Genomic DNA, 55693 nt, shown 5'->3' with positions numbered 1-55693 from the left:
CTTCGGGCTTTCGATGCCGATCTTCGACATCGCGTCGCGGAACTTCTGCCGGTCCTCGGCCTTGTCGATGACCTCGGCCTTGGCGCCGATCAGCTCGCAGCCGTACTTCGCGAGAACGCCCGCCTCGGCCAGCTTCAGCGAGGTGTTGAGCGCCGTCTGCCCGCCCATGGTCGGCAGGAGCGCGTCGGGGCGTTCCTTGGCGATGATCTTCTCGACGATCTCGGGCGTGATCGGTTCGATATAGGTCGCATCCGCCAGGCCCGGATCGGTCATGATCGTCGCCGGGTTGGAATTCACCAGGATGACGCGGTAGCCCTCGGCGCGCAGCGCCTTGCAGGCCTGGGCGCCGGAATAGTCGAACTCGCAGGCCTGGCCGATGACGATCGGGCCGGCGCCGATGATGAGGATGGACTTGATGTCGGTGCGCTTCGGCATGGGGGTCAGGCTTTCCGCGGGAAGAGAAGAAGGATGAGGAAGGCGAGCACGGCGAAACCCGCGCCGGCGATCAGCGCGCCGCCGATCGCCTCGTCGGCGTAGCCGGGGCGTTCGAAGCCGAGCGCCCAGATTCCACCGGCTGCGGCCATGGCGCCGTAGGCGGCGCAGCAGGTGACGAAGGGCCGCAGCGCGCGATGCCCGGAAGCGAGCAGCGCCGTCAGCCGCCAGAACAGGAAGACCGCGGGCAGCACGGCGGCCAGCGCCGCCGCCGCGCCATGCGCGAGCGCATCGAGCCCGTACATCACGGCCGCACCCGGGATTGCTGCCGCGCGCTCCAGAGCAGCAGCGGCAGCAGGATCAGGTGCGGGATGCCCCAGAAGGCGAGCGCCAGCGTTGCGTGCTCGCCTGCCATCAGGGTGGACGCGCCATGCACCACGACGGACAGCACGAAGGCCGTCAGCGCCGCGCGCATCGGCGGGTAGATCTTGCGCAGGCTGGACGCCAGCACGAAGAGCACCAGTCCCGAATAGGCCAGCGCGAAGAGGGCCGCTGCACCTTCCATCATGCGCGGCTCTCCGTCGCGAGTTTCACCGCGAGCAGCGCCAGCGCGCCGCCCAGGATCCAGCGTTGCGCCGCCATCCAGCCGGGACGTTCGCCGAGGAACCGTGCCACGCCCGCCGAGCCCCAGACCAACGCCGCGTCGAACATCGTGCAGACCGCGATCTGCACCGCGCCGAGGATCGCGCCCTGGGTGAAGACGTCGCCGAGCGCCGGATCGATGAAGGGCGGCAGCACCGCCACGTAGAACAGCGCCACCTTTGGGTTCAGCGCCGCCGTCGCCATACCGACGCTGAACAGGCGCGCGGCCGGTTCCTTCGGCATCGGCCGCGGCGTGAAGATCGGCTGCCCACCCGGCCGCAGGCATTGCCACGCCAGCCAGGCGAGATACGCCGCACCGCCGAGGCGCAGCGCATCCCAGGCATAGGGCACGGCGAACAGCGCCGCCGTGATCCCCGCCGCCGCGCAGAGCATCACCAGCAGTGACCCGAACTGGCACCCGACGAGCGACACCATGCCCGCCCCCGTCCCCTGCGCCAGCGAGCGCGAGACGAGGTAGAGCATGTTCGGCCCGGGCGTCACCGCGAGCCCGAAGGACAGCGCGGCGAAGACCAGCAGGGTTTCGGCGCTGGGCATCACCCGTGGACCGAAAACCCGCCATCCACCGGGATGGACACGCCCGTGATGAACGCCGCCGCGTCCGACGCCAGGAACGCCGCCACCCCTTCGAAGTCGCGCGGATCGCCCCAGCGCTTGATCGGCGACCGCCGCAGCACGTCGTCGTGCAGCGTCGTCATGTCCTGCCGCGCCTTCCTCGTCAGCTCGGTGTCGATCCAGCCCGGCAGCACCACGTTCACCGTGATCCCGTCCTGCGCCCAGGCGACCGCGAGCGACTTCGTCAACTGCACCACGCCGCCCTTCGACGCGCCATACGCCGCATGCGGCGCCAGCCCGAAGATCGACAGCATCGACCCGTTGTTGATCACCCGCCCCACGCCGCCCGTCTTCAGGAAGGGATGCGCCGCCTGGCTCGCGATCATCGCGCTGGTCAGGTTGGTCGCGAGCACCGTGTGCCAGTCCTCCATCCGGTATTCCTCCGGACGGCGGCGGATATTGGTGCCGGCATTGTTCACCAGGATATCGAGCCGCCCCATCCGCTCGGCCGTGGTGGCGACCATGGCGCGGATCGACGCTTCCTCGGTCACGTCCACCTCGACGCTGCCGGCCTTCGCTCCGAGCGCGGCCAGTTCAGCCACCGCCGCCGCGTTCTTGGCCGGATTGCGCCCGGCCACCATCACCGCCGCGCCGGCGCGGGCCAGCCCGCGCGCGAAGCCGAGGCCGATGCCCCCGTTGCCGCCGGTGACGAGCGCGACGCGCCCCTTCAGGTCGAACATGCCGTAATCCCCTCTCTTGTCGGGCGCGGCCGATCCGGACCTTCGCGCCCTTCGGCGCTCCGGTCGTCGGACGCGCGGCCGGCCGGCTCAGGCGCGGCCGGCCTTGTGCGCCTCGATCATCTCCACGAAACGGCGGAAGAGGTAGTGGCTGTCCGTCGGCCCCGAGGAGGCCTCGGGGTGATACTGCACGGAGAAGGCCGGGCGGTCGGTCGCCGCCACGCCCTCGTTGGTGCCGTCGAACAGGGAGACATGCGTGACCTTCGCATTCGCCGGCAGCGTCTTCGGGTCCACCGCGAAGCCATGGTTCTGGGAGGTGATCTCGACCTTGCCGGTCTCGAGGTCCTTCACCGGCTGGTTCGCGCCGCGATGCCCGCGCGCGAGCTTGTAGGTCTTTGCCCCCAGCGCCAGCGACAGCAACTGGTGCCCGAGGCAGATGCCGAACACCGGCAGCCTCGTCTCCAGCACGCCCTGGATGGCCGGGACGGCGTATTCGCCCGTCGCCGCCGGGTCGCCGGGGCCGTTGGACAGGAACACCCCGTCCGGCTTGTGGGCGAGGATCTCCTCGGCCGTCGCCGTCGCCGGCACCACCACCACCTCGCAGCCGGCCGAGGCCAGGCAGCGCAGGATGTTGCGCTTCGCGCCGTAGTCCACCGCAACGACCTTGTGCTGCGGCGCTTCCTGCCGGCCGAAGCCCGTGGGCCACACCCATTCGGTCTCGTCCCAGGCGTAGGTCTGGCGGCAGGTGACCTCCTTCGCGAGGTCCATCCCCTCCAGCCCCGGGAAGGCGGCGGCCTGCGCCTTGAGCGCGGCGATGTCGAAGCGGCCGTCGGCGCGGTGGCAGATCACGCCGTTCGGCGCGCCCACGTCGCGGATCCGCACCGTCAGCGCGCGCGTGTCGATCCCCGACACGCCCGGGATGCCATGGGAGACCAGCCAGTCCCGCAGGTCCTTCGTCGCGCGCCAATTGGCCGGCTCGGTCACGTCCTGCTTCACGATCAGGCCGCGCGTGGCCGGCGTGACGCCCTCCATGTCCTCGTTGTTGGTGCCGACGTTCCCGATGTGCGGGAAGGTGAAGGTGATGATCTGCCCGGCATAGGACGGGTCGGTCAGGGTTTCCTGATACCCCGTCATGCCGGTGTTGAAGCAGACCTCGCCGACCATGGCGGCCTCGGCGCCGAAGCCTCGGCCCCAGAAGATGGTCCCGTCGGCCAGCACCAGGCAGCCGGTGGCGCCTTCGGGGGGGGTCTCGGCAGAGGCAGCCATGGGGGGCTCCGTCTTCATGGTTTCGGCGGGTGCGCCGGGGAGGTCGGACAGGGCCAGGCCGGTGGCGGACAGCACGGCGGGCCAGTGCTTGGCCGGGATCGCCTTCGCCTGGCGCCACTTGCGGATCGCCTCGGTGCCGACGCCGCAATGGGTCGCCGCCGCCTCGGGGCCTCCGAGCAGGGCGATGATATCTTCCACGGTGCGCATGGGCGACCTTATGCCGGGAAACGATTTCCCACGGCAAGCTGAATCCGATTGGTGGGAAATTTCCTCCCAGGCGCCCGCCCGCGCTATATGGGCGCCGACCAGACGAGGATCCCTGCCATGTCCCTGCGCGACCGCTTCACGGACGAACTCAAGACCGCCATGCGCGCCGGCAATTCCGCCCGCGTCTCCACGCTGCGCATGATCCAGGCGAAGCTGAAGGACAGCGACATCGCCGCCCGTCCGGGCCCGCCCATCGATGATGCCGGCATCGTCGCCATGCTGCGCGGCATGGCGAAGTCGCGGGCGGAATCCGTCACCCTCTACCGCCAGGGCGGGCGGGAGGAACTCGCGGCGAAGGAGGAGGCGGAGATCGCCGTCATCGACAGCTTCCTGCCGCAGCAGATGGACGACGCCGCCATGGCGGCCGCCGTCGATGCCGCGGTGGCCGAGACCGGCGCCGCGTCCATCAAGGACATGGGCAAGGTGATGGCGGCGCTGAAGGCGAAGTACGCCGCGGTGCTGGACATGGCCAAGGCCGGTCCGATGGTGAAGGCGCGCCTCGGCGGCTGAGGCCACCGTTTCGATTGTTTCGGCACCCGTCCGCGCGGTAATCTCACCGTGCGGGACGGCCGCCGCGCCTTCCCGCGGGAGGGTGCGGCATCATGGCTGTCACGGTTCCTGCCCCAAATCCCCATCCCGCGCCGGCAGGGCGCGGCGGGCATGCCAGGGGCGCGCCGCCGTCGCGCACGTCCCGCTGGATCTACCTGGCGTTCTTCGCGGGGCTGGGCGTGCTCTTCGCCTGGCATGCCTGGTCGCAGGCTGACGCCTACTGGGCCCTCGACACCCATGGGCAGCGGGCGGAGGCGGTGATCCTCCGCTACGAGGAGGTCCGCGGCAGGCGCAGCACCACCCGGTATCCGGTCTTCCAGTTCGCCACGCCGGAGGGGCGGAAGGTGGAGGCGACCTCGGGCGTCTCGGCCGACCCGTCGGAATGGCCGCGCGGCCGGCGGCTGGTCGTGGTCTATGACCCCGGCAACCCGGCCAATGTGCGGCCGGCCGCCGCGGTCGCCGCGGGTCCCGGCATCACGCCCTGGGTCCTGGGCCTGCTCGCCTTCGTGATGTTCGCGCTGGCCTCGGTCTTCCTCATCCCGGACCGGCCGAGGAAGATCCACTGAGGTCACGCCCGGGGCAAGGGAGGCAAGCCATGATGGGGTCGGAGCCCGGCAGGGCCAGGGACGAGGCGATCCTCGTGGCCCGCATCCTGCTCGTCCTGCTCTTCGCCGTCTCCGGCTGGGGCAAGCTGACGAATTTCTCCGGGACCATTGCCTATATGGAGCGTGTCGGCGCCCCCGTGCCGTCGATCACCGCCTTGGTGGCGACCGCGGTCGAGCTTCTCGGCGCGCTCGCCATTGCCGTCGGGGTCTGGACGCGACCGATCGCGCTCGGGCTCGCGCTGTTCACGCTGGGCACCGCGATCATCGGCCACCCGTTCTGGACGATGGAGGGCGCGGACCGCTATGCGAACGCGATCAACTTCTACAAGAACATCAGCATCATCGCCGCGTTCCTGCTGCTCTACGTGACGGGTCCGGGCAGGTACTCGCTGGAAGCCCGGCTTCGGTCCTAGAGCAGATCCCGATCAGGTGGACTCACCTGATCGGGTGAAGATGCTCCCAAGAACAAAGGCCTGGAGCGGTGTCCGTGAGCCGAGGCGAACGGAAACCGCTCTGGTGTCCCGATTCCGAAATCCTGCGGACTTCGTTCGGACGCCAGCAGCCGTTGTTTTCAGTGGCCTGCTTGTTCGCTTCGTTCGCTGGAAATCCAGCGAACTTCGCGAGCAGGACACTAGGCGGAATGCCGGACCCCGCTGGCGCATTGGCCTGATGGCCAGCCCTTCGCATCCGTGCCCCGGCGGCGCGATCGCGGCGGGCACGCGCGGCCGGGGGAGGACTTCCTCCCCCGCCACGGTTCAGTTCGGCATCTCGAGGTCTTCGGACAGCACCACGATCTGCACGGCGTAGGAAACCTCGCCGTCCTCGGCATCGCGGTGGATGGTGCCGATGAACTCGTCGCCGACGCGCAGCTCGACGCTGGCGCCCTTGCGCTCGGGGGCGGCGACGACGATGCGGTTGTTGCCGAAGAGGCGGCGGAGATGTGCCTGTACGGCGGCGCGTTCGGCCGGGGTCATTGGTGTGTCCTCATGTGCGGGAAGGCCGGCTGATTACCTCTCGTGGCGCGGCGGCGCAATTCGCTTCGCCGCAGGCGCCGGCGAGGCTATGAGACACGGCTCGCCATGGCCCTTCCGCCCGCCTTCCTCGACGAGCTGCGCGTCCGCACGCCGCTGCCCGGCCTGATCGGCCGCAAGACGCGGCTGACCAAGTCCGGCCGCAACTGGAAGGGCTGCTGCCCCTTCCATGGGGAAAAGACGCCCTCCTTCTACGTCTATGACGATCATTTCCACTGCTTCGGCTGCGGCGCGCATGGCGATGCCATCACCTTCGTCATGCGCAGCGAAGGCGCCTCCTTCCCCGAGGCGGTGGAGCGCCTCGCCGCCGAGGCCGGGATGGAGGTGCCGAAGCCCAGCGCGCGGGAGGTCGAGCGCGAACGCCACGCCCGCGACCTGCACGCCATCATGGCCGCGGCGGCCGAGGCCTTTCATCGCCGCCTCTTCCTGCCCGAAGGCCGTCCGGCGCTCGACTACCTGCTGCGGCGCGGGCTGAAGGAGGAGACGATCCGCGACTTCGCCCTCGGCTGGGCGGCATCGGGGCGCGGGGCGATCGCCGCCGACTTGCGCGGCCTGGGCGTGACCGAAGGCCAACTGGTCGAACTCGGCCTGCTCCGTCCCGGCGAGGCCGGCGACCCGCCGCGCGACTTCTTCTATGCGCGCGTCATGTTCCCGATCCGCGACCGGCGCGGGCGGGTGATCGCCTTCGGCGGACGCATCCTGGGCGACGGCCAGCCGAAATACGTCAACAGCCCGGAGACGCCGCTGTTCCACAAGCGGCTCGGCCTCTATGGCCTGGACCTGGCGCGGGAAGGGGCCTTCCGGGGCGCCACCGTCGTCGCCGTCGAGGGCTACATGGACGTCATCGCCCTGCACCAGGCGGGCTTCACCGGGGCGGTGGCGCCGCTCGGCACCGCGCTGACGCCGGAACAGTTGCAGGAGCTCTGGCGCCTGTCGCCCGAACCGGTGCTCTGCTTCGACGGCGACGCCGCCGGCGCGCGGGCGGCGGCGCGGGCGGCCGAGGTGGCGCTGCCCCTGATCACCACCGACCGGACCCTGCGCTTCGCCACCCTGCCGGCGGGCGAGGACCCCGACACGCTCACCGCCAGGGGCGGCCCCACCGCCTTCCAGGCCGTGCTGGACGCCGCCCGGCCGATGTCGGATGCGCTCTATGGCCTGGTCGTCGGCGGCCACCCGGCCGCCACGCCGGAACAGCGGGCGGCGCTGCGCAACCGCCTGACGGCTGCCGCCGGCGCCATCGCCGACAAGGCGCTCGCGGCCGAATACCGGCGGGCGCTGCTCGACCGCTTCTTCGCCTCGGGCCGGAAGGGGCCGGGGGGCGCGCGGCCTGCGGTCCGGCGCCCGGCCCGCCCGCCCATCGCCGAAGGCCCGGTCCGGGCCGAGCGCGCCCGCATGCTGCTCGCGATCGTCCTGCGCCATCCCTGGCTTCTGCCCCAGGTGGAGGAGGCAATCGGCCTGCTCGACCTGCCCGATGGGCCCGCCACGCACCTGCGGGCCGCGATTCTCGCATGGCATGGGGGGGTGGAACGGGTTGACTCGGAAGGGCTGATCGCCCACCTCGCAGACTGCGGATTGGAAGATGCGGTGGCCTGGGCGCTGGTGCCCGCCGGCCTGCCGCTCGCGGCACGGCCCGAGGCCCTGCCCGGGGAGGTCGAGGAAGGCTTCTGGCATTTCTTCCTCCGCCTGCGCGGCGAGGCGGAGTTGATCGAGGACCAGCAGGACGCCCAGAGGATCCTGGCGGAAACCAACGATCCGACGGCACAGCGCCGGTTGATCCTGGTGACGGAGGCGCTCGACGCCATCCGCCGCGGGGAAGGGGCTGCGGGGGCGTCCGGGGACGCCGCATAGGGTAGAGGCAGTTTTTCTCGGGCATCCGGCCACCATCGGATGCCCGAAAGCGTTGGACGGAGCGGAGAACGCATGGCGAGCAAAGCGGCGGCAGGGGCTGAGACGGTCGAGACCCGGGACGAGCAGGTCGAAGGCCTGCTGCTGGACACCCAGTCGGCGGCTGTGAAGAAGCTGATCGCCCGCGGCAAGGAGCGCGGCTACGTCACGGTGGACGAGCTGAACGCGGCCCTGCCCTCCGAACAGGTTTCCTCCGAGATGATCGAGGACACCATGGCGATGCTGAGCGAGGCCGGCATCAACGTGGTCGAGAACGAGGAGACCGAGGACGGCGAGGCCGCCGCCAAGCCCGCCGAAAAGAAGGATGGCGAGGAGGAGGAGGAATCCGGCGGCAATGTGGACGAGGAAAGCCTCGGCCGCACCGACGACCCCGTCCGCATGTACCTGCGCGAGATGGGCAGCGTCGAGCTGCTCTCCCGCGAGGGCGAGATCGCGATCGCCAAGCGCATCGAAGCCGGCCGCGACATGATGATCGGCGGGCTCTGCGAGAGCCCGATGACCTTCCAGGCCATCCTGCGCTGGCACGAGGCGGTGAAGTCGAGCCCGGCGCGCATGCTGCTGCGCGACGTGATTGACCTCGAGGCGACGCAATCCGCCGGCAACCCGGACGGCGCCCCGGCCGAAGCCGCCGAGGAGGAATTCGAGGAGGGCGAGGAAGGCGAGGGGATGGGCCTTTCCCTCTCCGCGCTCGAGGAGAAGCTGAAGCCGGAGGTCCTGGCGAACTTCGCCGAGATCGAGAACCTCTACGGCAAGCTGCAGAAGCTCTCGTCCAAGCGCATGGAGGCCTACACCTCCGGCGAGGAACTCGCCGCGCGCGGCGAGAAGACCTACGAGAAGCAGCGCCGCGAGCTGATTTCGCTGGTGGAGAAGGTCCATCTCCACAACAACCGCATCGAGGAGCTGGTCGACCAGCTCAAGGGCCTGAACCGCAAGCTGACGGTCCTCGAAGGCCAGGTGCTGCGCCTGGCGGAAGCGCAGAAGGTCAAGCGCGAGGAGTTCCTGCAGCATTGGCGCGGGTCTGAACTGGACCCCGCCTGGCTCGAGCGCGTCGGCGCCCTGCCGGGCAAGGGCTGGAAGGCCTTCGTCGCCAAGTCCAGCACCGATGTCGAGGCGATCCGCTCCCGCATCGCCGAGGTCGCCAACCTGACCGGCCTGCCGATCGCGGAGTTCAAGCGTGTCTACGCCACGGTCAGCCGCGGCGAGCGCGACATGACCCAGGCGAAGAAGGAGATGATCGAGGCCAATCTCCGCCTCGTGATCTCCATCGCCAAGAAGTACACGAACCGCGGCCTGCAGTTCCTGGACCTGATCCAGGAGGGCAATATCGGCCTGATGAAGGCGGTGGATAAGTTCGAATACCGCCGCGGCTACAAGTTCAGCACCTATGCGACCTGGTGGATCCGGCAGGCGATCACGCGCTCCATCGCCGACCAGGCGCGGACCATCCGCATCCCGGTCCACATGATCGAGACGATCAACAAGCTGGTCCGCACCAGCCGGCAGATGCTGCACGAGATCGGCCGCGAGCCGCAGCCCGAGGAACTCGCCGAAAAGCTCGGCATGCCCCTGGAAAAGGTCCGCAAGGTCCTGAAGATCGCCAAGGAGCCGATCTCCCTCGAAACGCCGATCGGCGACGAGGAGGACAGCCACCTCGGCGACTTCATCGAGGACAAGGCCGCGGTCATCCCGCTCGACGCCGCGATCCAGTCCAACCTGCGCGAGGCGACGACCCGCGTGCTGGCGTCCCTGACGCCGCGCGAGGAGCGTGTTCTCCGCATGCGCTTCGGCATCGGCATGAACACCGACCACACGCTGGAAGAGGTCGGCCAGCAGTTCAACGTCACGCGCGAGCGCATCCGCCAGATCGAGGCCAAGGCCCTGCGCAAGCTGAAGCACCCGTCGCGGTCGCGGAAGCTGCGTTCCTTCCTGGACAACTGATCGGCGCCCGCGCGCGCCGACGAACCCAGTTGACCAGCGCCCCGCGCCGCCGCGAGACTCGTCGGCGCGGGTGGAGGGCACGAGCCATGGCGATGACCATCGCTGATCCGGTGCAGGACGTGACCGTGGATGTCACCTTCCTGCGGATGGAGGCGCCCTCCCTCACGCCGGCGCGCCCGCTGCCGCCGGAGGTGCGCGTCGAGCATGCGCTCCACTGCTCCGTCCCCTTCTACCGCTACCTCTACGACACGGTGGGCGAGCCCTGGCTGTGGTGGATGCGCCGCACGGCGTCGGACGCCGAACTCGCGGCGCTGCTCTCGCTGCCGGCGATCTCGGTCCATGTGCTGATGAAGGACGGCGAGCCGGCGGGGTTCTACGAACTCGACCGCCGCAATCCGCAGACGGTCAACCTCGCCTATTTCGGGCTGATGCCCTGGGCGATCGGCACCGGCCTCGGCCGCGCCTTCCTGCGCCATGCGGTGGACACGGCCTGGGCGTCGCGGCGGCCGGCGGTGACGGTGAACACCTGCACGGCCGACCATCCGCGCGCCCTGCCGGCCTACCTCGCCGCGGGCTTCCAGCGGCTGCGGACGGTGCGGGAGGTGTGGCCGGTGCCCCTCCGGCTGGGGCTGAAGGTACCGGCGCACCTGGCGGAACGCTGAGGCGCCGCGCGCCGGGGCTATTCCAGGGCGCTGCTCTCCCAGGCGGCGTCGGTGACGCCGGGGTGGCGGGCGAGCTGCGCCACCACTGCCTCCAGCTCCGCGACCACCACGGCGGTGCTGACCAGGACGGCGGTGACCTCCACTGCCTCCTCGCCCCGTTCGGCCACCTCGATGTCGCTGACCGGGTATTGGGCGGCCCGGAGCCTATCGATCAGATGCCGGCGCACCGCCGGAAGCTGCGCGGGCGTGGTCGTCGCCCGCACCTCGATCCGGGCCTCCACCGCCACGCGGTCGAGGGGCAGGCGTTCGATCCAGGTGACGACCGGCCGCAACATCGTGTTGCCGGCGAGCACGAAGACTGTGATCAGGACGGCTTCCACCAGCAGGTCCGATCCGGCGGCGGCGCCGATGGCGGCGGAGCACCACAAGGTCGCCGCGGTGTTCAGCCCGCGGACATTCATCCCTTCCTTCATGATCACGCCGGCGCCGAGGAAGCCGATGCCGGAGACGACATAGGAGATCACGCGCACCGCCTCGGCATCCCCGGCCAGCCGCTGGCCGATGTCCACGAAGGCGGCGGCGCCGACCGCCACCAGCGTGTTGGTCCGCAATCCGGCGCTGCGCTGGCGGAACTGCCGCTCCATGCCGACCAGCGTGCCGAGCCCGAAGGCCGCGAGGAGGCTGAGCATGCTGTCCAGGATCGGCAGCGCCTGGATGGTCGTCAGGAAGCGCAAGGGGGGGACTCGCCGGGCGGGAGGGCAACCGGCGGCATCGTAGCAGCGGCGCCAGGCGATGGACGGGCGTCGCCAAATGGTCATGCGGCAAGAAGAAGGGCCGGCGGATTGCTCCGCCGGCCCCCGAGCGTCGCGCGGTATCCGCGGCTCAGCTGTGCGCCAGCATCGCCAGCAGCAGCAGCGCCACGATGTTGGTGATCTTGATCATCGGGTTCACGGCGGGGCCCGCCGTGTCCTTGTACGGGTCGCCCACGGTGTCGCCGGTGACCGCCGCCTTGTGGGCGTCCGATCCCTTGCCGCCGTGGTGTCCGTCCTCGATGTACTTCTTGGCGTTGTCCCAGGCGCCGCCGCCGGTGGTCATGGAGACCGCGACGAAGAAGCCGTTGACGATGACGCCGAGCAGCATCGCGCCGAGCGCCGCGAAGGCCTCCGACTTGCCCGCGATCGCCTGGATGCCGAAGTAGATCACCAGCGGCGACAGCACCGGCAGCAGCGAGGGGATGATCATCTCCTTGATCGCCGCCTTGGTCAGCATGTCCACCGCGCGGCCGTAATCCGGCTTGTCGGTGCCCTGCATGATGCCCGGCTTCTCGCGGAACTGCCGCCGCACTTCCTCGACCACGCTCATCGCCGCGCGGCCGACCGCCGTCATCGCCATGCCGCCGAACAGGTAGGGCAGCATGCCGCCGAACAGCAGCCCGACGACGACGTAGGGATTGGCGAGCGAGAAGTCGATCGCGGTGACCCCGGCGAAGTACGGGTACTGCGCCGCATTGGCGGTGAAGTAGCCGAGGTCCTGCGTATAGGCTGCGAACAGCACCACCGCGCCAAGCGCGGCGGAGCCGATCGCATAGCCCTTGGTCACCGCCTTGGTGGTGTTGCCGACGGCGTCCAGCGCGTCGGTGGTCTGGCGGATCTCCTTGGGCAGCCCGGCCATCTCGGCGATGCCACCCGCATTGTCCGTGACCGGGCCGAAGGCGTCGAGCGCCACCACCATCCCGGCCAGCGCCAGCATCGTCGTCACCGCGATGGCGATGCCGTAGAGGCCGGCCAGCGCATAGGAGACCAGGATGCCGAAGATGATCACCAGCGCCGGCAGGGCGGTGGATTCCATCGACACGGCCAGGCCGCGGATTACGTTGGTGCCGTGCCCGGTCACCGAGGCTTCCGCGATGGACTGCACCGGCCGGAAGTTGGTGCCGGTGTAGTACTCGGTGATCCAGATGATCAGCCCCGTGACCGCAAGGCCCACCACGCCGCAGAGGAACAGCGAGAAGGCGCCGAAGGTCGAGCCCGCCGCCGTCACGCTGCCGAACCCGAAGATCAGGTAGGTCAGCGGCAGCAGCGCGACCAGCGAGAGCACGCCCGTCACCGCGAAGCCGCGGTACATCGCCCCCATGATCGAGTTGTTCGCCGGCAGCTTGACGAAATAGGTGCCGGCGATCGAGGTCACCACGCAGACCGCGCCGATCGCGAGCGGGAAGATCATGCCCGCGTTCAGGAAGTTCGTCCCCGCGAAGGCGATGGCCGCCAGCACCATGGTGGCGACCATGGTGACCGCATAGGTCTCGAACAGGTCCGCGGCCATGCCGGCGCAGTCGCCCACGTTGTCGCCCACATTGTCGGCGATGGTCGCGGGGTTGCGGGGGTCATCCTCGGGGATGCCGGCCTCGACCTTGCCCACCATGTCGCCGCCGACATCCGCACCCTTGGTGAAGATGCCGCCGCCGAGACGGGCGAAGATCGAGATCAGCGAGGCACCGAAGCCGAGCGCCACCAGCGCGTCGATGACGGTGCGGCTGTTGGGCGCAAGCCCGCCGATCACCACCAGCAGGAAGAAGTAGACGGCGACGCCGAGCAGCGCGAGGCCCGCCACCAGCATCCCGGTGATCGCCCCCGACTTGAACGCGACATCGAGCCCGCCCGCGAGCGAGCCGATCGCCGCCTGCGCCGTGCGCAGGTTCGCGCGCACCGAGACGTTCATGCCGATGAAGCCGGCCATGCCGGACAGCACGGCGCCCAGCAGGAAGCCGATCGCGACCGTGAGCCCAAGCCGCCAGGCCACCAGCACGAACAGCACCACGCCGACGATGGCGATGGTGGTGTACTGGCGCTTCAGGTAGGCCGAGGCGCCTTCCTGGATCGCCCTCGCGATCTCCTGCATGCGCTCGCTGCCCGGGTCGCGGGACAGCACGTCCTTGGCGGTGATGACGCCATAGGCGATGGACAACGCCCCGAGCGCGATCACGAGGATCAACGAAACCGTCAACAAAGTGTGGACTCCCCCTGGAATAAGTGCGCGGCTCCAGCCGCTCCGGCCCGTCTTTCGCAGGCCATGGTGAAGGCTAGAGGGGGAATGGCCGGGCGCGCAACGGGGGCACCCGCGGCGTGGCACGGGCTTCCGGAGGGGCGCCGCCCCTCCGGGCCACCCCGCCAAAGGCCGAGAGGCCTTTGGAAACCAGGAGTTCGGGATTTCGCTTTTCGGGTGGGCGGTATTGGGTTATAGGAAAATGATCATGGGTCCGAGGTCTGCCTGCGCTTCAGGATGCGCAGGGCCTCGACCAGGACGTCGCGGGTGATGCCTTGCTTCCCGAACATCATCTCCGCCTCGGCGAGCGTCGCGGAGACGGCCGGCCGCAGCAGAAGCGTGCCGTTCTCCATCCAGGCCTCCAGGTGGCGAGGGTTGCCGAGGGCCGCCCGCATGGCGCGCCTCAGCGTCACCTGCCCCTGGGACGAGACCTTCAGCACTGCGCGTTCCGCCAAGGCGACCTCCATCCTCGGAGCCGCCATTAAAGGACTAAAATCCTAAATTTGTAAATGGTGTCCAGAGGCCTCTCGGCCTCTGGCGGGGAGGCCCGGAGGGGCGGCGCCCCTCCGGGCCGGTCGCAGCGCGGCCTTTCGGCCTCTGGCGCGGAGGTTCGGAGGGGCGGCGCCCCTCCGGTCCGGTCGCTGGGTGGCCTTTCGGCCTCTGGCGCGGAGGTTCGGAGAAGCGGCGCCCCTCCAGTCCGGTCGCAGCGTGGCCTTTCGGCCCCGCAGCCAACGCCCCTCCCGCTCAGGCGCCTATTTCTTCTTCGCGCGCTCGATCGCCTCGACGATGAGCTTGCGCGCCTCGTCCGCGCCGCCCCAGCCCAGCACCTTCACCCACTTGCCGGGTTCGAGGTCCTTGTAGTGCTCGAAGAAGTGCTGGATCTGCTGCAGCGTGATCTGCGGCAGGTCCGTGTGGTTCTTCACATGGGCATAGCGCTGGGTGAGCTTCGGCGCCGGCACGGCGATGATCTTCTCGTCCCCGCCGCCATCGTCCTCCATGCGCAGCACGCCCACCGGCCGGACGTTGATCACAGCGCCGGGGATGATCGGGCGGGTATTGGCCACCAGCACGTCGATCGGGTCGCCGTCCTCGGACAGGGTGTGCGGCACGAAGCCGTAGTTCCCGGGGTAGCGCATCGGCGTGTAGAGGAAGCGGTCGACGATGAGCGTGCCGGCTTCCTTGTCCATCTCGTACTTGATGGGCTCCCCGCCGACCGGGACCTCGACGATGACGTTCACGTCCTCGGGCGGGTTCTTGCCGATCGCGATGGCGTCGATGCGCATGGGCTTGCACTCCAGTGGGGGTCGGCGCGGCTGGTAGCAGAGTGGCGCGCCGGGGCCAATCGCAGTGCAGCATGGCTTGCGCCCGGGCGCGCGGCGGCCTCAGGCTGCGGGCCATGCCAGCCCCGGATGATGCCCGCGCCACCTTCGCCGCCGCCGCCCGCGCCCGTGCGCCGGAGGTCACCGCCCTTGCCCGCCGGCTGATGGCCGTGCCCTCTCCCAACCCGCCCGGAGACGTCCGCGCCTGCGCGCAGGAGGCAGCCGCCATCCTCCGCGACCTGGCCCCGGCTGCCGAGGTGACGCTGCACGCCACCTCGGCGGATGTGACCAACCTGGTCGCCCGCATCGCCGGCGCCGGGTCGGGGCGGGTACTGGCCTTCAACGGCCATCTCGATACCTATCCGGTGAACGAGGCCCTGCCCTGGACCGTGGACCCGCTGCGTGGCGAGGTCCGCGACGGCCGCCTCTACGGCCGCGGCGCGGCCGACATGAAGGGCGGCATCGCGGCCTCGATCCTGGCCTTCGCCCTGCTGGCGCAGCACCGGGGCGCCTGGCGCGGGGAAGCGGTCCTGACCCTCGCCGGCGACGAGGAATCGATGGGCCCGCTGGGGACGAAATGGCTGCTGGACCATGTGCCGGGCCTCGCCTCCGCCGGGGCGGTGGTCATCGGCGATGCCGGCAGCCCGCGCGTGCTGCGCTTCGGGGAGAAGGGCTTCCTCTGGATCGAGGTCGAGGCCACGGGCCGCGCCGCGCACGGCGCGCATGTCCATCTCGGGGAGAATGCGGTGGACCGGCTGCGCGCGGCGCTCGATGCGGTGGCGCGCCTGCGGGACCTGCCGGTCGCCGCCCCGCCCGCCGTCACCGCCGCCATCGCCGCGGCCAAGCCGGTCAGCGAACCGCTCGCCGGGGTGGGGGAGGCCGAGGTGCTCGGCCGCGTCACCGTGAACATCGGCCGCATCGAGGGCGGCACGGCGCCGAACCTGGTGCCGGCCTCGGCGCGGGCCGCCTGCGACATCCGCCTGCCGGTCGGCGTGACCTGCGCCGAGGCCGAGGCGGCGCTGCATGCGGGCCTCGACCCGCTGCCGGGGATCACCTGGAACGTCCTGCGCCGCTTCGAACCGAACCACACCGACCCCGCCGCCGACATCGTCCGCCTGACGCATGCCGCGGCCGAGGAGGTGCTGGGCGGCAGGGTGGCGGTGAACATGCGGGTCGGCGGTTCGGATGCCCGCTGGTTCCGCATGGTGGGCCTGCCGACCGTCGTCTACGGCCCGACCCCGCACAACATGGGCGGCGCCGACGAATGGGCCGATGTCGCGGAACTGGAGGCGGTGGCGCGGGTGCATTCCCTCGCGGCCTTCGATTTCCTCGCTGCGTGAGGCCACGGGCTAGGCCGCCGGAGCGCCCGGCCTGCCGGTGGCGGCGGCGCCCGGCATCCTCTCGGGCGCTTGCGCCGCCGCGGCGTCCGCGCCATTCCTGGGCGTGCGTGGGCCTGTAGCTCAATGGTCAGAGCGGACCGCTCATAACGGTTTGGTTGCAGGTTCGAGTCCTGCCGGGCCCATGAATACGTCGTGCGCATGCGCGTGGCGCATTCATCCCCCAGAGGGAGGCGGCGTGGCCGCCTGGGACAGACCCTAACGCGGCGCTGCCGTGCGAGTGCGGGGTGACAGGCGATCGTTCCCCGCCGCGACGCGGTCCGCGACGCGAGACACCCGCCGCTGAGCCGCGTGCCGCGCCGCCTACGACTTCGGCGATCTGCGGCCATGCCGGCCCTCGCCTTGGCTCATCCCCGGCCGGGGGGTAGAACCCGGCCAACCCTTTCCAGATTGCAGGTCCCCCGCCCCATGGCCGCCTACCAGTACGTCTACGTGATGAAAGACCTCACCAAGTCCTATCCGGGCGGGCGCGAGATCTTCAAAGGCATCACCCTCTCCTTCCTGCCCGGCGTGAAGATCGGCGTGCTCGGCCCGAACGGCGCCGGCAAGTCCACGCTGATGCGCATCATGGCCGGTCAGGACAAGGAATTCGGCGGCGAGGCCTGGGCCGCCGAGGGCGTGCGCGTCGGCTACCTCTCGCAGGAGCCCGAGCTCGACCCGAACCTGACCGTCGGCGAGAACGTCCGCGCCGCCTTCGCCGACCTGAACGGCTGGCTGCATCGCTTCAACGAGATCTCCGACAAGTTCGCCGAGGAGATGTCCGAGGACGAGATGAACACCCTGCTCGCCGAGCAGGCGGACCTTCAGGAAAAGATCGACGCCGCGAATGGCTGGGAGATCGACCGCCAGGTCGAGATCGCGCTCGACGCGCTGCGCTGCCCGCCGCCCGATGCGGCGGTGACCAACCTTTCGGGCGGCGAGCGGCGCCGGGTGGCGCTCTGCCGCCTGCTGCTCGAGAAGCCGGACATGCTGCTGCTCGACGAACCGACCAACCATCTCGACGCCGAGAGCGTGTCGTGGCTGGAGCGCACGCTGAAGGATTATGCGGGCACGGTGCTGATCGTCACCCATGACCGCTACTTCCTCGACAACGTCACCTCCTGGATCCTCGAGGTCGATCGCGGCCGCGGCATTCCCTACGAGGGCAACTACTCGACCTACCTCGAGCAGAAGCGCAAGCGCATGGCGCAGGAGGAGCGCGAGGAAAGCGCCCGCCAGCGCCAGCTCGCCGAGGAACGGGACTGGATCGGCCGCTCGCCCTCCGCCCGCCAGGCGAAGTCCAAGGCGCGTATCGCGGCCTATGAGGACCTGCTGCGCGCCAGCCAGGACAAGGCACCCGACCCGACCGAGATCGCCATCCCGCCCGCGCCGCGCCTGGGCAACACCGTCATCACGGCGGAGAACCTGTCCAAGGGCTTCGGCGACCGGCTGCTGATCGACGACCTGTCCTTCAAGCTGCCGCCCGGCGGCATCGTGGGCGTCATCGGCCCGAACGGCGCGGGCAAGACCACGTTGTTCAAGATGATCATGGGCCGCGAGACGCCGGATGCCGGCTCGCTCACCGTGGGCGAGTCCGTGCAGCTCGGCTACGTGGACCAGAGCCGCGACAGCCTCGATGACAACAAGTCCGTCTGGCAGGAGATCTCGGGCGGCGAGGACACCATCACCATCGGCAAGCGCAGCGTGCCCTCGCGCGCCTATGTCGCAGCCTTCAACTTCAAGGGCGGCGATCAGCAGAAGAAGGTCGGCTCGCTCTCGGGCGGTGAGCGCAACCGCGTCCACCTCGCGAAGATGCTGAAGAAGGAGCACAACGTGCTCCTGCTCGACGAACCGACCAACGACCTCGACGTGGAAACCCTGCGCGCGTTGGAAAACGCGCTGATGGAATTCGCGGGCTGCGCGGTCATCATCTCGCACGATCGCTTCTTCCTCGACCGGCTCGCGACGCACATCCTCGCCTTCGAGGGCGACAGTCACGTCGAGTGGTTCGAGGGGAACTTCGAAAGCTACGAAGAGGACAAGCGACGTCGACTCGGGGACGCGGCGACGGACCCGCACCGGATCAAGTACAAGCCTCTCGCAAGGTAAGGGCGGGGGAGGGAACTCCCCCGGCCCCCCTCCTTTTTCTATCTGTCAGCAAGACGGGGCGGGCGCGACGCGACCGGCCCCCCGGCGGAGGCCTCACATGAGCGCGGCCATGAACGCACTGCGTTCGAGCCGGATCGTCACCACCGAACGGCTGATGATGATCCCGCCAGGAAAGGAGAACCTGCCGGATCTCATGCGCCTCAAGGGGGACGAGCGCGTCTTCGGCTGGATGCTGCACGGCGTCCGCTCGCCGGAGCGCGCCGCGGAGGAACTCGAGGACGACATCGATTTCTGGGAGGTGCGCGGCTACGGCACCTGGTGCGTCTTCGCACGCGAGACCGGCGACTTCCTCGGCATCTGCGGCCTCATGGAACGCCCCGACGGGCGCGGCGTGGCGCTGCGCTACGCCCTTTGGCCGGAATGCCGCGGCAAGGGCTTCGCGCGGGAGGCAGCGCGCGCCGCGCTGGCCTTCGCGCATCGCGCGGGCCTCAAGCGCATCATCGCCGTGGCGCGGGACGAGAACATCGCCTCCCGCGCCGTGCTCACCGACATTGGCATGGCCCCGGCGGGCGAGTTCCGCAACCAGGGCCACCGCATGCTGGTCTTCGAGAGCCGGGGCTGAACGCTATCCGCGCCCCCTTGCGGCCCGATGCCCTGCAATCGGGCCGGGAGCGCGAAGCGCGACCGCGCCCAGACCGCCAGTTGCCGCCAGCGCGCCAGTGCAGGGCGCGAAAGCCAAGCCGCCGGATGGCGGCGCCGGCGTCTGAGGCCTAATCCAGCTTCTGCGGCCAGCCGATGAAGATCCCGACATCCCCCGGCACGCCGCCGGGGAAATCGATAATGCGGGCGGAGAAGGTGAAGCCGCCCGCCTTCAGTTCCCGTTCCCACCATTCGTAGACCTTGTGGAGCACGCCGGGCAGCGTGTCCTGCCAGCCTTCCAGGTGGTTGTTGATGCGCCGCCCGCCATCCTCGCACAGCAGCGAGGGGAACTTCAGCAGCATCAGCTCGCGCTCGCCGGCCGCGAAGGCCTTGCGGATGCGCGCGAGGGCGCGTTCGCGGTCCTCGTCGGTGATCTGGTAGGTCTGCACACGTTCGGAGAAGGCGGCGAGTTCGGCCTTCTTGTGGGCCTCGGCGGCCTCCGCTTCGGCGTGGCGCCGCTCGGCCTCGGCGGCGCGCGCGGCAAAGAGGTCCTGGACGCGGAGCGGCGGGCTGTGATCGGCCATGGGGACTGATCCGGAGGGAGTGGAGCGACGCGCCACCCTATCAGCCGTCCGGGGTGCGCGGGATTGATTCCGCGCAAGCCCGCCGGGTCAGCCCCGTGTTTCGCGCGCCGCCAGTTGCGCGATCTGGTTGCGCATCGCCTCCAGCAGCGGCGCCACCTTGCCGCCATTGCGCTGGATGACGGCGGCATATTCGCTGCGCGTGGTCAGCCGCAGGGACGTGCCCTCGGCGATCACGTCCACCACCTTGGGCTGGCCGCCGATCTCGCTGACGCGCCAGTCGAGCGCGAAGGGCGCCGTGTTCGGCCGTTCGACGATGGTGTTGACCAGCGCGTCCTCCTCGGTCCGCTGCTGGCTGCGGCCGAGCGAGAAGCGCACCCCGTGATATTCCCCGAACCGGGCCGAGAGGTTGCGCACGATGATGTCATCGAACAGGCGGATGTACTCGGCGAACTCCGCCTGGGTCGCCTGGCGGACATAGCGGCCGAGGATGAAGCGGCCGGTGCCTTCGATGTCGATGGTCCGGCGCAGCACGGCCGCCACCTTGTCCCGCCGCGCGGGCAGGCCGAGGCGCGGGTCGTTGATCGCCGCCACCAGCTCGTTGCCGGCGGCTTGGATGAAGCCCGTGGCGCGGGTGAGGTCCATCTCGGCCCGGCCGCGGCGCGGCAGCATCAGCACCGCTGCCGCGAGAAGGGGAGAGGAGAGGAGGAGCCGTCTGGTCATTGCCGTCATATGTGTCGCTCTGTGCCGATTCCGAGTCACCGTGGCCGGGTTTCGGCCGCCGGTGGCGCGGGTTCGGTGACGGCTTGGCCGAAGCCGGTCGTGCCCGCTGGGGCGACAACGCGGCCGCGCTCTTCCTGGTTGCGGATCTCGTAGTCGCGGCGCTGGCGGTAGGCCGAGCGCAGGGTCGAATAGGGGTCGAGCGAGGAGGAACGCACCGCGTCGATCGGTTCGAGCAGCGCCTCCCGCGTGTCCACCACCGTCAGGCCGAGTCGCGTCCAGCCGGCGGCATCAACCACCGCCCCCTGGCCGAGCCAGGTCAGCGGGTTGAAGGCGAAGTCCACCCCCTGGCCGGCCAGGTCGCGCGGGCTGGAGGGGCCGAGCAGGGGAACGAACATGTAGAAGCCTTCCCCCGCACCCCAGACGGCCAGCGTCTGGCCGAAATCCTCCGAATGGCCGGACACGCCCCACTCCCGCGCCACGTCCAGGAAGCCGCCGAGCCCGAGGGTGGAATTCACCATGAACCGCCCGAGGGTGATCCGCGCGCGGGAAAAGTTCCCCTGCAACAGGTCGTTCGCCAGGATCACGGGCGCGCGCAGGTTGCCGAGCGCATTGCGGATGCCGTTGCGCACCGGCTGGGGCAGGATGTCGCGATAGGCCTCGGCGACCGGCTGGAGGACGAAGCGGTCGGCGACCTCATGCACCTCGAACATCGCGCGGTTCGCGGGTTCGAAGGGGTCGTTCGTCTCGCGGAACTCGGCCAGCGCCTCCGGGTCGTCCGCCGGCGGGCGCGTCGCGCAGGCGGCGAGTGCCACCAGGGCGAAGGCGAACGCCATGCTTCGCGTCTTCGTGAGGACGGGGGGATTCATGCCGGCGAAATACCGCGTCTGGGCCAGCCTTGGAACCGCTTTCCGAACGGGTCCGGTCCGGAGGGAGCGGGACGGCGGCCCGGCGCGGCCTGCTTGCCATGGGTTGGACGCCTTTTATCGCGGAATGTCACGACGTCTTGCCAGCCCGCCCGGGACGGGCGAGAGGACCGCTCCGCCCGGCGCGGCGCGATGCAACGAGGAACGAGCGCGATGAACAAGCCCCTCAGCGGCACCCTGGCCCGCTGGCTGACCGGGCCCCGTGTGGCTGGCCTGCCCGCCCCGGCGGAGATGCCCGCCCCGCGCCTGTCCTTCGAGTTCTTCCCGCCGAAGACCGAGAAGCTCGAGGAGCAGCTCTGGGCCTGCATCCGGCGGCTGGAGCCGCTGGCGCCGCGCTTCGTCTCGGTCACCTACGGCGCGGGCGGATCCACGCAGGAACGCACCCACGACATCGTCTCGCGCATCGTCGAGGAAACCTCCCTGACGCCGGCCGCCCACCTGACCTGCGTCGGCGCGACGCGGGAGGAGGTGGACGCCGTCGCCCGCCGCTACTGGGAAGCCGGGGTGCGCCACATCGTCGCCCTGCGCGGCGACCCGCCGGCGGGGGCTTCCACCTACACCCCGCATCCGGGCGGCTACGCCCAGGCGGAGGACCTGGTGCGCGGCCTGAAGCGCATCGGGGATTTCGAGATCAGCGTCGGCGCCTATCCGGAAACCCATCCGGCGGCGGTCTCGGCCGAGGCGGACCTCGATTTCCTCAAGCGCAAGATCGACGCCGGGGCGACGCGGGCGATCACGCAGTACTTCTTCGATACCGAGGTCTATCTGCGCTTCCTCGACCGCTGCCTGGCCAAGGGCATCACCGTGCCGATCGTGCCGGGCATCCTGCCGGTGTCGAACTTCCAGCAGGTGGCGAAGTTCTCGGCGATGTGCGGCGCCAGTGTCCCGGCCTGGATGGGGCAACTGTTCGAAGGATTGGACGAGGACGTCGAGACGCGCCGCATGGTCGCCGCGGTGGTGGCGGCCGAACAGGTGCGGCTGTTGCAGGCCAACGGCGTGGACGAGTTCCACTTCTACACGCTGAACCGGCCGGATTTGACCTACGCGATCGCGCATATCCTGGGGGCGCGGCCGAAGGCGGTCGGCTAAAGCAGATCCCGATCAGGTGCAATCACCTGGTCGGGTGAAGATGCTCACAAAAACAATAACCTAGAACGATTTCCGTGAGCCAGGGCGAACGGGAGCCGCCCTGGCCCCGGCCAGGGCGCCGCAATTCGATTCCGTTCGCGCAACGGCCATCGCGGCGCTTATCCTGGAACGCGCCATCGGCACGCCGATGCGGGGAGACGGGCATGGAACGCAGGCATCTGCTCGCGGCGGCCGCGGTGCTTTGCTCGGCGACCCCTGCGGCAAGGGCGCGCGCGCAGGGAAGCGCCGTGCCCCGCGTCTGCTTCCTCGTGAATGGCGGGCCCGGGCCGCTGAGCGACACCATCAGGCGCGACTTCGTTCAGGATCTTGCGGCGCTGGGCAGTGTCGAAGGGCGCGACATCCGGGTGGAGTTCAGCTTCGCGCAGGGCGTGCTGGACCGGCTGCCGGGCCTCGCGGCGGGCCTGGTACAGGATCGCTGCGACATCCTCGTCGGGCTGGGCGGGCCGGCATCGCGGGCGGCCCAGCGGGCCACGGACAGGATTCCCGTCATCTTTTCCATCGTCACGGATCCTGTCGCCCTCGGGCTGGTGGCCTCGGTGGAGCGGCCGGGCCGCAATGTCACGGGCGTCACCAGCCTCGACCCGCGGCAGGCGAACCGGCAGATGGAGTTGCTGAAGCGCGCGCTGCCGGGGGTCGAGCGCGTCGGGATCCTCAGCGACCACACCATCCCCGGTGCCGATGCGTCAGGGATGGCGCCGATCGACAGGGCGAACATCGCCGCTGCGGAGGCCGTTGGCCTGCGGCCCCAGCTCATCAAGCTCGCGCGTCCGACTACGGAGGGTGCGGTTCCCGATGCGGATGGCGCGCTCGGGGCCATGCAGGCACAAGGCGCGCAGGTCGTGCTGGTGCTGGAACTGCCGCTCGCCTTCGCACACCGCAGACTGATCGCAGAGGCCGCAGCGGCGCGCCGCATCCCGACGCTGTTCCCGGGCGGCATGCGCGATGCCGGCGGGCTGATCACCTACGGCACCACGGTCACGGACACCTGGCGGCGCATTCCGGCCATCGTGGACAGGATCCTGAAGGGCGCCAGTCCCGGCGACCTGCCGGTCGAGTTCATCACGCGGCGAGAACTCGTGATCAACCTCGCGACGGCGGCCAGGATCGGCGTCACCGTCCCGCCTGATCTGCTGGCGGAGGCGGATCAGGTCATCCGCTGAACGACATCGCGCCTCAGCCCGGCCTTAACCGCGCATACACCGGCCTGAGCAGGAACGGGCTCAGGAACAGCGGGAACTGGCACAGCGCGAAGAACAGCAGGATCCGCTCATCCGTCGCCGCCGGCAGCACGGCGAGATACAGCGCCATGTTCCGGTTGCCCGAGAGGAGCCCCGCCGCCAGCGACAGCCGCTTCCCGGCCGGCGCGAAGGCGAGCGCCGTGGCGATGTTCAGCCCGAAATTCCCGGCGAAGGCCAGCGCCAGCCCGCCCAGCATCCATGCCGGCTCGACCATCAGCCTGGCCAGCATCCCGTCCATCACGCCGAAGCCGTAGAGCACCACCAGCCAGACCACCGCGCCATCGACCGCCGGACCGACGCGGTTCAGCGTCGCGGCCCCGACCGCGCGGCGGATGGCGATGGAAATCAGCAAGGGCAGGCCCACCACCAGCGCCAGTCGCGTCATCAGCCCGGTCAGCGAGATGGCGAGGTCGATCCCCATCAGCCCCAACGCCAGCGGCGGCGCGGTGAAGGGAATCAGCAGCGTGGTGACCACGGCGACGACCAGCGAGATCTCCCCATCCAGCCCCACAAGCCGCGCGAAAGCCGGGGAGGATGTCGCCGCGCAGCCCGTCGCGCTGATCACCAGCGCCGCGCCGAGCGGCCCGTCGAGCCCTGTCCCCATCGCCACGGCATAGGCAAGCAGCGGGCAGATCAGCAGCAGCCAGGCGGTCAGCGCCGCCACCAGCATGGGGCGGCGGAGGTAGCCGAAGACCTGCGCCGGATCGACCCGCAGCAGCACCAGCGTCATCAGCCCGGCGACGGTGATCGTCACGACGTCCCGGAACAGCGCCGCCAGCGGCGGTATGAACAGCCCGGCGAAGATTCCCACGGCGAGCAGCGTGCCACCCTGCCGGGCGGACCATTCCAGGAATCGCAGCGGTGACAGGATGGAACGTCCCGGCCGGTTGGAGGTCTTCGCCTCAGGTTCTATATGCCATGGCGTGCGTACGCCATCCTCGCTCCTCACCCTGCTCGCGGGGTTGGTCCTTTTCGCAGGGCCGGCCCTGGCCGGCTGCACCGATCCCCCCGCGCCCGAAGTGGTGTGGCGACGATGTCTGCTCGACGAGGCGGACCTGGACAGGGCCGAACTCTCCCGCGCGATGCTGCGCGACGCTTCCTTCCAGCGCGCGACGCTGCGGGAGGCGAAGCTGGTCGAGGCGGACGGGATCGAGGCGCGCTTCGTCTCGGCGAACCTGTCGGGGGCGGATCTCTCGCGAGCCAATCTGCGCCAGACGGATTTCACCCGCGCGAACCTCCAGCGGGCCGTGCTGGCCGGGGCGGACCTGCGGCGCGCGACCCTGTTCCGCGCGGACCTGACGGATGCCGACCTGACCGGGGCGAATCTCTCCGGCGCCAACCTCTCCGGTGCGCAGCTCGGCGGCGCGCGATGGACGGACGGCCGGCGGATCTGCGCCGCCGGCTCGGTGGGCAACTGCCAGTGAGCGGCGCGGACTACCTCGTCCGCCTCAACCCCGAGCAGCGCGCGGCGGTCGAGGCGGTGGACGGGCCGCTGCTGGTGCTCGCCGGCGCGGGCACCGGCAAGACGCGCGTGCTGACGACGCGCTTCGCGCATATCCTGCTGCAGGGGAAGGCATACCCGTCGCAGGTGCTTGCCGTCACCTTCACCAACAAGGCGGCGCGGGAGATGCGGGAACGTGTCTCCGCCATCCTCGGCCAGCCGGCGGAAGGGCTGTGGCTCGGCACCTTCCATGCGCTCGCCGCGCGCATGCTGCGGCGGCACGCGGAGCTGGTGGGGCTGACGTCGAACTTCACCATCCTCGATGTCGATGACCAGACGCGGCTGCTCAAGCAGGTGATGGAAGCCATCGGCCTGGACCTGAAACGCTGGCCGCCGAACGGGATGATGGCGGTGATCCAGCGTTGGAAGGATCGCGGCCTCTCGCCCGAGGCCGTCACGCCCGCCGAGGATTCCGACTACGCCAATGGCCGCGGCACCGAGATCTACGCCGCCTACCAGGACCGTCTGAAGGCGCTGAACGCCTGCGACTTCGGCGACCTGCTGCTGCATGTCGTGAACCTGCTGCGCGACAATGCGGAGGTCCTCGCCGACTACCACCGCCGCTTCCGCTACATCCTGGTGGACGAGTACCAGGACACCAACCTGGTGCAGTACTACTGGCTGCGGCTGCTCGCCCAGGGGCACCGGAACATCTGCTGCGTCGGTGACGACGACCAGTCGATCTATTCCTGGCGCGGGGCGGAGATCGAGAACATCCTCCGCTTCGAGAAAGACTTCCCCGGCGCGAAGATCGTCCGGTTGGAGAGCAACTACCGTTCCACGCGCCACATCCTCGCCGCCGCCTCCGGGCTGATCGCGAAGAACACCGGCCGCCTCGGCAAGACGCTGCGCCCCGGGCGCGCGGATGCGGAAGGGGAGAAGGTGCGCGTCGTCTCGCTGTGGGACAGCGAGGAAGAGGCGCGCATGGTCGGCGAACGCATCGAGGCCGCGCGGCGTGAGGGCTTCTCGCTCGGCGAGGTCGCGATCCTCGTGCGCGCCGGCTTCCAGACGCGGTCCTTCGAGGAACGGCTGATCGTCCTCGGCATTCCCTATCGCGTCGTCGGCGGCGCGCGCTTTTACGAGCGGCAGGAGATCCGCGACGCGCTAGCCTATTTCCGCGTCGTGGGGCAGCCGGCGGACGACCTGGCCTTCGAGCGCATTGTGAACACCCCGAAGCGCGGCCTCGGTGACACCGCGATGCAGTCGATGCACGCCATCGCGCGGGCGGAATCGCTGCCGCTGTCGTTGGCTGCCGCGCGCGCGCTGGAAACGGGCGCGATCAAGCAGGCCAAGGCGCGCGCGGCGTTGCAGGACTTGCTGCGCGGCTTCGAACGTTGGCGCGCCATGGCCGGCGCGGAAGGCCATGTGGTGATGGCCGCGACGCTGCTCGATGAATCCGGCTACGCGGAGATGTGGAAGCAGGACAAGTCGCCCGATGCGCCGGGGCGGCTCGACAACCTGAAGGAACTCGTGCGCGCCATGGGCGAGTTCGAGAACCTGGCCGGCTTCCTCGAACACGTCTCCCTGGTGATGGAGAACGACGACGCGGCGGAAGGCGAGCGCGTCTCGCTGATGACGCTGCACGGGGCCAAGGGCCTCGAGTTCGACATGGTCTTCCTGCCGGGCTGGGAAGAAGGGCTGTTCCCGTCCCAGCGCTCGCTCGACGAAGGCGGCGAGAAGGCGTTGGAGGAAGAACGGCGCCTTGCGTACGTCGGCATCACCCGTGCGCGGCGCGTCGCGGTGATCAGCCATGCGGCGAACCGGCGCATCTACGGCAACTGGCAGTCCTCGCTGCCGTCTCGCTTCCTCGATGAACTGCCGGTGGGCGAGATCATCGTCGAGGGCGGCGCGCAGCGGGAAGCGCGCAGCCATGCCTCGGTCTTCGCCGGCGGCGGGCTGTACGGGATGCGTCCGCGGCGGATGATCGAGGCCGGCGCCTGGGAAGTGAAGGAACGCCCCGCCGCGACCGGCAATTTCTCGGTCGGCGAGCGCATCTTCCACCAGAAGTTCGGCTACGGCCGCATCACCGCGATCGAGGAGAACCGCCTCGACATCGATTTCGAGAAGGCGGGATCAAAGCGCCTGCTGGACAGTTTCGTGGAGAAGACCCGATGAGACCCTCGGGCCCCGATGCCCCAGGCGCGCTGTCGCGCCGCCGGGCGGAACCGCTGGAAGCCCTGGTGATCGACGGGCTGCCGGAACACGCCGTGCCGGTCTTCGAGGCGGCGCTTGAACAGGTCTGCACCACCGTCGCCTATTTCCGCGACGAGCCGACCGACACCTGGCGCATCGAGGGCGTGCGCGAGGCCGGCGCGCATGATGACGAACTGGACGCCGCGCTGGCGCTCGCCGCCGCCGTCGCGGGCATCGAGCCGCCCATCGTGCAGGTTTCCCCGGTCGAGGCGGAAGGTTGGCTCGCCCGCACCGTACAGGCCTTCCCCGAGATGCCGGTCGGCCGGCGCTTCCTGATCCGGCCGACGCATGTGCCGGACCCGCGCACCCATGGCCGCGTGGTGCTGAAGCTGGATGCGGGGCTGGCCTTCGGGTCCGGGGAACACGCCTCGACCCAGGGCTGCCTGCGCGCCTATGAGGCGATCGCGCATCGGCGGCCGCGGACGGTGTGTGACCTCGGCAGCGGGTCCGGCATCCTGGCGATGGCGGCGGCGAAGACGGTGCCCTGTCGCGTGCTGGCGACGGATATCGAGCCCTGGTCCGTGCGCGTCTGCGACCAGAATGCGCGGATGAACGGCCTCGGGCCGCGGCGGATGCGCAGCATCCTGGCCGATGGCTGGAAGCCGCGCATGATGAAGGGCGCGCGCTACGAACTGATCTTCGCGAACATCCTGGCACGGCCGCTCTGCGCCATGGCGCGGGACCTGGCGCTCCATCTGGCGTCGGGCGGAACCGCGATCCTGGCGGGGCTGCTGGGCACGCAGGCGCGGATGGTGCTGGCCGCCCATCGCCGCCAGGGGCTGGTGCTGGAACGGCGGATCGATGTCGGGCCGTGGACGACGCTGGTGCTCAGGCGCCGCGGCTGAGCAGGGCGCGTTCGGTTTCGGCGTTGCGTTCCAGGGCCTTTGCGTTCGCCTCATAGGCGCGCCGTGCCTGGATCACATCCACGAATGCGCGTTCGAGGTCGCCGCTGGCCTGGGCGGCGGTCAGGCCCTGGTTGCCGGTCGGCGGCGCGGGCGAGGGGTCCGCGCCGCGGGCGCTGCCCGGTGTCGGATCGGCGATGACCGTGGCGGCGTCGGCAAGGCGTTCCGTCGCGCGCTGCATCCCCTGGACCGAGGCGTTGAGGGCCACCTGCATCGTCTCAGCCTGCGCGGCGCAGGTTAGCAATTCGTGAATATGCGCCGCCGCGAAGCATCCGGCCCCGGTTCCGGGGCGCGGACGGATTGAAGGGGTGGCTGTCCTCGCCGATCCTCGCGGAATGTACGAAGACATCGGAACGATGCTGCGGCGGCTGGCCAGGACCGCGGTGCTGGTCGCCGCGCTCGGCGGGCTTCTCTATGGCGGGCTCGCGGCGGTCGCGGAACAGGGCTACGGCCGCTGGCTGATCAGCCTGTTCCTGGCCGCGCCGATGACCGCCTTACTCGCCTTTGTCGTCTTCGATGCGCTGCGCCGGGGCGTTTTCCCGCGCCGGGGCGGCAGCGCAGGCCGTGCCGAGCAGCCGCTGGCCTATTGGTCGAACCTCGTCCTGTATGCAGCCTGCGGATTGGCATTCGGCGCGATGGCTGTCTGGAGCGGCGCGGAACTGCTTGCCGCCGCGCCGGAGCGCCCCTGAACCGATCAGGCCGTTGTCCCGAGAGGTTCACGCGCTTCCGTCGCGGCCAGGTGCCGCCGCAGCTTCGGCATCACCTCCTCGGCCAGCCGCCGCATCGATTCCGCTTCCCAGGCTGCATTGACGCCGGACCAATCCAGGCCCGGCATCAGCAGGTGACCGAAGGGGCCGACCTCCTCGCGCAGCGCCACCAGGCGGTCGAGCACGGTCTTCGCGCTGCCGCTGATGACGCAGGCTTCGATCATGTCCTCGGGCGTGGCGCTCATCGGGTCCATGTCGTCGCGCGGCGTCATGGTGGCGGCGAGGCCGGCGCGCTTCGCCAGGCTGCCGAGGTAGTCGAAGTAGTAGCGCGTGGCGCCTTCGGGTGCGGTGGCGCGGGCCTGCGCCTCGGCGTCGGTCGCGGCGATGACGAGGTTGCGTGCGACGCGCCAGTTGGATCCGTCCACGGGCCGGCCGGCTTCCGCCAGCCCCTTCGCCATGCTGCGCCAGTGCCCGGCGAGGACGCGGTGCGCGACGAAGTTCGCGCTGATCACGCCCCAGCCGCGCGCCGCCGCGACGGTCACGCCGTAGCTCTCCGGCTGGCGCGCCGAGATGTGGATGGAAGGCCCGCCCGGCCGAAACGGCTTCGGCATGAAGCCGACGCCGTATTCGGGCAGCACCGTGCGCGTCAGCCGGATCGGCCAGGTGCGGCCTTCGATCTCGTAGGGCGGGTTGCTGCCCCAGATCGCCTGGATCGTGGCGATGGATTCCAGCATGCGCTTGCCGCGCTCGATCGGCTCGATGTCGCCGAAGAGTTCGAAATCCGAGGCAAGCCCCCCGGCGCCGATGCCGAACAGCAGCCGGCCGCCGGACATGTGGTCGAACTGCGCGACCTCGGCGGCGACGATGGCGGGGTGGTGGTTGGGAAGGTTGATGACGCCGGTGCCGAAGGTCAGGCGCGTGCGGTGGATCAGCCCCGCCATGAACATCAGCGGCGAGGCGATCGGCTCGGACGTGGCGGAGAAATGCTCGCCCACCCACAGCTCGTCGAAGCCCAGCCGGTCGGCCAGCAGCGACTTCTCGGTGTCCTCGGCGAGGGTTTCGTGCATCGGCCGCTGCGGTGGGTGCAGCGGCATCATGAACAGGCCGAGGCGCATCGTGGGAACCCTTCCTCCGTTCTCCCGGAGGCTAAGGGCTGCGCGCCCCCCGGTGAAGGTGGGGGCGGGGCCGCGGCGAGGGGGGAACCGCGGCCCCGCGGAACCCGGTCAGGCCGCGCGGGTGGCGCGGCGCTGGCCGGCGTCGTTGGCCGGGCGGGGATCGAAGCCGGGCTCGAAGACCCGCCCGATGTCGAAGCGCGTCATGCCGATATCCTGCAACTCGCGGTCGGACAGGGAGCGCAGCGCGTTGTAGGTATCGACCCGGGCCGGAAAGGTGACGACGGCGCGGACCAGCGCCTCGATCACGCGGCCCACGGCGCGCACGCCGCGGCGGATGCCATCGGCGATCGCGGCATCGCGCGCGGTGATGGCGGCGAGGCGGATGCGCTCGACCTCCGCCATGCGGCGGGAGGAGATGGTGGTGGCGGGCAGCAGCAGGGCGGCCTCGGCCTTGGTGATGGCGGTGTCCATGGCTAGTTTTCCCTCGCGGTGCCGGCGGGCTGTTTCGATGCCGGCCTACATGTCTTGGCAGTCATATAGGTGCACGTGCGCCACAGGTGATGCGCGAAGGACACGGCTGAGATATGCGTGAGATGCGTGGTTACCTGTGGATGGATGCAATTTTGCGGTGACAAGGATCACAGCCCTGACCCCCTCCGAACGCCTTGCCGCCCTCCGTGCCCGCCTCGCCGAGGCCGGCGTCCAGGGCTTTATCGTGCCCCGCGCCGATGAGCATCTCGGCGAATACGTGCCGCCCTCGGGCGAGCGCCTGGCCTGGCTGACCGGCTTCACCGGCTCGGCCGGCATGGCCATCGTCCTGCCGGACCGTGCTGCCGTCTTCACCGATGGCCGCTACACGTTGCAGGTCCGTGCCCAGACCGACGGCAGCCTCTGGGAGTGCCGCCATGTCACCGAGGAACCGCCGGCGGAGTGGCTGAAGGCCCACGCCCAGGACCTCGCCATCGGCTACGATCCATGGCTGCACGCCGCCTCGGCGATCGAGCGTCTGACCGTCCCAGGCCTGCATTTCGTGCCGCTCACCGCGAACCCGCTGGACGCCGTCTGGGCCGACCGCCCCGCCGCGCCCATGGCCGAGGCGGTGCCGCATCCGATCGAGTTCGCCGGCAAGCCCTCCGCCGAGAAGCGCGCCGAGGCCGCCGCCACGCTGCGCGATGCGCAGGAGGAGGCGGCGGTCCTCGCCGATGCGCATTCGCTCGCCTGGCTGCTCAACATCCGCGGCGGGGACCTGGCGCATACGCCGCTCGCCCTCGGCTTCGCGCTGCTGCATGCCGATGCGCGGGTCGATCTTTTCATGGATCCGCGGAAGGTGCCGGCGGAGACGCGCGTGCATCTGGGCAACGATGTCGTCGTGCGCCCACGGTCGGAACTGCCCCAGGCGCTCGATGCCCTGCGCGGCCGCCGCGTGCGCATCGATGCCGAGGCCACGCCCGCCTGGTTCACCCATTGGCTGCGGGAGGCCGGCGCCGAGATCAGCGCCGGGGAAGACCCCTGCCGCATGCCGCGCGCCTGCAAGAACGCGGTGGAGCGCGACGGCGCGCGCGCCGCGCACCGGCGCGATGCGGCGGCGATGGCGCGCTTCCTCGCCTGGTTCGCGGCCGAGGCGCCGAAAGGCGGGCTGACCGAGATGTCGGCCGCCGCGCAACTCCTGGCCTTCCGCCAGGACGGCGAGCGGTTCCGCGGCGAATCATTCCCCGCCATCTCCGGCGCCGGAGAGCACGGCGCGATCGTCCATTACCGCGCCATGCCGGAGACCGATCGCCGCATCGCGCCGGACGAGGTCTACCTGATCGATTCCGGCGGCCAGTACCTCGACGGCACCACCGACATCACCCGCACGCTCTGGACCGGGCCCGGTGCGGCCCCCGCCGCGGTGAAGGAACGCGTGACGCGCGTCCTGAAGGGGCACATCGCGCTGGCGACGGCGCGCTTCCCCACGGGCGTGGCGGGCCCGCACCTCGATGCCCTGGCCAGGCGCGCGCTGTGGGATGAAGGGCTCGACTACGACCACGGCACGGGGCACGGGGTCGGGTCCTTCCTCTCGGTCCATGAGGGGCCGGTGGCCTTCAGCCGCACGGCGCGCGTGGTGCCGTTGCGGGAGGGGATGATCCTGTCCGACGAGCCGGGCTTCTACGCCACGGGCGAATACGGCATCCGGCTCGAGAACCTGCTGCTCGTGGTGCCGGCGGAACTGCCCGCGGCGACGAAGCCCTTCCTGCAGTTCGAGACGCTGACCCTGGCGCCGTTCGAGTGCGCGCTGATCGAGCCCGCACTGCTCACGACGGCGGAACGGGAGTGGCTGAACGCCTACCACGCGCGGGTGCTGGCAGAGGTGGCGCCGCTGGTGGACGAGGTGACGCTGGACTGGTTGAGGGGCGCATGCGCGGCGGTGTGAAAGTCGCGGGGGAGGAGAACCTCCCCCGCCCCCCCTCCCTTCTTTGTCTCTTGGAGACTGACCTCGGAAGTCAGTTCCCAAGAGACAAGGAAGGTTGGGGGGCTCGGGGGGAAGTTCTCTTCCCCCCGTCTTCCCCATGACCCTTCAAGGGCGCCGCGTCCTGCTCGTCTACGGCCTCATGGGCGAGGTCGTCGCCGCGCTGCGCCCCTTCGGCCTGGACTACATGCAGCCGCTGCGCGATTGGCTCGTCGCGCAGGGCGCGGATACCGCCGTGGTGCCGCTGCAAACGGCCGAGCCCGTCTCGGCCAATGCCGCCCGGCTGCGTGTCGTGCTGCTCGACGATCCCCGCCCCGCGCTGATCATCGCGCACAGCAAGGGCGGCCTCGAGACGCTGGCCGCGCTGCTGGACCTGGAAGCGCAGGCGCGCTGCATCGGCTTCCTCGCCATGCAGTCGCCCTTCTACGGCAGCCCCGTGGCCGATGCGGTGATGGGGGCGAAGCCGCTCGAGGCCGCGGCCGGAGGCCTGGCGCGGCTGCTGCGCATCGGCTCGAGCGAAGGGGTGCGGGACCTGACGACCGGTGTCCGTCGCCTCTGGATGGCGGCGGCGGCGGAACCCGTCGCCCGGCTGCTGGCCGCCCTGCCGGTCGCCTGCCTGGCGACGGAGGTGCGCGAGGGTTCGGCGCGCGGGCGCGAACGGCTGCACCTGGCCGCCGCGCAATGGATGGAGCGGCGCGGCCACGGCCCGAATGACGGGCTGGTGCCGGTGGAGAGCGCCCTGATCCCCGGCGCGCGCCACCTGGTCCTGCCAGGCAGCCACATCGCGACGGTCAGCGAGGGGCCCGGCCGCGACCCGGTCGCCCTGATGCGGGCCGGGCTGGACGCGCTGTTCAGCGCGGAGCGCCCGCCAGCAGCCTGACGCCGAGCCCGAGGAACAGCGTCCCCGCCGCGCCATCCAGCCAGCGGCCGGCGGAGGAGGCGCGCAGCCGCTGCGCGATGCGCCCGGCGCCCGCGATCAGCACGGCGAAGAAGGGAATGGACATCAGCGGCAGCAGCGGCCCGAGGATCAGCATCTGCACCCAGGCCGGGCTGCGCGACGGGTCCACGAAAACCGGCACGAAGGCGAGGAAGAACAGACCGACCTTGGGGTTCAGCAGGTTGGTCAGGAATCCCTGCCGATACGCCGCGCCGAGGCTGACCGACGGCGCGCCGCCATCCCCGAGCCCGCCTTCCCCGCGCAGCGCCGCGCGGATGGCATGGAAGCCGAGCCAGAGCAGGTAGGCTGCGCCGGTGATGCGCAGCGCCGTGAACAGTCCCGGATGCGCGGCCGCCAGGGCGGCCACGCCGGCTGCGGCCGCCAGGATGTGCACCGCCGCACCCGTGAGGATGCCGCAGGTCGCCGCCCATCCGCGCCGCGCCGCGCCCGAGAGCGTCTGGCCCAGCACGAAGGCCATGTCCGGCCCGGGCGTCAGCACCAGCACGACGCAGGCGAGGAGGTATCCGGCAAGCAGGTTGGGATCGACGGGCATCATGCGCGCTTTGATGGCGCACAGGCGGCCCATCGGTCCAACGCATAGGCCTGATGCGGAGGATCAGCGGGGTTGATGGCGTGTTCCTTGTTGGGACCCTGCCCCGGGGCTGCGAGCGGCCTTCCCGCCAGTTCGCGGGATCCCGGCGGAACAGGGGGCGGGGCGGCGGGCGCGTTGCAAGGGAGGAAGGCCGGGGGAGGGGAACCTCCCCCGAACCCCCTCCCTTCCTTGGGGAATTGGGCTGGAGCGCCGAGGGGCCGCATCTGCGCGGACATGGGTCAGAAGGCCGCCATGTCGCGCCATTCGGCTTCGGTCAGGGTGCGGACGCCGAGTTCGGCCGCCTTCGTCGCCTTGGAACCGGCATCGGCGCCAACCACGACGAAATCCGTCTTCTTCGAGACCGACTTGGTGACCTTGGCGCCCAGGCGCTCCGCCTGCGCCTCGGCCTCGTCGCGCGTCATGGTCTCCAGCGTGCCGGTGAAGACCATGGTCTTGCCGGCGAAGGGGCTGTCGGTGGCGGCAGCGGCCTCGGCGGGAAGGGGCGGGGCCTCGCGCGCCAGGTCGTCGAGAGCGGCGAGCATGCGGGGCTCCGCGAAGAACTCGACCAGTTCCTCGGCGATGGCGGGGCCGATGCCCTGGATGGAGCCGAGTTCCTCGCGCGCTTCGGAGCCGATGACATGGGCCGCGATCATCTTCGCGCGCCATTCCTCCAGCGTGTGGTAGTGGCGCGCGAGCAGCTTGGCGTTCTGTTCCCCGATGCGGCGGATGCCGAGGGCGAAGATGAAGCGCTCCAGCGGCACGTTGCGGCGCGCCTCGATCGCATCGAGCAGCTTCTGGACCTTGCGCGCGTCCTCGGCCTTCTTCGATCGAGCGCCCCAGCCTTCCCATTGCCGCATGCGATCGGCCTGCTGCGCCAGGCGGAAGATATCCGCAGGGCTGCGCACCAGGCCCTCGTCGAAGAGCTTCTGGATGTTCTCCTCGCCCAGCCCCTCGATATCCATCGCGCGGCGGGAGGCGAAATGCTTCAGCCGTTCCACCGTCTGCGCGGCGCAGACCAGGCCGCCGGTGCAGCGGCGCACCACGTCCTCGCCGTCGCGGATGGCGTGGCTGCCGCAGACGGGGCAAGTCGTCGGGAAGGCGAAGGGCACCGCATCCGCCGGGCGCTTTTCCGGCACCACGCCGAGGATCTGCGGGATCACGTCGCCGGCGCGCTGGAGGATGACGGTGTCGCCGATGCGAACGTCCTTGCGCGCGATCTCGTCCTCGTTGTGCAGCGTGGCGTGGCGGACGACGACACCGCCGACGGTGACCGGCTGCATCACCGCGCGCGGCGTCAGCGCGCCGGTGCGGCCGACCTGGATCTCGATGTCGAGCAGCCTCGTCGTCGCCTGCTCCGCCGGGAACTTCCACGCGGTGGCCCAGCGCGGCGCGCGGCCTACGAAGCCGAGGCGGCGCTGCCAGTCGAGCCGGTCGATCTTGTACACGACGCCGTCGATGTCGTAGCCGAGCGAGGCGCGCTGCTCGCCGATGCTCCGCTGGAATTCGGCAGCGTCCTGCTCGCTGGCGAGCCGCTTCGAGAGCGGGTTCACCGCGAACCCCCAGTGCTTCAACCGCGCGAGGAATTCGTGATGGCTGTCGGCGGGAGGCTCGCTCGCGGCACCCATGGCGTAGGCGAAGAGCTTCAGCGGCCGGGACGCGGTGATGCGGGGGTCGAGCTGGCGCACCGAACCGGCCGCGGCGTTGCGTGGGTTGGCGGGAACGACGATCGCATCGCCGAGCTTCTCCCCGCGCGCGCGGCGCTGTTCGCGTTCCTCCGCCGCCTTCTCCTGCGCGGCACGGAAGGCGAGGAATTCCGCCTTGTCCATGAAGACCTCACCGCGGATCTCGATGCGGGCGGGGTGGGGGGCATGCAGCTTCCGCGGCAGGTCGCGCAGCGTCAGCAAGTTCTGCGTGACGTCTTCCCCTTCCGTGCCGTCGCCGCGCGTCGCGCCCTTCACGAAGGTGCCGTTCTCATAAAGCAGGTTGATCGAGAGGCCGTCGATCTTGGGTTCGGCGACGAAGGGCAGGGGCTCCTCCGCAGCCAGGCCGAGGAAGCGGCGGATGGAAGCGCAGAACTCGCCGAACTCGTCCTTCGAGAAGACGTTGTTGAGGGAGAGCATCGGCTCCCCGTGGCGCGACTTGGCGAAGCCTTCCGCGACGGCGGCGCCGATGCGGCGGGATGGGCTGTCCTCGCGCATCAGCGCCGGGAAGCGCGCCTCGATGGCGCGGTTGCGCAGCACCAGCGCGTCGTATTCCGCGTCGGTGATCTCGGGCGCGTCCTTGCCGTGGTAGAGCGCGTCGTGGTGCGCGATCTCCCGCGCAAGCGCGGCGAGTTCGTGCCTGGCCTCGGCCTCGGTCAGCGAGGCGGGATCGCGGTCGCGCAGGGCGGTGTCGGCGGTCATGCTTCGGCTTCCGCGGCCAGGGTTTCGTAGGCGGCGCCGACGAGGAACCGCCCCTCGAAGGCTCCTTCGGATTCGGCGCCGAGGGAGATGTAGAACGCCGTCGCCCTCGTCGTCATGCGTGGCGCGGAGGGCAGCGTGCGCTCATCGCGGCTGCTCGGCGGCCAGGTTGAGGAAATCCTGCTCCACGACAGCGAAGGCGAGGACCCGTTCCCCGCGAGCGCCGAGGCGTCGGTAGAAGGCGTGTGCGGCGGTATTGCCGTCCTTCGCCGTCAGCCAGAGATGCCGCGCTCCCTGGGCGTGCCCGGTGCGGGCGAGGGTGGCGAGCAGCGCGCGGGCCGCACCCTGCCGGCGGTGCCCGGGCGTCACGTAGAGGTCGCCGACATAGAGCCCGTGCTCGGCATGCCCCGTCTCATAGGTGCGGTGGGCGGTGGCGTACCCGACGAGCGTGCCGTCCGTGGCCTCGGCCACCATGACGATGGCGCTGGCGTCCTGGATGAGGTCGGCTTCGACCTTCGCGACCGTCAGCAGTTCGACGGAATCCCCCAGGTCGCGGTTCAGTTCGATCATCAGCGCGTGCAGTGCCGGCGCATCGCCTGATGCCGCGCTCCGCACCGTCACGGCGCTGTCCTCCTGCGAGGGCGGAGTCGCAGAGAAGGGAGAGGGAGCGGGGGAAGTTCTCCTCCCCCGCGCTTCGCCTCACCGCGCATCCGCGAGCAGGCTTTCCGCCGCCGCCCGTGCCGCATCGGTCACCCGTTCGCCCGCGAGCATGCGCGCCAGTTCCTCGCGCCGTTCGCCTTCGGGCAGGGTATGCACGGTGGTTTCCGCGCGTCCGCCCTTCACCTGCTTGGCGACGCGCAGATGTGCCGCGCCGCGCGCCGCGACCTGCGGCGAATGCGTCACGACCAGCACCTGCAGCCGTTCCGCCACGCGCGCCAGGCGTTCGCCGACCGCGGCCGCGGTGGCGCCGCCGATGCCGGAATCGACCTCGTCGAAGACCAGTGTCGGCACCGGAGACCCGCGCGCGAGCACGACCTTGAGCGCCAGCATCAGGCGCGAAAGCTCGCCGCCGGAGGCGATCTTCGCCAATTGCCCTGGCGCCTGGCCCGGGTTGGTGGCGACGAGGAAGGTGACGCGGTCCTGCCCGTCCGGCCCCCAGGCGCCTTCGTCCTTCGCCGCGACCTCGATCGACAGGCGCGCGCGGTCGAGCTTCAGCGGCGGCAGTTCCTTCGCCACGGCCTTCTCCAGGCGCGCGGCGGCTTCCTTGCGGGCCTCGGTCAGCGCGGCGCCGGCGGCGAGGTAGGCCTTGCGGGCCGCAGCCTCGTCCCGTTCCAGGGCGGCGACGCGGCCGGAGCCGGCGTCCAGCGCCTCCAGCCGGGCGCGCAGGTCGGCGGCCAGCGCCGGCAGTTCCACGACCGCGACGGAATGCTTGCGGGCGGCGGCGCGCAGGGCGAAGAGGCGTTCCTCGACCTGCTCCAGCCGGCGCGGGTCGGGCCCGCCCTCGTTCATCAGGCGGGAGAGGGCGGCATCCGCCTCGGCCAGCGCGTCCTGCGCGGCGGCAAGGGCGATCAGCGCCGGTTGCGCGTCCTCATTCGGCGGGGGCAGGCGTTCGAGGGCGCGCGAGGCCTCGCGCAGCGCGCGGGCGGGGGTGGCGGCGCGGCGGTCGCGGGGGGTCAGCTCGGCGATGGCGGCGGCGATGGCCTCGGCGCGGCGCTCGCCCTGCTGGAGGCGCTGGCGTTCGGTGGCGAGGGCTTCCTCCTCGCCTTCCTCCGGATTCAGGTCCTTGAGTTCGGCGACGGCGTGGCGGAGCCATTCCTCCTCCCGCTGCGCGGCGGCGATGGCCTCGCGGGCCTCGGCCAGGCGGCGGGTGGCGGCGCGCCAGGCGGACCAGGCCCCGGCCGCGGCGGTGCGCCTGGGCTCCAGCGCGCCGAAGGCGTCGAGCAACCCGCCATGGCTGGCGGGGTCGGCCAGGCCGACCTGCTCGTGCTGGCCCTGCACCTCGACCAGGGCGGCGCCCAGGCGGCGCAGCAGCGCCACGCCGACCGGCTGGTCGTTGACGAAGGCGCGGGAGCGGCCATCGGCCTGCACCACGCGGCGCAGGACCAGATCCTCCTCCGGCTCGATGCCCTGCTCGCGCAGGATGTCGAAGGCGGGGTGGCCGGTCGGCGGGTGGAAGGCGGCGGCGACGCTCGCCTGGGCCTGCCCGCTGCGCACCATGCCTGCTTCTGCGCGGGCGCCGAGGGCAAGGCCGAGGCTGTCGAGCAGGATGGACTTGCCTGCGCCCGTCTCCCCCGTGAGCGCTGTGAGGCCCGGACCGAAGTGGAGGTCCAGGCGCTCGATCAGCACCACGTCGCGGATGGCGAGGCTCGAGAGCACGGTTCTGCCGTGCCCTGCGTCAGAACAGCCAGTTGACGGCGCGGGTGACGAAACCCGGCCGGTCCTGGGACGCCGGCCGGGCGCCTTCCACGAGCAGCGCGTAGGAATCCTGGTACCAGGGGCTGCCCGGGTAGTTGTGGCCGAGCACCGAGGCGGTGCGCCGCGCTTCCTCCGTCAGGCCGAGGGAGATGTAGATCTCGGTCAGGCGGTGCAGCGCCTCGGGCACGTGGTTGGTGGTCTGGTATTCCTCGACCACGCGGCGGAAGCGGCCGATGGCGGCGCCGGAGAGGCCCTGGCGCTGGTACCAGCGGCCGACATGCATCTCGCGCCCCGCCAGGTGGTCACGGGCAAGGTCGATCTTGAGCCGGGCGTCGCGGGCATAGGTGGTGTCGGGGAAGCGGTTCACCACGTCCTGCAGCGCCGTCATGGCGACGACGGTCTGCTGCTGGTCGCGCTCGGCGTCGTTGATCTGCTCGTACTGCGCCAGCGCGCGCAGGTAGTAGGCATAGGCGATGTCACGATGCGCCGGATGGAGCTGGATGAAGCGGTCCAGCGCGCCGATCGCCTCGGTGTACCTGTTCCGGTAGTAGTCCGTGTAGGCGGCCATCAACTTCGCGTTGGTGGCCCAGGTCGAATAGGGGTGCTCGCGCTCCACCGCGTCGAACAGGTCGACGGCGCGCTGGTAGCGGTTGGCGCGCAGTTCCTGCATGCCGGCGGCGTAGAGCGCCTCGGGCGTCTGGTCCGCGGCATCGGCCGGCGCCGCACTGCGGTTGAGCGAAGGGTCGGCGCCCGTTCCTTGCTGGAATCGCCAACTGTCGCCGCAGCCGGCGAGCAGCATGATGGCAAGGACGGGCAGGATCGGACGAATCATCGGTGCAGCCATCATGTCGGGCCGCTCTATATCACGCCCGGCGGTGGGGCCGCCAAGCCGGCGCCGTCAGGCGACGGCCGGCGCGGCAGCGGCACGCATGGGCGAGGCGGTGACGCCTTCGGCCATGATCGGCAGCAGGCCAGCGTAGCGCCACGCCGCGGCATCGGCGAAGAGGGCACGGAGCAGCCGGTTGTTGAGCGCATGGCCGGAGCGGGAGGCGCGGAAGCGGCCACGGATCGGCGCGCCGGCGAGGGCGAGGTCGCCCACCACGTCGAGCATCTTGTGGCGCACGAACTCGTCCGGGCGGCGCAGGCCGCCGGGGTTGAGAATCATGGGCCCGTCCACCACCACGGCGTTCGCCAGGCTGCCGCCCTGGGCGAGGCCGGCGGCGCGCAGCCGGGCCACGTCCTCCGCCAGGGTGAAGGTGCGGGCATCGGCCAGCCCTTCCCGGAAGGTGCGCGGCGACAGGCGCATGGTGGTCGTTTGGCGACCGATCGCGGTGTTGGGGAAGTCGATCTCGAGCTCGGCGTCGAAGGCGGCCTCGCGGGAGGGCAGGAATTCGGCGAAGGCGCCGTTCGGTTCCTCGACACGGACCGGGCGCAGCACCTCGATGGCCGAGCGCGGGGCGGCGGTGGCGACGATGCCGGCGCAGTCGATCAGGAAGACGAAGGGGGCGGCCGAGCCGTCCATGATCGGCACTTCGGGCCCGTCCACCTCGACGATCGCGTCGTCGACGCCGGTGCCGGCGAGGGCGGCCATCACGTGCTCGATGGTGCCGACGCGGGCCTCGCCTTCGCCGATCGCGGTGCAGAGCCGGGTGTCGCTGACCTCGTCGAACAGCGCCGGGATCTCGACGCCGAGATCCGTGCGGCGGAAGACGATGCCGGTGCCGGCGGCGGCCGGGCGGAGGGTGAGGCTGACGCGGTGGCCGGAATGCAGGCCGGTGCCGACGCACCCGATGGGTGCCTTCAGCGTCCTGCGCCGCCCCGTTTCAACCGTGATAAAACCGTCCATCAGCCTCGTGCCTTTCCGGGGCCTTGGCGGCCTCTCCGCATCACTGCTGTCGCCTTGCGGCAATGCTGATGCGGCGATGCACAACGCCCCGGATCACAGAAGCACTCTGCGATCCGGGGCGCCATTCAAGCCTTGTTTCTCTATATTACGCCGCAAGCCGTTGATATGATTGAATTATTGCGACGCAAAAAACGGCGAAAAAGCGGCGGTGGGAGCCTCAGTTGTTGCTCTGCCGCCGGAGGAAGGTCGGAATCTCGAGGCCGATGTCGTCCGGCTGCGCCGCGCGGGCCGCCGGCCGGGCAGGCGCCGCCGCCTGCGGCACCATGGAAGGTTCCATCCGCACCGCATGGGAGGCGGGGGCGGCGGCCGGCGCCTCCGGCAAGGTGCGGCGCATCATGCCGCCGATGCCGAGGCCCGTCGCCTTCTGGAACAGGCCGCGCATCATCCCGGCGCCGGTGCGCGCCGGCTCGGCATGGCGCGGGGCCGGCATGGGTTCCGGCATCGCGGCGGGATGGCCCATGACCACCGGCGCCTCCATCATCGCCGGCTGCGCCGGGGCATGGGCGTCCGCCGCGACGGGTTCGGCGGCGTCGGGCGCGGCCTCGACCACCGCCGGGCGCATCGTCGGCACGACGGCCGGTGCGCCCACGGGGCGGACGAAGGATTGCGGCGCGCGGGCCATGGCTCCGGCCGCGACCTGCTGCGTCGCCACCGCGGCGACCGGCGCCGCCGCGCCGCCGCCCACGGCGACGAGTTTCGGCCGCTCGGCTTCCTGCTTCACCGCCGCGTCGATGCCGGTGGCGACGACGGAGACGCGCACGCGCCCGTTCATGTCCTCATCGACGGAGGTGCCGAAGATGATGTTAGCGTCCTCGTCCACTTCCTTGCGGATGCGGTTCGCGGCCTCGTCGACCTCGAACAGCGTCATGTCGTAGCCGCCGGTGATATTGATGAGCACGCCGCGGGCGCCCTGCATCGAGATGTCCTCGAGCAGCGGGTTGTTGATGGCGGCCTCGGCGGCCTTGCGGGCGCGGTCCTCGCCCTCGGCCTCGCCGGTGCCCATCATCGCCTTGCCCATCTCCGCCATGACGGTGCGGATGTCGGCGAAGTCGAGGTTCACCATGCCGGGGTTGACCATCAGGTCGGTCACGCCGCGCACGCCCATGTAGAGGACGTTGTCGGCCATCTTGAACGCTTCCTGGAAGGTGGTGCGTTCGTTGGCCATCCTGAACAGGTTCTGGTTCGGGACGACGATCAGCGTATCGACGAAGGACTGCAGTTCCTCGATGCCGGAATCGGCGAACTTGCGGCGCTTCGGGCCTTCGAAGTCGAAGGGCTTGGTCACCACGCCGACGGTGAGGATGCCGCGCTCCCGCGCCATCCGCGCGATCACCGGCGCCGCGCCGGTGCCCGTGCCGCCGCCCATGCCGGCGGTGATGAAGATCATGTGCACGCCTTCGATGTGGCGCGCGAGTTCCTCCATCGCCTCTTCCGCGGCGGCGCGGCCGATCTCGGGCTTCGCGCCGGCGCCGAGGCCCTGCGTCAGGTGCGGGCCGAGCTGCACGCGACGTTCCGCGCGCGAATGGAAGAGCGATTGGCTGTCGGTGTTGGCGACGAGGAATTCGACCCCGTCGAGTCCCATCGCGATCATGTTGTTGACCGCGTTCGTGCCACCGCCGCCGACACCGACGACCGTGATCCGCGGGCTGAAATCCGTGTGCGCGCTCTGCGGCACCGTCAGGTTCAGGGTCATGGGCGGGCCTCCTGATGATTCTCTACGCGGTCGGTTCGATTCGTGGCGAGGGTTCGCATCACACGCGGTCCTTCACCCAGTTGACGAAGCGGCGGAACGTGCCGCCGGCGCGGGCCGGGCCCGGCGCGATGTCGAGCACGGGGCGGCCTTCGCCGGCGCCCCACAGCAGCAATCCGATGGCGCTCGCGAAGGCCGGGCCGGACGCCGCTTCGGCGAGTCCACGCACCGGCAGCGGCCGGCCGACGCGCACCTGGCGATCGAGGATGCGCGCGGCGAGTTCCCGCGCGCCGACGAGCTGGCTCGCCCCGCCGGTCAGCACGACCCGCGTGCCGCCTTCCTTGCCGAGTCCGGCGGCGTCCAGCTTCTCCCGCACCAGCTCGAAGGTTTCCTCGAGTCGCGGGCGGATGATGTTGACGATCATGCTGCGCGGGATGCGCGCGATGGCGTGCTCGTCCTCGCCCAGCAGCGGGACGGGGAGGAATTCGCGGTCGTCGTCGGCGCCGCCATGCACGCACCCGTGCAGCGTCTTGATGCGTTCCGCGTGGGTCAGGGGCGTCGCCAGCACCGTCGCGATGTCGTTGGTCACCTGGCCGCCGCCGACCGCGACCTGCGCGGTGTGGACCAGGTGGCCCTCGCTGAAGACGGCGAGGCTGGTCGTGCCCCCGCCCATGTCGATCACGGTGGCGCCGAGCAGCTTCTCGTCCTCCACCAGCGTCGCGAGGCCGGCGGCGAAGGGGGCGGAGACCAGCTCCTCCACCTCGAGGTCGCAGCGCAGCAGGCAGGCGCCGAGGTTGCGCAGGGACGCCTGCGCCGCGGCGACCATGTGCAGCCGCGCGCCGAGCGTGTCGCAGATCATGCTGCGCGGGTCGTCCACGCCCGGGGTCGCATCGACGGTGAAGCCGAGTGGGATGGCGTGCACCGTCTCCCGCCCTTCCTCCGCCGTGCGGCGGCGGCCTTCGTGCAGGATGGCGCGCAGGTCGTGGTCGGTGACGGCGCGGCCGCCGATGCCCCACTGGATGTTCAGTTGCCGGCTGTCGGGCTGGCCGCAGGAAAGGTTGACGATCGCGCCCTGGATGCGCGTGTCCGCCATTTCCTCCGCCTGGCCAACGGCGGCGCGGATGGCACGTTCCGCTTCCTCGAGGTCGACGATCGACCCGCCCTTCACCCCGCGCCCGCGCTGCCAGCCGAAGCCGAGCACGCGCGGGGAGCCGTCGCTCTCGATGCGCGCGATCAGGCACACCGCCTTGGTCGAGCCGATGTCGAGCACGCCGAAGGTCCCGGTGCGCGCGTGGCGGCGCTTGCGGGGCGGCGTGCCGGGCTCGACGGGTGCAGGCAGGCGGGCCATCTGGTTCATCCCCGCCGCGCCCTGTTCGCCTGCTGCGGGGAGGACGGCTGTTCGGCCGGCTCCGCCTGGCGGGTCGGGCGCAGCACGAGCCGGTCCGGCAGGCGCAGGTCGATGGCGGCGAGCGGGCGGTCGAGCAGCTTCGCCTCCCGCTGCAATTCCGCAAGGCGCTGGATCGCGGCGGCTTCGGCGCCTTCCGGCAGCAGCACGTCGGTGCCGTTGTGCAGGCGCAGGTTCCAGCGCCGCTCGTGGATGCGCACCATGGCCTGGACGCGTTCCGCCACGTCCGTCTCGTGGCGCAGCTGGTCATAGAGGCCGGCGCCGGCCGTGTCCGCGCCGGCGCCGACCAGCAGCGGCAACGGGCCGAACTGGTCGAGGCCATCCGCCGCGACCACCTTGCCTTCGCGGTCGATGATCACGAAGCGGCCATTGTGCTGCCAGATGGCGAAGGGCCGGCGTTCCTCGATGCGGACGAGCAGGGTGGACGGCAGGCGCCGTTCCACATGCGCGTGCTGCACCCAGGCGATGGTCTCCAGCCTCTCCCGCGTGCGGTCGGGCGAGATCTCGAGGATCGGGTCGCCGCGGGACACGCCGAGGGCGGCGCGGATCATGTCGGTCGGCGTGTTCCGGCGGCCTTCGAGGATCACCTGCTGGACGGTGAAGCCCATGCTCTCGCCGATGCCGCCGAGGCTTTCCGTCACCGCCCGCGCCCGCCCCGCGGGGTCCACCGCGCGCACCGCCTGCACCACCACCAGCACCGCGCCGAGGCCGAGCACGCCATAGATCGCCGGCCGCACCAGCGACCTGCGGCGCTTCAGCCAGATACGGAGGCGGGAGGGGCGCGCCGGGTCCTTCCGTGCGGAGGAGGCGGCGGCGAGGCGCTCACGCGCCATGGCGGGCCTCCTTCACCATCCAGGCGCAGAGTTCGCCGAAGGGGATGCCGCAATGCGCGGCCTGCTCGGGCAGCAGCGAGGTCGGCGTCAGGCCGGGCTGGGTGTTGACCTCGAGCAGGACGAGGCGGCCGGGCTCGCCGTCGGTCTCGTCGTAGCGCAGGTCGGCACGGGACGCGCCGCGGCAGCCGAGCGCCTGGTGGGCGCGGAGCGCGATGTCGAGCGCCCGGGCATAGGCGTCCGGGTGCATCCTTGCCGGCAGCACGTGACGGGAACCGCCGGTCGCGTACTTGCTCTCGTAGTCGTAGAAGACGCCCGCATCGGCGAGGATGTCGGTAACGGCCAGCGCGCGGTCGCCCATGACGCCGACCGTGAGTTCGCGGCCGGGGACATAGGATTCCGCCATGGCATGCGCGCCGTAGCGCCAGTTGCGGGCGATCTCGGCGCGGCGGTTGTCGCCTTCGTGCAGGATGTGGACGCCGACGGAGGAACCCTCGTTCACCGGCTTCACGACATAGGGTCGGGGCAGCGGGTCGGCGGCTTCCAGATCCTCCCGTGTGACCAGGCGGTGTTCGACGATGGGCAGGCCGGCGGCGCCGAACACCGCCTTGGCTGCGGCCTTGTCCATGGCGAGGGCCGAGGCGCGCAGGCCGGAATGCGTGTAGGGCAGGCCGAGCCAGTCGAGCACGCCCTGGATGCAGCCATCCTCCCCGAAGCGGCCGTGCAGGGCGTTGAACACCACGTCGGGCCGGGGGTGCGTCAGCGCGTGGATGACGGCCGGAAGGTCCTCGCCGACCTCGACGGGCGTGACGGTGAAGCCGGCCTCGCGCAGCGCGAGGATGACCTGGCGGCCGGAGGAGAGGGAGACGTCCCGCTCCGCCGAGATGCCGCCGTAGAGGACCGCGACGTTCTGCGTCATGCCGGCCTCCCGATGCGCTTGATTTCCCATTCGAGCTCGATGCCGGAGGCGGCGCGGACGCGGGCGCGCACCTCCTCGCCGAGGGCCTCGATGTCCGCGGCGGTGGCGCCGCCGAGGTTGAGCAGGAAGTTGCAGTGCTTCTCGCTGACCTGCGCGGCGCCGCGCGTCAGGCCGCGGCAACCGGCCTCGTCGATCAGTTCCCAGGCCTTCTTCGCCCCCGGCGGGTTCTTGAAGGTGGAGCCGCCGGTGCGGGCGCGGACGGGCTGTGTGGTTTCGCGGGCGGCGCGGATTTCGTTCAGGCGCGCGGTGATGGCGGCGGCGTCGCCGGGCGTGGCGCGCAGGCGGGCGCGGGTGACGACGGAGCGCGCGGGCAGTTCGGCACGGCGGTAGGCGAAGCGCAGGTCCTGCGCCGCCATGCGGATCAGGCCGGCGGGCGTGGCGATCTCGGCCCAGTCCAGCACGTCCTTGATCTCGGCCCCATAGGCGCCGGCATTCATCGCCACCGCGCCGCCGATGGTGCCCGGGATGCCGACGAGGAATTCGAGCCCGCCCAGCGCGTGTGCCGCCGCGGTCTCCGCCACCGTCACGTCGAGCGCCGCCGCACCGGCGACGATGCCGTCCGCTTCCACGGTGATCCCGCCGAAGCCGCGCGCGAGGCGGATGGTGACGCCTTCGATGCCGCCGTCGCGCAGGATCATGTTGGATGCCGCGCCGATGATCGTCAGCGGGGTCGCCTTCGGCAGGTCCTTCAGCAGCGTGACGAGGTCATCCGCATCGCCCGGCCGCACGAGGATTTCGGCATTCCCGCCCACGCGGAACCAGGTCTGCGCCCCCAACGGTGCATCGTGCATGACGCGCCCGCGCACCCCCGAAATCCCGGTTTCCAAAGGCCTTTCGGCCTTTGGCGGGGTGGGTCCGGGAGGGGCGGCGCCCCTCCCGATGGCTGCGGCCGCCATCATCACTTCATCGCCCCGGCGAGCCGACCGCGCGCACGCGACTGCAGTTCCGTGAGTTGCCCCGGCAGCGCGTGCGCCCATTGCGTGATGTTCCCCGCGCCGAGGCACACCACGTAGTCACCCGATTTCGCGATGGCGTGGATCATCTCCGGCAACGAGTCCGGCCCCGGCAGCGGCACGACCGAACGGTGCCCGCGCGCGCGCAGCCCCTCGACCAGCGCGTCCTTGTCCACGCCTTCGATCGGCTGTTCGCCCGCCGCATAGACATCCGCCACGATCACCGTGCCGGCGTCGTTCATGCAGGTGCAGAAATCCTCGAACAATGTGTGCAGGCGGGAATAGCGGTGCGGCTGCACCACCGCGATCACGTCCCGCGCGCCGGCCTGGCGGGCGGCCTTCAGCACCGCGGCGATCTCGACCGGATGGTGGCCGTAGTCGTCGATGACCGTGATGCCGCCGGCCTCGCCCGTGCGGGTGAAGCGGCGCTTCACGCCCTTGAAGCCGGCCAGCGCGGAGCGGATGGTCGCCTCGTCCACGTCCATCTCGACGCCGATGGCGATGGCGGCGAGCGCGTTCTGCACGTTGTGCTGGCCGAGCATCGGCAGCCGGAACGGCTTCATGGTGCGGGCGCGGCCGGTGGCGCGGTCGGTCACCGTCACCTCAAAGGTCGCGCCCATGCGGTCGGTGATGACGCGCTCCGCGCGGACATCGGCCTGGGGGGAGAAGCCGTAGGTGATGATGCGGCGGTCCGACAGGCGCGGGATCATCGCCTGCACCTCGTGGTGGTCCATGCAGAGCACCGCGAAGCCGTAGAAGGGAATGTTGCCGACGAACTGGGCGTAGCCTTCCTTCATCGCGTCCCCGGTGCCCCAGTGGTCGAGGTGCTCCGGGTCCATGTTCGTCACCACGGCGACGACGGCGGGCAGCTTCAGGAAGGACCCGTCGGACTCGTCGGCCTCGACCACCATCCAGTCGCCGGAGCCCATGCGGGTGTTGGTGCCATAGGCGTTGATGATGCCGCCGTTGATCACGGTGGGGTCGAGCTTCGCGGCTTCGAGCACGGCGGCGACCAGCGAGGTCGTGGTGGTCTTGCCGTGCGTGCCGCCGATGGCGATGGACCATTTCAGGCGCATCAGCTCGGCCAGCATCTCGGCGCGCCGCACCACCGGGATGAAGCGCTGGCGGGCGGCGATCACCTCCGGATTGTCGCGCTTCACGGCGGTGGAGGCGACGACGACCTGCGCGTCACCCAGGTTCGCGGCATCGTGCCCGATCGCGACCGGGATGCCGACGCCGCGCAGGCGCTGCACGTTGGCGCTGTCGGAGAGGTCGCTGCCCTGCACCTGGTAGCCGAGCGTGTGCAGCACCTCGGCGATGCCGGACATGCCGATGCCGCCGATGCCGACGAAGTGGATGGGACCGATGTTGAGCGGCAGCGCGCGCATCAGGCGGCCCCCATGGCGTGTTGGCGTGCGAGATCGAGCACGCGGTCGGCGAGGTCCCGCGCCGCATGCGGGCGGGCGAGGGCGGAAGCGGCGGCGGCGGCGCTGACGAGCCGCAGCGGCACGGAGAAAAGCGATGTCAGCCTTTCGGCCAGCGCCGCCGGCGTGAAGGCCGGCTGCGGATAGACCCAGGCGGCGTCGGCCTCGGCCAGCGCGCGGGCGTTCGCGTTCTGGTGGTCGTCGATGGCCGAGGGCAGCGGCACCAGCACCGCCGGCCGCCCGGCGCAGGCGAGTTCCGTCACGGTCGAGGCGCCGGCGCGCGCGATGACGAGGTGCGCGGTGGCCAGGCGCCCCGCGATGTCGGGGAAGAACGGCGCGAGGTCGGCGACGACGCCGGCGGCGCGGTAGGCGCTCTCGGTCCGTGCCAGGTCCTCCGCGCGGCACTGCTGTGTCACCAGCAGGCGGACGCGGATCGATTCCGGCAGCAGGGCAATGGCGGGGGGCACCACATCGGCGAAGACGCGCGCGCCCTGGCTTCCGCCGGTGACGAGCAGGCGCAGCGCACCACCTTCCGGCGGCAGCGGGTAGGGCTGGCCGGCGAGCGCGGCGAGCGCCGGCCGTACCGGGTTGCCGAGCACCTCGGCGCGCGCGCCCACAGGCACCTGCGTCGTGCCCTCGAAGGAAAGCGCCAGCAGGTCGGCGACGCGCGCCATCAGCCGGTTGGCGCGGCCGAGCACGGCGTTCTGCTCGTGCAGGATGATCGCCGGGCGCTCGCGCCGCGCCGTCAGCCGCGCCGCGGCGAGCGGCGGGAAGGAGGCATAGCCGCCGAAGCCGACCACCGCGGAGGGCCGCAGCATCGCCAGGTGCCTGCGCGCCTGCACCGTGCCGGCGACCAGCTTCATCGCCCCGGTCAGCGCGCCACGGATGCCCCGGCCGGACAGGCCGGCGCCGCGCAGCACGAAGCGTTCCGCATTGGCGAAGGCGGCGCTGTCATAGGCGGCGGAGCGCGCATCGGTCATCAGCACGATGCGCTCGCCACGCCGGAGCAGTTCCGCTGCCAGCGCCTCGGCCGGGAACAGGTGGCCGCCGGTGCCGCCGGCCGCGATGACGATGGGTTGCACCATGGGGCCCCTCACCGCGCCCCTCCCGCCGCCAGGGCGGGGGACATGCCGGGATCTTCGGCCGCGTCGCCCGCGCGCGCGCCGACACGCCGCCGCGTCAGCGCGAGCAGCATCCCCATGCCGACGGCGATCGCCAGCACCGAGGACCCGCCATAGGAGACGAAGGGCAGCGTCATCCCCTTGGTCGGGATCAGGTGCAGGGTGGAGGCCATGTTGACGAAAGCCTGCAGGCCGAACTGCGTCAGCAGCCCGGTGCCGGCGAGCATGACGAAAAGGTCCGTCTCCCCCAGCAGCCGCATCAGCCCGCGCACGACGATGAAGGTGAAGAGCGCGAGGATCAGCAGGCAGACCACCATGCCGAATTCCTCGCCGGCCACGGCGAAGACGAAGTCGGCATGGGCATCGGGGAGTACGTTCTTCACCCGCCCCTCGCCCGGGCCGCGGCCGAGCAGCCCGCCATTGGCGAAGGCCTCCATGGCCACGCTGACCTGGTAGGAATCGCCGGAGGTCGGGTCGAGGAAGCGCTGCACGCGCGACTGCACGTGCGGGAAGATGAAATACGCGCCGACCGCCGCCGCGACGCCGATGCCGCCCACCGCGCCGACCAGGAACAGGTTCATCCCGGCGACGAAGAACTGTGCGAAGAACACCGCCGATACCACCAGCAGCATGCCGATGTCGGGCTGGCCCTTCAGGATGGCCGCGACCATCAGGTAGAGGCCGAGCGCGATGGTCGCCCCCCACACCTTCGAGCCCGGCGCCTTGCCTTCCGCGATCAGCCAGGCGGCCACCACGGCGAAGAAGGGCTTGAGGAATTCCGAGGGCTGCAGCGACAGCCCGGGAATGGGCAGCCAGCGCCGCGCGCCCTTGATCTCGACGCCGACGACCAGCGTCGCCGCGGTCAGCAGCAGGGCGATGGTGAAGCCGAGCAGCGCCAAGCGCCGAACGCCCTTCACCGAGAGAAGCGAGGTCGCGACCATCAGCCCCGCCGCCATCGCCAGGTAGGCGACTTGCTTGATGAAGAACATGTGGCGGGAGGAGGCGCCGATGCGCTCCGCGACCGCCGGCGATGCTGCCAGCATCATCACGTAGCCGAACGCGATCAGCGCCAGCAGTGCGGTGAGCGTCCAGCGGTCGACGGTCCACCACCAGCGGCCGAGGACGGAGGTGTCGGCGCGGGAGAAGGACATCAGGCGGCCCTCCCGTCGCCGGCCGCCGCGATGAGGCGCGAGAGGTCGCGGAAGCGGTCCCCGCGCGCGTCGAAGCCGGTGAACTGGTCCCAGGAGGCGCAGGCGGGCGAGAGCAGCACCACCGGGGCGGCGCCGCCGAAGGCAGCGGCGGCGGCGGCCGGCACCGCGGCCTCGAGCGTGCCGGCGATCTCGTGCGCCACGCCGTGCGCGGCAAGGGTCCTCGCCAGGACCGTCGCATCGCGCCCGATCAGGAAGGCCTTCGCGATGCGCGGGAAGAAGGGAACGAGGCTCTCGATACCGCCTTCCTTCGCCTCGCCGCCCGCGATCCAGACGACGCGGTCGTAGGATGCGAGCGCGCGGGCCGCGCTGTCGGCGTTGGTCGCCTTGCTGTCGTTGATGAAGACGACGCCGCGCGCTTCGGCGACGCGCTCCTGCCGATGGGGCAGGCCGGGATAGGTGGCGAGGCCATCCGCGACCTCCGCCCGCGTCAGCCCGAGGGCGAAGCCCGTCGCGGCCGCGGCCGCCGCGTTCTGCGCGTTGTGGCTGCCCGGGAGGGCCGGAGCCCCTGCAAGATCCATGATGACGCCTGCATCGTCGCGCAGCATCGGCCCCTCGGCCCAGATGCCGCCGCGCTGCGGGGACAAGCCGGAAATCGGCACCATCCGCGCCGCAAGACCGCGCGCCATCGCGGCGGTCATCGCGTCATCCTGGCCCAGCACGGCGATGTCCTCCCGTGCCTGCCGCGCGAAGATCCTCGCCTTTGCAGCGGCGTAGCCGGCCATGTCGCCATGGCGGTCGAGGTGGTCCGGGCTGAGGTTCAGCATGACAGCAACGTTGAAGCGCAGCGTTGCGATTCGCTCCAACATGTAGCTCGACATCTCGAGGGTATAGACCCCCTCCGACCCCAAGATGTTGAGTGAGAGGGCGGCGGGGCCGAGATTCCCCCCCACCGCCGCCTCGCGCCCCGCCGCGGTCAGCATGTGGTGCACCAGCGCGGTCGTGGTGGACTTCCCGTTGGTGCCGGTGATGCCGACGAAACGTGCCGAGGAATGGGCCGCCAGCACGGCGCGATAGAGGAACTCGACGTCGCACAGCACCGGCGCGCCGGCGGCCTGCGCCGCGAGCGCGGCCGGATGCGCGCGCGGCAGGCGGTGCGGGATGCCGGGCGAGAGCAGCAGCGCATCGGCGCGGAAGCGGCCCTGCGCCGGGTCGTGGAGGGTCAGCCCGGCCTCGGCGGCGGCGCGGCGGCTGTCCTCGCCGTCGTCCCAGGCTTCCACCTCCGCGCCCCATTCCGCCAGGCGCAGCGCCGCCGGCAGCCCGGCGCGGCCGAGCCCGACGACAGCGATGCGCGCGCCGAGGAAGGGGGTGAAGGGGGCCGGAGGCGTCGTCATCGGAGCTTCAGCGTGCTGAGGCCGATGAGCGCCAGGATCATGGCGATGATCCAGAAGCGGATGACGATGGTGGGCTCTGCCCAGCCCTTCTTCTCGAAGTGGTGGTGCAGCGGCGCCATGAGGAAGACGCGCTTGCCGGTCCGCTTGTACCAGAAGACCTGGATCATCACGGAGACGGTCTCGACGACGAAGAGGCCGCCGACGATCGCGAGCACGATCTCGTGCTTCGTCGCCACCGCCAGCGCGCCGAGCGCGCCGCCGAGCGCAAGCGAGCCCGTGTCCCCCATGAACACCGCGGCCGGCGGCGCGTTGAACCACAGGAAGCCGAGCGCCGCGCCGATCAGCGCCGAGGCGAAGACCGCGAGCTCGCCCGTGCCCGGCACATAGTGCAACTGCAGGTAGTCCGCGAAGACGCGGTTGCCGACGAGATAGGCGATCAGCGCGAAGACGGCGGCCGCGATCATCACCGGCACGATGGCGAGCCCGTCCAGCCCGTCCGTCAGGTTCACCGCGTTGGAGGAGCCCATCATCACCAGCATCCCCACCAGCGGGAACAGCAGGCCGAAGGGGATCAGCACCTCCTTGAAGACCGGCACGGCGAGCTTGTCCGCGAGCGGCCCCGGCATCAGCGCCGTGATCCACAGCGCGGCGACGAGCCCGAGCCCCGCCTGCACCACCAGTTTCGACCGGCCCGAAACGCCCTTGGTGTTGCGCTTGGTCACCTTCAGCCAGTCATCGGCGAAGCCGAGCGCGCCGTAGCCGACGGTCACGAGCAGCACCGCCCAGACCATGCCCGAGCGCAGGTCGGCCCAGAGCAGCGTCGAGACCACCAGCGCGAGGAGGATCATCACGCCGCCCATCGTCGGCGTGCCCTTCTTCTCGATCAGGTGGCGCTCCGGCCCGTCGTCGCGGATCGGCTGCCCGCCGCGTTGGAAGGACCGCAGCCAGCGGATGATCGGCGCACCGAAGACGAGGCAGATGAGCAGCGCCGTCATGCAGGCCGCGCCGGCGCGGAAGGTGTGGTAGCGCGCCAGGTTGAACAGCGCGAAGTCTTCCGCGAAGGGGGTGAGGAAATTGTAGATCACGGCCGCGGTCCTTCGGTCAGCGCCTCCACCACGACCGCCATGCGCGAGCCGAGAGAGCCTTTCACCAGCACCGCGTCGCCGGGACGCAGCGCCTTCTTCAAAACCGGCGCGAGCGCCGTCGAATCCGCCAGGTGCGCGCCACGCTTCGCCTCGGGCAGGGCCGCATGCAGGTGGCCCATCAGCTCCCCGCAGGTGAACACCAGATCGCACGTCGCCGCCGCATCCGGTGCGAGGTCCGCATGCAGCGCCGGGCCGTGGTCGCCGAGTTCGCGCATGTCGCCGAGCGCGGCGATGCGGCGGCTTGCCTTCTGCGCCGCCAGCACGGCGAGGCCCGCGCGGATCGAGGCCGGGGAGGCGTTGTAGGAATCGTCGATCAGCAGCGCCTCGCCGCCCGGCAGCGCCAGTCGCACCCGCCGCCCACGCCCGGCGGGCGCACCGAAGGCGGGCAGTGCAGCCGCGGCAACGCGCGGCGGGAGACCCAGCGCTGCGACCGTGGCGAGCACCGCGCAGGCATTCAGCGCCACATGCCTCCCCGGCGCGGCGAGGATCACGCCGAGGCGCTCGCCCTGCAGCAGGATCTCGGCGCGGCCGCCATCCTCGGCGCCGTCATAGGCGAGCAGCCGCGCATCGGCGCCGGGGGCCTCGCCATGGGTCAGCACGCGCAGCCCGGCCTCCTTGGCGCGCGCGACCAGGCGCGGCAGGAAGCGGCTGTCGGCGGGCAGGATCGCGACGCCGCCCGGCTCGACCCCGAGCAGGATGTCGCCCTTCTCCTCCGCGATCGCCTCCTCGCTGCCGAGATGGCCGACATGCACCGGCGCGATGGTCGTGATCACCGCGGCATGCGGCCGGGCGAGACGCGTCAGCGGCGCGATCTCGCCCCGGTTGTTCATGCCCATCTCGATGACCGCGAGCTCGGCATCGCGTGGCAGGCGGGCGAGCGTCAGCGGCACGCCCCAGTGGTTGTTGTAGGAGGCAGCAGATGCATGCGTCCGCCCGAAGGCGGAGAGCGCGACGCGCAGCATCTCCTTCGTCGTCGTCTTGCCGACGGAACCCGTCACGCCGACGAAGCGCGCCGCGCTGCGCGCGCGGCCGGCCGCACCCAGCGCGGTCAGCCCGGCCAGCGTGTCGCCCACGCGCAGCAGCGGCGCATCCGCGACGACGCCCGGCGGGTCGCGGTCCACCAGCGCGGCGGCGGCCCCCTTGGCGAGCGCATCGGCCACGAAGTCATGCCCGTCGCGCACGTCCCGCAGCGCGACGAAGAGATCGCCCGCCGCGATGCTGCGCGTATCGATCGACACGCCATCGACCGCGAGTTCCGTGGCCAGCGCGCCGCCCGTCGCGGCGCGCAGTTCGGAGGAAGTCCAGAGCGCGGTCATGGCGTCACGCCGGCCAGGCGGCGCACCACGGCGACGTCGTCGAAGGGATGCACGACGCCGGCAATCTCCTGCCCGCTCTCGTGCCCCTTGCCGGCCACGGCGAGCACGTCGCCGGGGCCAAGGTCGGACAGCGCGGCGGCGATCGCCGCTTCCCGCGCGCCGGCATCGACCGCGCCGGGCGCGCCGGCCAGCACGGCGGCGCGGATCGTGGCGGGGTCCTCGCTGCGCGGGTTGTCGTCGGTCACCCAGACCTTGTCGGCGGCCTCGGCCGCGGCGCGGCCCATCAGCGGGCGCTTGCCGGGATCGCGGTCGCCTCCGGCACCGAACAGCGCGTGCAGGCGACCCGTCGTGTGCGGGCGCAGCGCCGCGAGCAGGCGCGTCAGCGCATCGGGCGTATGCGCGTAATCGACATAGACCGCCGCGCCGTTGGGCAGCACCGCCGCGCGTTCCATGCGCCCCCGGACGCCGGTGAGTCGCGGCAGCGCCGCGAAGACCCGGTCCGCGGCCATGCCGGCGCCGACCGCCAGCGCGGCGGCGAGCAGCGCATTCTCGGCCTGGAAGCGGCCGGGCAGGGGCAGGTGGAATGCGTGGCGCGCGCCGAAGGCCTCGGCCTCGATCGCCTGCCCGTCAGGCAAGGGACGCGCGGCGAGCAGGCGAACGGCGTCGCCGGCCTCGCCCACCGTCAGCAGGTGGAAGCGGCGCGTCCGCGCGATGGCCTTCAGCGCATCGAGGGTCGCCGCATCCATCTCGGTGCAGGCGGCCGCGGCCGCGCCGACCGGCAGCAGCGTGTCGAACAGCCGCAGCTTGGCTGCGCGATAGGCCTCCATGGTCCCGTGGTAGTCGAGGTGGTCGCGCGTCAGGTTGGTGAAGCCCGCCGCCGCCAGCACCACGCCATCGAGGCGACGCTGGTCGAGCCCGTGGGAGGAAGCCTCCATCGCCGCCGCGCCGAAGCCCGCGCGCTCCAGCCTGGCGAGCGTGGCATGCAGCGCCACCGGATCCGGCGTGGTCAGGGATGGCCCAGGCGGGAAGCCGGGCGCCACCAGCCCGAGCGTGCCGAGCGAGGCCGCGCGCTCGCCGCCCGCCGTCCAGATCTGGCGCAGGAAATCGACCGTGCTGGTCTTGCCGTTGGTGCCGGTCACCGCGACGACGGTGTGCGGCTGCGCGCCGTGGAAGGCGGCCGCCATCAGCGCCAGCGTCCGCCGCGGGTCGGCCGAGGTGATCATCGGCCGCACCGGCACGCCGGGGGGCCATTCCGTGCCCTCGGGTGCGATCACGGCCGCCGCGCCGCGTTCCACCGCGTCGGCGATGAAGGCGCGGCCGTCGGCGCGCAGGCCGGGCAGGGCGGCGAAGACCATGCCGGGCGCCACGGCCCGGCTGTCGGCCGTCAGCCCGGCGATCGCGCCATCCTCGGCCAGGCTCGGAAGGCCGGCGCGGCGCATGAGCTCACCGAGACGCAAGGCTCGCCT

Annotated in this window: 53 protein-coding genes and 1 tRNA gene (1 of these 54 cut by a window edge); 18 read left to right on the top strand and 36 right to left on the bottom strand. The window is 71.0% G+C overall.

Annotated features, from left to right (window positions below):
- The 6 genes from carB to carA all read right to left on the bottom strand — a co-directional run.
- On the bottom strand, positions 1–435 hold the start of the coding sequence (gene carB, locus GXW76_RS10405; protein ID WP_211861944.1) for a carbamoyl-phosphate synthase large subunit. The gene continues 2811 nt to the left of window position 1, outside the view; the window shows 435 of its 3246 coding nt (coding positions 1–435); it begins with the start codon at positions 433–435; its stop codon lies off the left edge, out of view.
- Between the two features lie 5 nt (positions 436–440).
- Complete coding sequence (locus GXW76_RS10400) at positions 441–737, bottom strand: hypothetical protein (RefSeq protein WP_211861943.1); 297 nt, start codon at positions 735–737, stop codon at positions 441–443.
- On the bottom strand, positions 737–1000 hold the full coding sequence (locus tag GXW76_RS10395) for a hypothetical protein (RefSeq protein WP_211861942.1): 264 nt from the start codon (positions 998–1000) through the stop codon (positions 737–739). Before GXW76_RS10395 ends, GXW76_RS10400 begins: the two co-directional genes overlap by 1 nt.
- Complete coding sequence (locus tag GXW76_RS10390; RefSeq protein ID WP_211861941.1) at positions 997–1629, bottom strand: LysE family translocator; 633 nt, start codon at positions 1627–1629, stop codon at positions 997–999. The genes GXW76_RS10395 and GXW76_RS10390 overlap by 4 nt, the downstream gene beginning before the upstream one ends.
- On the bottom strand, positions 1629–2387 hold the full coding sequence (locus GXW76_RS10385; protein ID WP_211861940.1) for an SDR family NAD(P)-dependent oxidoreductase: 759 nt from the start codon (positions 2385–2387) through the stop codon (positions 1629–1631). The genes GXW76_RS10390 and GXW76_RS10385 overlap by 1 nt, the downstream gene beginning before the upstream one ends.
- A gap of 87 nt (positions 2388–2474) precedes the next feature.
- Positions 2475–3857 carry a glutamine-hydrolyzing carbamoyl-phosphate synthase small subunit gene (carA, locus tag GXW76_RS10380; RefSeq protein WP_211861939.1) on the bottom strand — a complete coding sequence of 461 codons (1383 nt, stop codon included), beginning with the start codon at positions 3855–3857 and terminating at the stop codon, positions 2475–2477.
- 117 nt (positions 3858–3974) lie between these two features.
- Between carA and GXW76_RS10375 the strand changes: the two genes are divergently transcribed.
- The 3 genes from GXW76_RS10375 to GXW76_RS10365 all read left to right on the top strand — a co-directional run bounded on the left by GXW76_RS10375 (position 3975) and on the right by GXW76_RS10365 (position 5484).
- Positions 3975–4427, top strand: a complete 453-nt coding sequence (locus GXW76_RS10375) for a GatB/YqeY domain-containing protein (protein ID WP_211861938.1) — start codon at positions 3975–3977, stop codon at positions 4425–4427.
- A gap of 92 nt (positions 4428–4519) precedes the next feature.
- On the top strand, positions 4520–5032 hold the full coding sequence (locus GXW76_RS10370) for a DUF3592 domain-containing protein (protein ID WP_211861937.1): 513 nt from the start codon (positions 4520–4522) through the stop codon (positions 5030–5032).
- Between the two features lie 29 nt (positions 5033–5061).
- On the top strand, positions 5062–5484 hold the full coding sequence (locus GXW76_RS10365) for a DoxX family protein (protein ID WP_246514086.1): 423 nt from the start codon (positions 5062–5064) through the stop codon (positions 5482–5484).
- A gap of 342 nt (positions 5485–5826) precedes the next feature.
- On the opposite strand, the gene GXW76_RS10360 is transcribed toward GXW76_RS10365, so the two are convergent.
- Positions 5827–6045, bottom strand: a complete 219-nt coding sequence (locus tag GXW76_RS10360; protein WP_211861936.1) for a DUF3126 family protein — start codon at positions 6043–6045, stop codon at positions 5827–5829.
- 105 nt (positions 6046–6150) lie between these two features.
- On the opposite strand from GXW76_RS10360, the gene dnaG reads away from it, so the two are divergent.
- The 3 genes from dnaG (at position 6151) to GXW76_RS10345 (ending at position 10607) form a co-directional block, all read left to right on the top strand.
- The gene (dnaG, locus tag GXW76_RS10355; protein ID WP_211861935.1) at positions 6151–7950 is read left to right on the top strand and encodes a DNA primase; all 1800 of its coding nucleotides are present in this window, start codon (positions 6151–6153) and stop codon (positions 7948–7950) included.
- 72 nt (positions 7951–8022) lie between these two features.
- Positions 8023–9945 carry an RNA polymerase sigma factor RpoD gene (gene rpoD / locus GXW76_RS10350; RefSeq protein ID WP_211861934.1) on the top strand — a complete coding sequence of 641 codons (1923 nt, stop codon included), beginning with the start codon at positions 8023–8025 and terminating at the stop codon, positions 9943–9945.
- An 86-nt stretch (positions 9946–10031) separates the two neighbouring features.
- Positions 10032–10607 carry a GNAT family N-acetyltransferase gene (locus GXW76_RS10345; protein ID WP_211861933.1) on the top strand — a complete coding sequence of 192 codons (576 nt, stop codon included), beginning with the start codon at positions 10032–10034 and terminating at the stop codon, positions 10605–10607.
- Positions 10608–10624: 17 nt separating this feature from the next.
- On the opposite strand, the gene GXW76_RS10340 is transcribed toward GXW76_RS10345, so the two are convergent.
- The 4 genes from GXW76_RS10340 to ppa all read right to left on the bottom strand — a co-directional run bounded on the left by GXW76_RS10340 (position 10625) and on the right by ppa (position 14932).
- Positions 10625–11341: an MgtC/SapB family protein gene (locus tag GXW76_RS10340; protein WP_246514085.1), complete on the bottom strand. Its 717-nt coding sequence runs from the start codon at positions 11339–11341 to the stop codon at positions 10625–10627.
- 148 nt (positions 11342–11489) lie between these two features.
- Positions 11490–13610: a sodium-translocating pyrophosphatase gene (locus GXW76_RS10335; protein WP_211861931.1), complete on the bottom strand. Its 2121-nt coding sequence runs from the start codon at positions 13608–13610 to the stop codon at positions 11490–11492.
- Positions 13611–13855: 245 nt separating this feature from the next.
- On the bottom strand, positions 13856–14104 hold the full coding sequence (locus tag GXW76_RS10330; RefSeq protein WP_246514084.1) for a hypothetical protein: 249 nt from the start codon (positions 14102–14104) through the stop codon (positions 13856–13858).
- Positions 14105–14401: 297 nt separating this feature from the next.
- Positions 14402–14932, bottom strand: coding sequence for an inorganic diphosphatase (ppa, locus tag GXW76_RS10325; RefSeq protein WP_211861930.1), 531 nt, complete (start codon positions 14930–14932; stop codon positions 14402–14404).
- A gap of 113 nt (positions 14933–15045) precedes the next feature.
- Here ppa and GXW76_RS10320 point away from each other — a divergent pair, with 113 nt between their 5' ends.
- The 4 genes from GXW76_RS10320 to GXW76_RS10305 all read left to right on the top strand — a co-directional run bounded on the left by GXW76_RS10320 (position 15046) and on the right by GXW76_RS10305 (position 19075).
- Entirely contained in the window at positions 15046–16308 is a 1263-nt protein-coding gene (locus GXW76_RS10320; RefSeq protein WP_211861929.1) for a M20/M25/M40 family metallo-hydrolase, read from the top strand.
- Between the two features lie 109 nt (positions 16309–16417).
- Positions 16418–16490: transfer RNA gene (locus tag GXW76_RS10315), tRNA-Ile, on the top strand.
- A gap of 283 nt (positions 16491–16773) precedes the next feature.
- Positions 16774–18453 (top strand): energy-dependent translational throttle protein EttA, encoded by a 1680-nt coding sequence (gene ettA / locus GXW76_RS10310; protein ID WP_211861928.1) that lies wholly within the window; start codon positions 16774–16776, stop codon positions 18451–18453.
- A 97-nt stretch (positions 18454–18550) separates the two neighbouring features.
- Positions 18551–19075, top strand: a complete 525-nt coding sequence (locus tag GXW76_RS10305; RefSeq protein ID WP_211861927.1) for a GNAT family N-acetyltransferase — start codon at positions 18551–18553, stop codon at positions 19073–19075.
- 148 nt (positions 19076–19223) lie between these two features.
- Here GXW76_RS10305 and GXW76_RS10300 read toward each other — a convergent pair whose 3' ends face one another.
- The 3 genes from GXW76_RS10300 to GXW76_RS10290 form a co-directional block, all read right to left on the bottom strand.
- The gene (locus GXW76_RS10300) at positions 19224–19676 is read right to left on the bottom strand and encodes a hypothetical protein (protein ID WP_211861926.1); all 453 of its coding nucleotides are present in this window, start codon (positions 19674–19676) and stop codon (positions 19224–19226) included.
- A gap of 87 nt (positions 19677–19763) precedes the next feature.
- The gene (locus tag GXW76_RS10295) at positions 19764–20396 is read right to left on the bottom strand and encodes an MlaC/ttg2D family ABC transporter substrate-binding protein (RefSeq protein WP_211861925.1); all 633 of its coding nucleotides are present in this window, start codon (positions 20394–20396) and stop codon (positions 19764–19766) included.
- A 35-nt stretch (positions 20397–20431) separates the two neighbouring features.
- Positions 20432–21229: an MlaA family lipoprotein gene (locus GXW76_RS10290; protein WP_211861924.1), complete on the bottom strand. Its 798-nt coding sequence runs from the start codon at positions 21227–21229 to the stop codon at positions 20432–20434.
- A 243-nt stretch (positions 21230–21472) separates the two neighbouring features.
- Between GXW76_RS10290 and metF the strand changes: the two genes are divergently transcribed.
- Positions 21473–22408, top strand: coding sequence for a methylenetetrahydrofolate reductase (metF, locus tag GXW76_RS10285; protein WP_211861923.1), 936 nt, complete (start codon positions 21473–21475; stop codon positions 22406–22408).
- Positions 22409–22611: 203 nt separating this feature from the next.
- Positions 22612–23628, top strand: coding sequence for an ABC transporter substrate-binding protein (locus GXW76_RS10280; protein ID WP_211861922.1), 1017 nt, complete (start codon positions 22612–22614; stop codon positions 23626–23628).
- Positions 23629–23641: 13 nt separating this feature from the next.
- Here GXW76_RS10280 and GXW76_RS10275 read toward each other — a convergent pair whose 3' ends face one another.
- Complete coding sequence (locus tag GXW76_RS10275) at positions 23642–24517, bottom strand: hypothetical protein (RefSeq protein WP_338150932.1); 876 nt, start codon at positions 24515–24517, stop codon at positions 23642–23644.
- Positions 24518–24575: 58 nt separating this feature from the next.
- Between GXW76_RS10275 and GXW76_RS10270 the strand changes: the two genes are divergently transcribed.
- From GXW76_RS10270 to GXW76_RS10260, 3 genes are read left to right on the top strand one after another with little or no spacing between them, the layout of a single operon-like run.
- Positions 24576–25130, top strand: a complete 555-nt coding sequence (locus GXW76_RS10270) for a pentapeptide repeat-containing protein (protein WP_211861920.1) — start codon at positions 24576–24578, stop codon at positions 25128–25130.
- The gene (locus GXW76_RS10265; RefSeq protein ID WP_211861919.1) at positions 25076–27322 is read left to right on the top strand and encodes an ATP-dependent helicase; all 2247 of its coding nucleotides are present in this window, start codon (positions 25076–25078) and stop codon (positions 27320–27322) included. The genes GXW76_RS10270 and GXW76_RS10265 overlap by 55 nt, the downstream gene beginning before the upstream one ends.
- Complete coding sequence (locus GXW76_RS10260; protein WP_211861918.1) at positions 27319–28245, top strand: 50S ribosomal protein L11 methyltransferase; 927 nt, start codon at positions 27319–27321, stop codon at positions 28243–28245. The genes GXW76_RS10265 and GXW76_RS10260 overlap by 4 nt, the downstream gene beginning before the upstream one ends.
- Here GXW76_RS10260 and GXW76_RS10255 read toward each other — a convergent pair.
- Positions 28229–28516, bottom strand: coding sequence for a hypothetical protein (locus GXW76_RS10255; protein WP_211861917.1), 288 nt, complete (start codon positions 28514–28516; stop codon positions 28229–28231). The genes GXW76_RS10260 and GXW76_RS10255 overlap by 17 nt on opposite strands.
- A 121-nt stretch (positions 28517–28637) precedes the next feature.
- On the opposite strand from GXW76_RS10255, the gene GXW76_RS10250 reads away from it, so the two are divergent.
- Positions 28638–28991 (top strand): hypothetical protein, encoded by a 354-nt coding sequence (locus GXW76_RS10250; RefSeq protein WP_211861916.1) that lies wholly within the window; start codon positions 28638–28640, stop codon positions 28989–28991.
- A 5-nt stretch (positions 28992–28996) separates the two neighbouring features.
- On the opposite strand, the gene GXW76_RS10245 is transcribed toward GXW76_RS10250, so the two are convergent.
- The gene (locus GXW76_RS10245; RefSeq protein WP_211861915.1) at positions 28997–30124 is read right to left on the bottom strand and encodes an LLM class flavin-dependent oxidoreductase; all 1128 of its coding nucleotides are present in this window, start codon (positions 30122–30124) and stop codon (positions 28997–28999) included.
- A gap of 108 nt (positions 30125–30232) precedes the next feature.
- Positions 30233–30595 carry a DUF1127 domain-containing protein gene (locus tag GXW76_RS10240; protein WP_211861914.1) on the bottom strand — a complete coding sequence of 121 codons (363 nt, stop codon included), beginning with the start codon at positions 30593–30595 and terminating at the stop codon, positions 30233–30235.
- A 166-nt stretch (positions 30596–30761) separates the two neighbouring features.
- Here GXW76_RS10240 and GXW76_RS10235 point away from each other — a divergent pair, with 166 nt between their 5' ends.
- Together GXW76_RS10235 and GXW76_RS10230 are read left to right on the top strand one after the other, a co-directional pair.
- Positions 30762–32537: a M24 family metallopeptidase gene (locus tag GXW76_RS10235; RefSeq protein WP_408904321.1), complete on the top strand. Its 1776-nt coding sequence runs from the start codon at positions 30762–30764 to the stop codon at positions 32535–32537.
- Between the two features lie 136 nt (positions 32538–32673).
- Positions 32674–33453, top strand: a complete 780-nt coding sequence (locus tag GXW76_RS10230; RefSeq protein WP_211861913.1) for a lipase family protein — start codon at positions 32674–32676, stop codon at positions 33451–33453.
- Here GXW76_RS10230 and GXW76_RS10225 read toward each other — a convergent pair.
- From GXW76_RS10225 to GXW76_RS10140, 18 genes are all read right to left on the bottom strand, one after another.
- On the bottom strand, positions 33425–34066 hold the full coding sequence (locus tag GXW76_RS10225; protein WP_246514083.1) for a LysE family translocator: 642 nt from the start codon (positions 34064–34066) through the stop codon (positions 33425–33427). The two genes, GXW76_RS10230 and GXW76_RS10225, sit on opposite strands and share 29 nt — an antisense overlap.
- 275 nt (positions 34067–34341) lie before the next feature.
- Positions 34342–36504, bottom strand: a complete 2163-nt coding sequence (gene ligA / locus GXW76_RS10220) for an NAD-dependent DNA ligase LigA (protein WP_211861912.1) — start codon at positions 36502–36504, stop codon at positions 34342–34344.
- A gap of 141 nt (positions 36505–36645) precedes the next feature.
- A complete protein-coding gene (locus tag GXW76_RS10215; protein ID WP_211861911.1) occupies positions 36646–37122 on the bottom strand; it encodes a GNAT family N-acetyltransferase in 477 nt (158 codons plus the stop codon).
- Positions 37123–37200: 78 nt separating this feature from the next.
- Positions 37201–38877 carry a DNA repair protein RecN gene (recN, locus tag GXW76_RS10210; RefSeq protein ID WP_211861910.1) on the bottom strand — a complete coding sequence of 559 codons (1677 nt, stop codon included), beginning with the start codon at positions 38875–38877 and terminating at the stop codon, positions 37201–37203.
- A gap of 19 nt (positions 38878–38896) precedes the next feature.
- Entirely contained in the window at positions 38897–39748 is an 852-nt protein-coding gene (locus GXW76_RS10205; protein WP_246514082.1) for an outer membrane protein assembly factor BamD, read from the bottom strand.
- Between the two features lie 66 nt (positions 39749–39814).
- Positions 39815–40762 (bottom strand): UDP-3-O-acyl-N-acetylglucosamine deacetylase, encoded by a 948-nt coding sequence (gene lpxC, locus GXW76_RS10200; protein ID WP_211861909.1) that lies wholly within the window; start codon positions 40760–40762, stop codon positions 39815–39817.
- A 217-nt stretch (positions 40763–40979) separates the two neighbouring features.
- Positions 40980–42515: a cell division protein FtsZ gene (ftsZ, locus tag GXW76_RS10195; RefSeq protein WP_211861908.1), complete on the bottom strand. Its 1536-nt coding sequence runs from the start codon at positions 42513–42515 to the stop codon at positions 40980–40982.
- Positions 42516–42573: 58 nt separating this feature from the next.
- Entirely contained in the window at positions 42574–43869 is a 1296-nt protein-coding gene (gene ftsA / locus GXW76_RS10190; protein WP_211861907.1) for a cell division protein FtsA, read from the bottom strand.
- Complete coding sequence (locus tag GXW76_RS10185) at positions 43866–44750, bottom strand: cell division protein FtsQ/DivIB (RefSeq protein WP_246514081.1); 885 nt, start codon at positions 44748–44750, stop codon at positions 43866–43868. Before GXW76_RS10185 ends, ftsA begins: the two co-directional genes overlap by 4 nt.
- Entirely contained in the window at positions 44740–45666 is a 927-nt protein-coding gene (locus tag GXW76_RS10180; protein ID WP_211861906.1) for a D-alanine--D-alanine ligase, read from the bottom strand. The genes GXW76_RS10185 and GXW76_RS10180 overlap by 11 nt, the downstream gene beginning before the upstream one ends.
- Complete coding sequence (gene murB / locus GXW76_RS10175; protein WP_246514088.1) at positions 45663–46517, bottom strand: UDP-N-acetylmuramate dehydrogenase; 855 nt, start codon at positions 46515–46517, stop codon at positions 45663–45665. Before murB ends, GXW76_RS10180 begins: the two co-directional genes overlap by 4 nt.
- Positions 46518–46624: 107 nt before the next feature.
- Positions 46625–48067, bottom strand: coding sequence for a UDP-N-acetylmuramate--L-alanine ligase (gene murC / locus GXW76_RS10170; RefSeq protein ID WP_211861905.1), 1443 nt, complete (start codon positions 48065–48067; stop codon positions 46625–46627).
- On the bottom strand, positions 48067–49188 hold the full coding sequence (murG, locus tag GXW76_RS10165) for an undecaprenyldiphospho-muramoylpentapeptide beta-N-acetylglucosaminyltransferase (RefSeq protein ID WP_211861904.1): 1122 nt from the start codon (positions 49186–49188) through the stop codon (positions 48067–48069). Before murG ends, murC begins: the two co-directional genes overlap by 1 nt.
- An 8-nt stretch (positions 49189–49196) precedes the next feature.
- Positions 49197–50375: an FtsW/RodA/SpoVE family cell cycle protein gene (locus GXW76_RS10160; protein ID WP_211861903.1), complete on the bottom strand. Its 1179-nt coding sequence runs from the start codon at positions 50373–50375 to the stop codon at positions 49197–49199.
- On the bottom strand, positions 50375–51766 hold the full coding sequence (gene murD / locus GXW76_RS10155) for a UDP-N-acetylmuramoyl-L-alanine--D-glutamate ligase (RefSeq protein ID WP_211861902.1): 1392 nt from the start codon (positions 51764–51766) through the stop codon (positions 50375–50377). The genes GXW76_RS10160 and murD overlap by 1 nt, the downstream gene beginning before the upstream one ends.
- Positions 51763–52851, bottom strand: a complete 1089-nt coding sequence (gene mraY, locus GXW76_RS10150) for a phospho-N-acetylmuramoyl-pentapeptide-transferase (protein ID WP_338150930.1) — start codon at positions 52849–52851, stop codon at positions 51763–51765. Before mraY ends, murD begins: the two co-directional genes overlap by 4 nt.
- On the bottom strand, positions 52848–54227 hold the full coding sequence (locus GXW76_RS10145) for a UDP-N-acetylmuramoyl-tripeptide--D-alanyl-D-alanine ligase (protein WP_211861901.1): 1380 nt from the start codon (positions 54225–54227) through the stop codon (positions 52848–52850). Before GXW76_RS10145 ends, mraY begins: the two co-directional genes overlap by 4 nt.
- The gene (locus GXW76_RS10140) at positions 54224–55684 is read right to left on the bottom strand and encodes a UDP-N-acetylmuramoyl-L-alanyl-D-glutamate--2,6-diaminopimelate ligase (protein WP_408904319.1); all 1461 of its coding nucleotides are present in this window, start codon (positions 55682–55684) and stop codon (positions 54224–54226) included. The genes GXW76_RS10145 and GXW76_RS10140 overlap by 4 nt, the downstream gene beginning before the upstream one ends.
- Between the last annotated feature and the right edge of the window lie 9 nt (positions 55685–55693).

Source organism: Neoroseomonas soli (assembly GCF_018129065.1).
GTDB classification, from domain to species: Bacteria; Pseudomonadota; Alphaproteobacteria; order Acetobacterales; family Acetobacteraceae; genus Neoroseomonas; species Neoroseomonas soli.
Note: the sequence above shows the minus strand (reverse complement) of the source record. Positions and strands in the feature narration are given on the sequence as shown.

What these genes read in the sequence shown, in the direction of transcription:
- GXW76_RS10240 (WP_211861914.1), bottom strand. Translation starts at nt 30,595, where the DNA reads ATGGACACCGCCATCACCAAGGCCGAGGCCGCCCTGCTGCTGCCCGCC.
- murD (WP_211861902.1), bottom strand. Translation starts at nt 51,766, where the DNA reads ATGACGACGCCTCCGGCCCCCTTCACCCCCTTCCTCGGCGCGCGCATC.
- lpxC (WP_211861909.1), bottom strand. Translation starts at nt 40,762, where the DNA reads ATGGACGGTTTTATCACGGTTGAAACGGGGCGGCGCAGGACGCTGAAG.
- GXW76_RS10260 (WP_211861918.1), top strand. Translation starts at nt 27,319, where the DNA reads ATGAGACCCTCGGGCCCCGATGCCCCAGGCGCGCTGTCGCGCCGCCGG.
- GXW76_RS10345 (WP_211861933.1), top strand. Translation starts at nt 10,032, where the DNA reads ATGGCGATGACCATCGCTGATCCGGTGCAGGACGTGACCGTGGATGTC.
- GXW76_RS10395 (WP_211861942.1), bottom strand. Translation starts at nt 1,000, where the DNA reads ATGATGGAAGGTGCAGCGGCCCTCTTCGCGCTGGCCTATTCGGGACTG.
- GXW76_RS10180 (WP_211861906.1), bottom strand. Translation starts at nt 45,666, where the DNA reads ATGACGCAGAACGTCGCGGTCCTCTACGGCGGCATCTCGGCGGAGCGG.
- GXW76_RS10300 (WP_211861926.1), bottom strand. Translation starts at nt 19,676, where the DNA reads ATGGCCGATCACAGCCCGCCGCTCCGCGTCCAGGACCTCTTTGCCGCG.
- carA (WP_211861939.1), bottom strand. Translation starts at nt 3,857, where the DNA reads ATGCGCACCGTGGAAGATATCATCGCCCTGCTCGGAGGCCCCGAGGCG.
- GXW76_RS10270 (WP_211861920.1), top strand. Translation starts at nt 24,576, where the DNA reads ATGGAACGTCCCGGCCGGTTGGAGGTCTTCGCCTCAGGTTCTATATGC.
- GXW76_RS10290 (WP_211861924.1), bottom strand. Translation starts at nt 21,229, where the DNA reads ATGGCGTTCGCCTTCGCCCTGGTGGCACTCGCCGCCTGCGCGACGCGC.
- GXW76_RS10365 (WP_246514086.1), top strand. Translation starts at nt 5,062, where the DNA reads ATGATGGGGTCGGAGCCCGGCAGGGCCAGGGACGAGGCGATCCTCGTG.
- GXW76_RS10160 (WP_211861903.1), bottom strand. Translation starts at nt 50,375, where the DNA reads ATGTCCTTCTCCCGCGCCGACACCTCCGTCCTCGGCCGCTGGTGGTGG.
- ettA (WP_211861928.1), top strand. Translation starts at nt 16,774, where the DNA reads ATGGCCGCCTACCAGTACGTCTACGTGATGAAAGACCTCACCAAGTCC.
- GXW76_RS10185 (WP_246514081.1), bottom strand. Translation starts at nt 44,750, where the DNA reads ATGGCGCGTGAGCGCCTCGCCGCCGCCTCCTCCGCACGGAAGGACCCG.
- murB (WP_246514088.1), bottom strand. Translation starts at nt 46,517, where the DNA reads ATGCACGATGCACCGTTGGGGGCGCAGACCTGGTTCCGCGTGGGCGGG.
- GXW76_RS10265 (WP_211861919.1), top strand. Translation starts at nt 25,076, where the DNA reads ATGGACGGACGGCCGGCGGATCTGCGCCGCCGGCTCGGTGGGCAACTG.
- GXW76_RS10145 (WP_211861901.1), bottom strand. Translation starts at nt 54,227, where the DNA reads ATGACCGCGCTCTGGACTTCCTCCGAACTGCGCGCCGCGACGGGCGGC.
- dnaG (WP_211861935.1), top strand. Translation starts at nt 6,151, where the DNA reads ATGGCCCTTCCGCCCGCCTTCCTCGACGAGCTGCGCGTCCGCACGCCG.
- ftsA (WP_211861907.1), bottom strand. Translation starts at nt 43,869, where the DNA reads ATGAACCAGATGGCCCGCCTGCCTGCACCCGTCGAGCCCGGCACGCCG.
- GXW76_RS10280 (WP_211861922.1), top strand. Translation starts at nt 22,612, where the DNA reads ATGGAACGCAGGCATCTGCTCGCGGCGGCCGCGGTGCTTTGCTCGGCG.
- GXW76_RS10295 (WP_211861925.1), bottom strand. Translation starts at nt 20,396, where the DNA reads ATGACCAGACGGCTCCTCCTCTCCTCTCCCCTTCTCGCGGCAGCGGTG.
- murC (WP_211861905.1), bottom strand. Translation starts at nt 48,067, where the DNA reads ATGCGCGCGCTGCCGCTCAACATCGGTCCCATCCACTTCGTCGGCATC.
- GXW76_RS10385 (WP_211861940.1), bottom strand. Translation starts at nt 2,387, where the DNA reads ATGTTCGACCTGAAGGGGCGCGTCGCGCTCGTCACCGGCGGCAACGGG.
- GXW76_RS10390 (WP_211861941.1), bottom strand. Translation starts at nt 1,629, where the DNA reads ATGCCCAGCGCCGAAACCCTGCTGGTCTTCGCCGCGCTGTCCTTCGGG.
- GXW76_RS10370 (WP_211861937.1), top strand. Translation starts at nt 4,520, where the DNA reads ATGGCTGTCACGGTTCCTGCCCCAAATCCCCATCCCGCGCCGGCAGGG.
- GXW76_RS10255 (WP_211861917.1), bottom strand. Translation starts at nt 28,516, where the DNA reads ATGCAGGTGGCCCTCAACGCCTCGGTCCAGGGGATGCAGCGCGCGACG.
- metF (WP_211861923.1), top strand. Translation starts at nt 21,473, where the DNA reads ATGAACAAGCCCCTCAGCGGCACCCTGGCCCGCTGGCTGACCGGGCCC.
- GXW76_RS10320 (WP_211861929.1), top strand. Translation starts at nt 15,046, where the DNA reads ATGCCAGCCCCGGATGATGCCCGCGCCACCTTCGCCGCCGCCGCCCGC.
- GXW76_RS10225 (WP_246514083.1), bottom strand. Translation starts at nt 34,066, where the DNA reads ATGATGCCCGTCGATCCCAACCTGCTTGCCGGATACCTCCTCGCCTGC.
- ppa (WP_211861930.1), bottom strand. Translation starts at nt 14,932, where the DNA reads ATGCGCATCGACGCCATCGCGATCGGCAAGAACCCGCCCGAGGACGTG.
- murG (WP_211861904.1), bottom strand. Translation starts at nt 49,188, where the DNA reads ATGGTGCAACCCATCGTCATCGCGGCCGGCGGCACCGGCGGCCACCTG.
- GXW76_RS10205 (WP_246514082.1), bottom strand. Translation starts at nt 39,748, where the DNA reads ATGATTCGTCCGATCCTGCCCGTCCTTGCCATCATGCTGCTCGCCGGC.
- GXW76_RS10245 (WP_211861915.1), bottom strand. Translation starts at nt 30,124, where the DNA reads ATGCGCCTCGGCCTGTTCATGATGCCGCTGCACCCACCGCAGCGGCCG.
- GXW76_RS10400 (WP_211861943.1), bottom strand. Translation starts at nt 737, where the DNA reads ATGTACGGGCTCGATGCGCTCGCGCATGGCGCGGCGGCGGCGCTGGCC.
- ligA (WP_211861912.1), bottom strand. Translation starts at nt 36,504, where the DNA reads ATGACCGCCGACACCGCCCTGCGCGACCGCGATCCCGCCTCGCTGACC.
- GXW76_RS10250 (WP_211861916.1), top strand. Translation starts at nt 28,638, where the DNA reads ATGTACGAAGACATCGGAACGATGCTGCGGCGGCTGGCCAGGACCGCG.
- rpoD (WP_211861934.1), top strand. Translation starts at nt 8,023, where the DNA reads ATGGCGAGCAAAGCGGCGGCAGGGGCTGAGACGGTCGAGACCCGGGAC.
- GXW76_RS10360 (WP_211861936.1), bottom strand. Translation starts at nt 6,045, where the DNA reads ATGACCCCGGCCGAACGCGCCGCCGTACAGGCACATCTCCGCCGCCTC.
- ftsZ (WP_211861908.1), bottom strand. Translation starts at nt 42,515, where the DNA reads ATGACCCTGAACCTGACGGTGCCGCAGAGCGCGCACACGGATTTCAGC.
- GXW76_RS10230 (WP_211861913.1), top strand. Translation starts at nt 32,674, where the DNA reads ATGACCCTTCAAGGGCGCCGCGTCCTGCTCGTCTACGGCCTCATGGGC.
- GXW76_RS10305 (WP_211861927.1), top strand. Translation starts at nt 18,551, where the DNA reads ATGAGCGCGGCCATGAACGCACTGCGTTCGAGCCGGATCGTCACCACC.
- GXW76_RS10375 (WP_211861938.1), top strand. Translation starts at nt 3,975, where the DNA reads ATGTCCCTGCGCGACCGCTTCACGGACGAACTCAAGACCGCCATGCGC.